Source organism: Nocardiopsis alborubida, from assembly GCF_012396365.1.
Taxonomy (GTDB): domain Bacteria; phylum Actinomycetota; class Actinomycetes; order Streptosporangiales; family Streptosporangiaceae; genus Nocardiopsis; species Nocardiopsis alborubida.
Genome location: NZ_JAAXPG010000003.1, coordinates 114,548 through 172,218, shown reverse-complemented (window position 1 = coordinate 172,218; position 57,671 = coordinate 114,548). Strand labels below are relative to the sequence as shown.

At 72.9% G+C, this 57,671-nt stretch carries 48 protein-coding genes and 1 pseudogene (1 of these 49 cut by a window edge); 26 read left to right on the top strand and 23 right to left on the bottom strand.

The features are described 5' to 3' along the window. Positions 1–1,067, bottom strand: the 5' portion of a protein-coding gene (locus HGB44_RS04510; RefSeq protein ID WP_061079846.1) for a lycopene cyclase family protein. The gene continues 157 nt to the left of window position 1, outside the view; only the first 1,067 of its 1,224 coding nucleotides appear in the window; the start codon lies at positions 1,065–1,067; its stop codon lies beyond the left edge, outside the window. Between the two features lie 19 nt (positions 1,068–1,086). On the opposite strand from HGB44_RS04510, the gene HGB44_RS04505 reads away from it, so the two are divergent. Together HGB44_RS04505 and HGB44_RS04500 are read left to right on the top strand one after the other, a co-directional pair. After that, on the top strand, positions 1,087–1,923 hold the full coding sequence (locus tag HGB44_RS04505; RefSeq protein ID WP_233458574.1) for a class I SAM-dependent methyltransferase: 837 nt from the start codon (positions 1,087–1,089) through the stop codon (positions 1,921–1,923). Next, positions 1,920–3,590, top strand: a complete 1,671-nt coding sequence (locus HGB44_RS04500; RefSeq protein ID WP_061079847.1) for an FAD-dependent oxidoreductase — start codon at positions 1,920–1,922, stop codon at positions 3,588–3,590. Before HGB44_RS04505 ends, HGB44_RS04500 begins: the two co-directional genes overlap by 4 nt. Before the next feature lie 127 nt (positions 3,591–3,717). On the opposite strand, the gene HGB44_RS04495 is transcribed toward HGB44_RS04500, so the two are convergent. From HGB44_RS04495 to HGB44_RS04480, 4 genes are all read right to left on the bottom strand, one after another. Continuing rightward, positions 3,718–4,728 (bottom strand): DUF5914 domain-containing protein, encoded by a 1,011-nt coding sequence (locus HGB44_RS04495; protein WP_061079848.1) that lies wholly within the window; start codon positions 4,726–4,728, stop codon positions 3,718–3,720. 50 nt (positions 4,729–4,778) lie between these two features. Then, positions 4,779–5,756, bottom strand: coding sequence for a phytoene/squalene synthase family protein (locus HGB44_RS04490; protein ID WP_061079849.1), 978 nt, complete (start codon positions 5,754–5,756; stop codon positions 4,779–4,781). Beyond that, positions 5,753–7,213: a phytoene desaturase family protein gene (gene crtI, locus HGB44_RS04485; RefSeq protein WP_061079903.1), complete on the bottom strand. Its 1,461-nt coding sequence runs from the start codon at positions 7,211–7,213 to the stop codon at positions 5,753–5,755. The genes HGB44_RS04490 and crtI overlap by 4 nt, the downstream gene beginning before the upstream one ends. A 116-nt stretch (positions 7,214–7,329) precedes the next feature. Next, entirely contained in the window at positions 7,330–8,472 is a 1,143-nt protein-coding gene (locus tag HGB44_RS04480) for a polyprenyl synthetase family protein (RefSeq protein WP_061079850.1), read from the bottom strand. A 180-nt stretch (positions 8,473–8,652) separates the two neighbouring features. On the opposite strand from HGB44_RS04480, the gene HGB44_RS04475 reads away from it, so the two are divergent. The 7 genes from HGB44_RS04475 to HGB44_RS04445 all read left to right on the top strand — a co-directional run bounded on the left by HGB44_RS04475 (position 8,653) and on the right by HGB44_RS04445 (position 15,451). Continuing rightward, on the top strand, positions 8,653–9,174 hold the full coding sequence (locus HGB44_RS04475; protein ID WP_061079851.1) for a MarR family winged helix-turn-helix transcriptional regulator: 522 nt from the start codon (positions 8,653–8,655) through the stop codon (positions 9,172–9,174). 220 nt (positions 9,175–9,394) lie between these two features. Continuing rightward, positions 9,395–11,098 (top strand): BCCT family transporter, encoded by a 1,704-nt coding sequence (locus HGB44_RS04470; RefSeq protein WP_210751149.1) that lies wholly within the window; start codon positions 9,395–9,397, stop codon positions 11,096–11,098. A 30-nt stretch (positions 11,099–11,128) separates the two neighbouring features. After that, positions 11,129–11,602, top strand: coding sequence for an Hsp20/alpha crystallin family protein (locus HGB44_RS04465; RefSeq protein WP_061079853.1), 474 nt, complete (start codon positions 11,129–11,131; stop codon positions 11,600–11,602). Positions 11,603–11,766: 164 nt separating this feature from the next. Beyond that, positions 11,767–12,384: a copper chaperone PCu(A)C gene (locus tag HGB44_RS04460; RefSeq protein ID WP_061079854.1), complete on the top strand. Its 618-nt coding sequence runs from the start codon at positions 11,767–11,769 to the stop codon at positions 12,382–12,384. Next, a complete protein-coding gene (locus tag HGB44_RS04455) occupies positions 12,384–13,586 on the top strand; it encodes a Dyp-type peroxidase (RefSeq protein WP_061079855.1) in 1,203 nt (400 codons plus the stop codon). The genes HGB44_RS04460 and HGB44_RS04455 overlap by 1 nt, the downstream gene beginning before the upstream one ends. A gap of 133 nt (positions 13,587–13,719) precedes the next feature. Continuing rightward, positions 13,720–14,349, top strand: coding sequence for a hypothetical protein (locus HGB44_RS04450; protein ID WP_231972373.1), 630 nt, complete (start codon positions 13,720–13,722; stop codon positions 14,347–14,349). 346 nt (positions 14,350–14,695) lie between these two features. Further along, a complete protein-coding gene (locus HGB44_RS04445; RefSeq protein ID WP_061079856.1) occupies positions 14,696–15,451 on the top strand; it encodes a sigma-70 family RNA polymerase sigma factor in 756 nt (251 codons plus the stop codon). Positions 15,452–15,686: 235 nt separating this feature from the next. Here the strand turns inward: HGB44_RS04445 and HGB44_RS04440 are convergent, their stop codons facing one another. From HGB44_RS04440 to HGB44_RS04425, 4 genes are all read right to left on the bottom strand, one after another. Then, the gene (locus HGB44_RS04440) at positions 15,687–17,021 is read right to left on the bottom strand and encodes a M16 family metallopeptidase (protein ID WP_061079857.1); all 1,335 of its coding nucleotides are present in this window, start codon (positions 17,019–17,021) and stop codon (positions 15,687–15,689) included. 113 nt (positions 17,022–17,134) lie between these two features. Beyond that, the gene (locus tag HGB44_RS04435) at positions 17,135–19,447 is read right to left on the bottom strand and encodes a polyribonucleotide nucleotidyltransferase (RefSeq protein WP_061079858.1); all 2,313 of its coding nucleotides are present in this window, start codon (positions 19,445–19,447) and stop codon (positions 17,135–17,137) included. 431 nt (positions 19,448–19,878) lie between these two features. Further along, positions 19,879–20,148, bottom strand: a complete 270-nt coding sequence (gene rpsO / locus HGB44_RS04430; protein WP_013154592.1) for a 30S ribosomal protein S15 — start codon at positions 20,146–20,148, stop codon at positions 19,879–19,881. Positions 20,149–20,404: 256 nt separating this feature from the next. Beyond that, positions 20,405–21,352 carry a bifunctional riboflavin kinase/FAD synthetase gene (locus HGB44_RS04425; protein WP_061079859.1) on the bottom strand — a complete coding sequence of 316 codons (948 nt, stop codon included), beginning with the start codon at positions 21,350–21,352 and terminating at the stop codon, positions 20,405–20,407. A gap of 221 nt (positions 21,353–21,573) precedes the next feature. Between HGB44_RS04425 and HGB44_RS04420 the strand changes: the two genes are divergently transcribed. Continuing rightward, on the top strand, positions 21,574–21,843 hold the full coding sequence (locus HGB44_RS04420; protein ID WP_168443946.1) for a BrnT family toxin: 270 nt from the start codon (positions 21,574–21,576) through the stop codon (positions 21,841–21,843). A 5-nt stretch (positions 21,844–21,848) separates the two neighbouring features. Next, entirely contained in the window at positions 21,849–22,193 is a 345-nt protein-coding gene (locus HGB44_RS31765; RefSeq protein ID WP_231972375.1) for a BrnA antitoxin family protein, read from the top strand. 37 nt (positions 22,194–22,230) lie between these two features. Here HGB44_RS31765 and HGB44_RS31760 read toward each other — a convergent pair. Then, positions 22,231–22,374, bottom strand: a pseudogene (locus tag HGB44_RS31760) (type II toxin-antitoxin system Phd/YefM family antitoxin); the annotation flags it as partial. 158 nt (positions 22,375–22,532) lie between these two features. On the opposite strand from HGB44_RS31760, the gene HGB44_RS04410 reads away from it, so the two are divergent. Next, positions 22,533–23,381, top strand: a complete 849-nt coding sequence (locus tag HGB44_RS04410) for an alpha/beta fold hydrolase (protein WP_061079862.1) — start codon at positions 22,533–22,535, stop codon at positions 23,379–23,381. A 20-nt stretch (positions 23,382–23,401) separates the two neighbouring features. Here HGB44_RS04410 and truB read toward each other — a convergent pair whose 3' ends face one another. The 7 genes from truB to rimP form a co-directional block, all read right to left on the bottom strand. Then, positions 23,402–24,289: a tRNA pseudouridine(55) synthase TruB gene (gene truB / locus HGB44_RS04405; RefSeq protein WP_061079863.1), complete on the bottom strand. Its 888-nt coding sequence runs from the start codon at positions 24,287–24,289 to the stop codon at positions 23,402–23,404. A 55-nt stretch (positions 24,290–24,344) separates the two neighbouring features. Further along, positions 24,345–24,788 (bottom strand): 30S ribosome-binding factor RbfA, encoded by a 444-nt coding sequence (rbfA, locus tag HGB44_RS04400; protein ID WP_061079864.1) that lies wholly within the window; start codon positions 24,786–24,788, stop codon positions 24,345–24,347. A gap of 2 nt (positions 24,789–24,790) precedes the next feature. Next, complete coding sequence (locus HGB44_RS04395) at positions 24,791–25,087, bottom strand: DUF503 domain-containing protein (protein ID WP_061079865.1); 297 nt, start codon at positions 25,085–25,087, stop codon at positions 24,791–24,793. A 103-nt stretch (positions 25,088–25,190) separates the two neighbouring features. Further along, a complete protein-coding gene (gene infB, locus HGB44_RS04390; protein WP_061079866.1) occupies positions 25,191–28,220 on the bottom strand; it encodes a translation initiation factor IF-2 in 3,030 nt (1,009 codons plus the stop codon). 212 nt (positions 28,221–28,432) lie between these two features. Next, a complete protein-coding gene (locus HGB44_RS04385; RefSeq protein ID WP_082768287.1) occupies positions 28,433–28,756 on the bottom strand; it encodes a YlxR family protein in 324 nt (107 codons plus the stop codon). Positions 28,757–28,769: 13 nt separating this feature from the next. Further along, a complete protein-coding gene (gene nusA, locus HGB44_RS04380; RefSeq protein ID WP_061079868.1) occupies positions 28,770–29,783 on the bottom strand; it encodes a transcription termination factor NusA in 1,014 nt (337 codons plus the stop codon). A gap of 24 nt (positions 29,784–29,807) precedes the next feature. Next, positions 29,808–30,290 carry a ribosome maturation factor RimP gene (gene rimP / locus HGB44_RS04375; RefSeq protein WP_061079869.1) on the bottom strand — a complete coding sequence of 161 codons (483 nt, stop codon included), beginning with the start codon at positions 30,288–30,290 and terminating at the stop codon, positions 29,808–29,810. Positions 30,291–30,624: 334 nt separating this feature from the next. On the opposite strand from rimP, the gene HGB44_RS04370 reads away from it, so the two are divergent. Together HGB44_RS04370 and HGB44_RS04365 are read left to right on the top strand one after the other, a co-directional pair. After that, the gene (locus tag HGB44_RS04370) at positions 30,625–31,128 is read left to right on the top strand and encodes a hypothetical protein (protein WP_061079870.1); all 504 of its coding nucleotides are present in this window, start codon (positions 30,625–30,627) and stop codon (positions 31,126–31,128) included. 36 nt (positions 31,129–31,164) lie between these two features. Further along, positions 31,165–31,617 (top strand): ferritin-like domain-containing protein, encoded by a 453-nt coding sequence (locus tag HGB44_RS04365; RefSeq protein ID WP_061079871.1) that lies wholly within the window; start codon positions 31,165–31,167, stop codon positions 31,615–31,617. A 119-nt stretch (positions 31,618–31,736) separates the two neighbouring features. Here the strand turns inward: HGB44_RS04365 and HGB44_RS04360 are convergent, their stop codons facing one another. Beyond that, complete coding sequence (locus HGB44_RS04360) at positions 31,737–33,473, bottom strand: proline--tRNA ligase (RefSeq protein WP_061079872.1); 1,737 nt, start codon at positions 33,471–33,473, stop codon at positions 31,737–31,739. 170 nt (positions 33,474–33,643) lie between these two features. Between HGB44_RS04360 and HGB44_RS04355 the strand changes: the two genes are divergently transcribed. From HGB44_RS04355 to HGB44_RS04325, 7 genes are all read left to right on the top strand, one after another. Continuing rightward, complete coding sequence (locus HGB44_RS04355; protein WP_061079873.1) at positions 33,644–34,504, top strand: spermidine synthase; 861 nt, start codon at positions 33,644–33,646, stop codon at positions 34,502–34,504. A 74-nt stretch (positions 34,505–34,578) separates the two neighbouring features. Beyond that, positions 34,579–35,799 (top strand): pentapeptide repeat-containing protein, encoded by a 1,221-nt coding sequence (locus HGB44_RS04350; protein WP_061079874.1) that lies wholly within the window; start codon positions 34,579–34,581, stop codon positions 35,797–35,799. 36 nt (positions 35,800–35,835) lie between these two features. Beyond that, positions 35,836–37,056 (top strand): sensor histidine kinase, encoded by a 1,221-nt coding sequence (locus HGB44_RS04345; RefSeq protein ID WP_061079875.1) that lies wholly within the window; start codon positions 35,836–35,838, stop codon positions 37,054–37,056. After that, the gene (locus HGB44_RS04340; protein WP_061079876.1) at positions 37,053–37,721 is read left to right on the top strand and encodes a response regulator; all 669 of its coding nucleotides are present in this window, start codon (positions 37,053–37,055) and stop codon (positions 37,719–37,721) included. The genes HGB44_RS04345 and HGB44_RS04340 overlap by 4 nt, the downstream gene beginning before the upstream one ends. Positions 37,722–37,911: 190 nt before the next feature. Continuing rightward, positions 37,912–39,180 (top strand): cytochrome ubiquinol oxidase subunit I, encoded by a 1,269-nt coding sequence (locus tag HGB44_RS04335; protein ID WP_061079877.1) that lies wholly within the window; start codon positions 37,912–37,914, stop codon positions 39,178–39,180. Positions 39,181–39,198: 18 nt separating this feature from the next. Further along, complete coding sequence (locus HGB44_RS04330) at positions 39,199–40,128, top strand: cytochrome d ubiquinol oxidase subunit II (protein ID WP_061079878.1); 930 nt, start codon at positions 39,199–39,201, stop codon at positions 40,126–40,128. A gap of 518 nt (positions 40,129–40,646) precedes the next feature. Next, complete coding sequence (locus HGB44_RS04325) at positions 40,647–40,988, top strand: hypothetical protein (protein ID WP_061079879.1); 342 nt, start codon at positions 40,647–40,649, stop codon at positions 40,986–40,988. Between the two features lie 952 nt (positions 40,989–41,940). Here HGB44_RS04325 and HGB44_RS04320 read toward each other — a convergent pair. The 3 genes from HGB44_RS04320 to HGB44_RS04310 form a co-directional block, all read right to left on the bottom strand. Continuing rightward, entirely contained in the window at positions 41,941–42,210 is a 270-nt protein-coding gene (locus HGB44_RS04320; RefSeq protein WP_061079880.1) for a DUF6406 domain-containing protein, read from the bottom strand. A gap of 179 nt (positions 42,211–42,389) precedes the next feature. Next, positions 42,390–44,792 carry an accessory Sec system translocase SecA2 gene (secA2, locus tag HGB44_RS04315; RefSeq protein WP_061079881.1) on the bottom strand — a complete coding sequence of 801 codons (2,403 nt, stop codon included), beginning with the start codon at positions 44,790–44,792 and terminating at the stop codon, positions 42,390–42,392. A gap of 118 nt (positions 44,793–44,910) precedes the next feature. Then, positions 44,911–45,525, bottom strand: coding sequence for a GTP-binding protein (locus HGB44_RS04310; protein ID WP_061079882.1), 615 nt, complete (start codon positions 45,523–45,525; stop codon positions 44,911–44,913). 776 nt (positions 45,526–46,301) lie between these two features. Here HGB44_RS04310 and hisS point away from each other — a divergent pair. The 4 genes from hisS to HGB44_RS04290 all read left to right on the top strand — a co-directional run bounded on the left by hisS (position 46,302) and on the right by HGB44_RS04290 (position 54,402). Next, positions 46,302–47,636: a histidine--tRNA ligase gene (gene hisS / locus HGB44_RS04305; RefSeq protein ID WP_061079883.1), complete on the top strand. Its 1,335-nt coding sequence runs from the start codon at positions 46,302–46,304 to the stop codon at positions 47,634–47,636. A gap of 383 nt (positions 47,637–48,019) precedes the next feature. Next, positions 48,020–50,476 (top strand): ATP-binding protein, encoded by a 2,457-nt coding sequence (locus tag HGB44_RS04300; protein ID WP_061079904.1) that lies wholly within the window; start codon positions 48,020–48,022, stop codon positions 50,474–50,476. A 167-nt stretch (positions 50,477–50,643) separates the two neighbouring features. After that, complete coding sequence (locus HGB44_RS04295; protein ID WP_061079884.1) at positions 50,644–53,157, top strand: LuxR C-terminal-related transcriptional regulator; 2,514 nt, start codon at positions 50,644–50,646, stop codon at positions 53,155–53,157. 396 nt (positions 53,158–53,553) lie between these two features. After that, positions 53,554–54,402, top strand: a complete 849-nt coding sequence (locus tag HGB44_RS04290) for an AMP-binding protein (protein WP_061079905.1) — start codon at positions 53,554–53,556, stop codon at positions 54,400–54,402. A gap of 145 nt (positions 54,403–54,547) precedes the next feature. On the opposite strand, the gene HGB44_RS04285 is transcribed toward HGB44_RS04290, so the two are convergent. Further along, positions 54,548–55,105: an ATP-binding protein gene (locus HGB44_RS04285; RefSeq protein WP_061079885.1), complete on the bottom strand. Its 558-nt coding sequence runs from the start codon at positions 55,103–55,105 to the stop codon at positions 54,548–54,550. A gap of 353 nt (positions 55,106–55,458) precedes the next feature. On the opposite strand from HGB44_RS04285, the gene HGB44_RS04280 reads away from it, so the two are divergent. Continuing rightward, entirely contained in the window at positions 55,459–56,418 is a 960-nt protein-coding gene (locus tag HGB44_RS04280) for an ATP-binding protein (RefSeq protein WP_061079886.1), read from the top strand. 18 nt (positions 56,419–56,436) lie between these two features. On the opposite strand, the gene HGB44_RS04275 is transcribed toward HGB44_RS04280, so the two are convergent. Then, a complete protein-coding gene (locus tag HGB44_RS04275) occupies positions 56,437–57,660 on the bottom strand; it encodes a multidrug effflux MFS transporter (RefSeq protein WP_061079887.1) in 1,224 nt (407 codons plus the stop codon). Positions 57,661–57,671: the final 11 nt, after the last annotated feature.

Sequence of the window (57,671 nt, the reverse complement as noted above, 5' to 3'; positions counted from 1 at the left end):
AGGAAGGCCAGCACGTCCCCGAGGCGGTTGGCCGCGAACAGCCCGGCGAAGAACTCCGCCCCCCGCACCCGCCCCGTGTCCAGGGCCCGCAGCATGACCGCGTCCATCGCCAGGTGGCGGCGCCGGTGGGGCACCGGCGGCACCGGGACCCGCCCCCGGGCCAGCGCCCGCGCCACGGCGGCCGTCTGGCGACGCACACCGCTGAACGTGTACCCGGTCGAGGGCCGGGTGGCGCCGCCAGCCGTCCCCACCCGGAACACGCGCCGTCCCGCGCGGGGTCGGAACCGCGCGTCGGTCATCGGGATGACGCCCTGCTCGGCCGCGGTCACCTCCACGTCCCCCAGCCCCAGCAGGCCGCAGTAGTCCTTGAGCGCGCGCTCGTACTCGGGAGTCGTGAGCGCCTCGCGGCCGAACTCGGTGTACTCCACCAGCGCCTCGCGCGGCGACAGCGGCAGCACGTAGCCGAAGGCCACGCCGTTGGCGGGCTGGGGAGGGCGCAGGTCCATGAGCACGGCCGAGGAAGGGTCGAAGACATCGACGGGCGTGCGCACGAACCAGCCGCGGAAGTGCTGGAGCAGGTGCGTGCGCCCGCGCGGGGCGGGCCGGGGCGGACGCGAGTCGAACACCCACGAGGCGGTCAGCTCCCGGTCCGCTCCGCCCTGCCCGGTGCCCCGCACCACCGCGTGCCCGGCGCCGTCGACGATCTCGCTGACCAGCAGCGGGAGCTGGTCCACGTGTTCACCGGCCGAGGCGCGCACGTGCGCGTCCACGTCGGCCGAACGCAGCATCTTGTACACGTAGGGCGCCGCAGAGGAGGCGTGGACGGTTCCGTCAGGCCCCACCACGGACAGGTCCGACCAGCGGGCGGCCAGCAGGTGGTCCCACGGCCCGCCGTCGGGCTCCCAGAAGCACCAGGTGCGCGGTGGAGGGGTGTGCGGCCCCGGGGGCGGTTCCACGAGGGCGACCCGCACCGGTCGGCCACGTCGGTCATTGACCGCGCGGAGATGGTGGGTCAGGGTGAGCCCAGCGGCTCCCCCGCCGATGATCGCCACGTCGTAGTCGGCCATGCCCCCAGCATGCACGGGGATGGCCGCGCCCGCACGCGAACACCCCCGGGAGGAGAACGTGGACACCACGACGCACGCCATGAAGGACGGCGCGGTCACCGACGAGTTCGACCACGCCGCCGGAGCCTACGACCGGCTCGTGGCCGCCAACCCCGGCTACCACGCGCACCTGCGGGTCTCCGCCAGGCGGCTGGGCCTGCCCTGGGACGGCACGGGGCTGCGCCTGCTCGACCTCGGGTGCGGCACGGGCGCCTCCACCGCCGCCCTGCTGCGCGCCCTGCCACGGGCCCGGATCGCGGGCGTGGACGCCTCGCCCGGGATGCTGGAGGCGGCCCGCGCCAAACGGTGGCCGGGCTCGGTCTCCTTCCACCAGGCCAGGGCTGAGGACCTGACCACCGAGTGGGCCCAGAGGCACCTGGGAGGGCCGGTGGACGCGGTGTTCGGCGCCTACCTCATCCGCAACTGTCCCGACCCCGACGCCCTGCTCGCGTCCGTGCGCGCGCTGTTGAGGCCCGGCGGCAGGATCGTCCTGCACGAGTACTCCGTGGCCGACTCGGTGTCGGCCCGGGCGGTGTGGTCGGCGGTGTGCTGGGGGGTGGTGATCCCGGCGGGCAAGGCGCTGACCGGCCGCGCGGACCTGTTCCGCTACCTGTGGCGCAGCGTTCTGGAGTTCGACGGCCGCACCGCGCTGCTGGACCGGATGCGCCGCGCGGGCCTGGAGTCGGTGGCCAGCGCGCCGCTGCCGGGCTGGCAGTACGGGGTCACGCACACCTTCGTGGGGCGGCGCCCGAACGGCGCTTCGGGCGGTGCTCCGGACAGCGCTCCGAACGGCTCCCCGGAAGGACCGCGCCGATGATCCCCCACGGCGACGGACGCCCCGGAGCACGCGTCCCCTCCAACGGGTCCGGCCGTCCCCCCGATGCCCGCGACCCCCTGGCCGAGGCGGTCCCGCCCGCGCCGCCGACCGGTCCCGCGACCGGCGGGAGGCCCCGCGCCGTCGTGGTCGGCGGCGGCATCGCCGGACTCGCGGCGGCCTGCGCACTGGCCGAGCGGGACGTGGACGTGACGGTGTTGGAGCGCGAGCCCTCGCTCGGGGGGCGGCTGCGCGGCTGGGCCACGACGCTCTCCGACGGCTCGCCCGCGACCATGACCCGCGGGTTCCACGCGTTCTTCCGGCAGTACTACAACCTGCGCGCCCTGCTGCGCCGCGGCGACCCCGGACTCGGCGCGCTGGTCCCGCTCACCGACTACCCGCTGGTGCACAGGGACGGGCCGCGCGACCGCTTCTCGGGGCTGCCCGCGACCCCGCCGTGGAACGCGGCCGTCCTGGCGGCGACCAGCCCGAGCTTCCCCCCGCGCGACCTGGCGCGGGTCAACGTGCCCGCGGCCCTGCAACTGCTCGACGTGGACGTGCCCGGCGTGTACGAGCGGCTCGACCACCTCAGCGCCCGCGACCTGCTGGACGCGGTGCGCTTCCCGCCCACGGCGCGGCACCTGGCCTTCGAGGTGTTCACCCGCAGCTTCTTCGCCGACCCCGGTGTGCTGTCGGCCGCCGAACTCGCGCTGATGTTCCACGTGTACTTCCTCGGTTCGTCCGAGGGCCTGGTGTTCGACGTGCCGGGATCGCCGTTCCCGCAGGCCCTGTGGGATCCCCTGGAGCGCTACCTGGCCAAGCGCGGGGTCCGTCTGCGGACCGGCGTGCGGGTCGAGGACGTGCGCCGGGGACCGGAGCACGGGGAAGGGGATGCCCGGGGAGGGGAGCGCCGGTTCACGCTGCGCGGGCGCACACACGAGGGCGAGGTCTTCGAGGAGGGCGCGGACGCCGTGGTGCTCGCCGCCGACCCCGCCGGAACCCGCGACCTGGTGGCGGCCTCGCCGGGACTGGGCGCGCTGGAGGCGGGCGCGCCGGAGCTGGGCGGGGCCTCCTGGCGCGACCGGATGGCCCGGGTGCGTACGGCTCCCCCGTTCCTGGTGTCGCGCTACTGGCTGGACCGACCCGTGCGCCCGCACCGCCCCGCCTTCCTGGGCACGGCGGGCTACCCCACCCTGGACAACATCAGCGTGCTGGAGCGCTACGAGGACGAGGCCCGCGAGTGGGCCCGGCGCACCGGCGGGTCGGTGGTGGAGCTGCACGCCTACGCGCTGGAGGAGGGGTGCCGCCCCGAGTACGAGCGGCAGCGGCTCCGGGAACAGGCCGAGTCCGTCTACCCGGAGCTGCGCCGGGCCCGCGCGGTGGACGCCCGGCACGAACTGCGCGCGGACTGTCCGCTGTTCGCCCCGGGCAGCCACAGGGACCGGTGCGGGGTGACCACGCCCGACCCGTTCGTGACGGTCGCGGGCGACCACGTGCGCACCGACCTGCCCGTGGCCCTCATGGAACGCGCCGCCACCAGCGGCCTGCTCGCGGCCAACGCCCTGCTGTCGCGGTGGGGGCGGCCGGGGCACACGGTGTGGACCGTGCCCCGGCAGGGGCGGTCGGCGCCGCTGCGGGCGCTCGCCCGGTGGTCCCGGCGGTCCCGGTAGCGGGCCGAGGTGTTGCCGATGTGGCCTGCGGACCCCTGACCTTCGTCTTAGCCGATATCGGCGCTCGAACCTCGCTATGAGTACAAGACCGCGCCGGATGTGGCGGGCGGCCGACACCGGCCGGGGCTCAGCCGGGCCAGCGGCCGGTGCTCCTGAGCAGGTACCGGCGCTCCGCGTAGTCCAGGTCGTCCTTCCACAGGCGCCGGGCGGCCATCCGCATCACGGGACGCACGACCGGCCCCGCCAGTCTGCGGGCCAGCAGGAAGCCGATCCGCTCGGAACTGGCCACGGTCGCCTCGATGACCGCCGTGCGGGGCACGCCCCTGTCGTCCACGCCCAGCGGGGTGGCGTGCGTCTCCACCACGCTGCCCAGGCCCTCGCCCTCGATGATGCGCATGACCACCGTGCGCGGGTCCGGACAGCGGAACTCCGCGCGCACCGGCACGCCCCACCGGCCCGCCACCCGGAAACCCACGTCCACGACCATGCGGTCCGGGTCGGGATCGGCTCCCTGGGGCACCTCGGTCACCTTCAGTCCCACGAACGAGTAGGGGTGGAACCACGAGCCGTGCCAGGGGTCGAGCCGGTTGGCCACCACGTCCTCGGGTTCGCACCGGCCCGCCAGGCTCTCCACCGCCACCAGGCTCCCGGGCAGCGCGGGGCGCTCGGGGACCACCGGCTCGTCCAGGGGCTCCTCCCCGCCCTCCCGGTCCAGGCGCACCCACACCAGGACGCCGTCGTCGTGCACCGGATAGGGGTCCCACCCGGGGAAGCCGCCGCCGCCCAGCGACAGCCCGTGCCACCGGCACACCAGGCGCCCGGAGTCCACCGCGCCCCGGCACAGCGGCGCGCCCAGGTGCGGGCAGGCGCCCGGTCCCGCGTGCGCGGTCCCGTCCGGGGTGCGCCAGGCCACCAGCTCGGTTCCGGCCACGACGCGCCCGAACGGCCGGTCCGCGCGGACCTCGGTGCTCGCGGCCAGCACGAACCAGTTCCCCGAGGGCCGGGCGAGCGCGCGTTTGAGCGCGGACCCGATGACGGAGGGCGAGCCCTCCCGCCAGGTCGGCTCCTGGGTGTTCCACGTGGTGGCGGGCATGCGGCGCAGGGGAAGCCGCCGCGGTCGCGGGTCGGGCAGTGTCACGGGGTCCTCCAGGTACGTCGGTCGAGGGGTCGGGGACGGACCGCGTGTCCTCAGCCGGTCCGCGGGCGCGGTACCCGGCCGCGCAGGGAGCGAGCGATCAGCGACCGCGCGAGGGCGGGTACGGCGGCGGCCGCCTTGCGGGTGTCCGAGACGCGGTGCCGGACGCTCCACACGTCGTAGTCGGCCGCACGCACCTCGTCCAGGATCGCGCGGTAGAGCCGGAAGGCTGTGGCGACACACGGGCGCGCCACGGGGGAGAGCATCGCGATGCCCGGTTCGGCCCGCCGGTAGAAGCCCTGGTTGACCTCCACCAGGTCGGCGAGGGCCTCCCGCACACGCGGGTGCGGCTCCCTGACCCGCGCACACTGCTCCAGCAGCTCGCGGTCCACGCCGTGCGCGGCCAGGGCCTCCTCCGGCAGGTAGACGCGGCCGCGCCGCAGGTCCTCGGACACGTCCCGCAGGAAGTTGGTCAGCTGGAAGGCCTCGCCCAGCGCGGCGGCGTGCGGGGCCGCCTCCTCGCGCGGGGCCACCGTCCCCAGGACCGGCAGCACCTGGAGGCCGATCACCGCGGCCGAGCCGTACATGTACTCGCGCAGGTGCTCCAGGTCGCGGTAGCCGGTCACGGTCAGGTCCATGCGCATGGAGGCCATGAACGCGGTGAAGTAGGCGTGCGGCAGCGCGTACCGGTGGACCGTGTGCGCCAGGGCGGACAGCACGGGCGCCGCCTCGGGGTCCCGCGCGGGTTCCCCGCCCAGGACCCGGGCCAGGTCGGCGTCGATGACGTCCAGACGGGCGCTCTGGTCCGCCACCGTGGCGCCCGGCGGCGGCTCGTCGACGATGTCGTCCACCCACCGCGCGAAGCCGTACAGGGCGTGCACCCCGGGCCTGTGCTCGGGCGGCAGCACCCGCGTGGCCGTGTAGTAGGTGCGCCCGTGGAGGGCGTGCAGGGCCCGGCACCTGAGGTAGGCCTCCCGCAGCGGCTCGCCGGTGATCCCGGCGGCGTCGAGTTCCGCGGCTCCCGAGTTCATCGGCCTCCTCCGGTTCTGCGGACCACCTCTGCCGCGGCGAGCTTTCCCGAGATCAGCACGGTCGGCAGGCCGACCCCCGGCGTGGTCCCGCAGCCGGCCAGGACGGCGTTGGAGGTGCCGGGGACGGTGTTGCGCGGACGGAACGGCCCCGTCTGGGCGAAGGTGTGCGACAGCGAGAACGGTGTGCCGTGCGCGAGCCCCTGCCGCGCCCAGTCCGCCGGGGTGACCAGGTGCTCGGCCCGCACGGAGGCGTCCAGCCCGTCCAGTCCGCGCTCCTCCAGGACTCCGACCAGGCGGTCCCGGTAGCGCGGCCCCTCGCGGTCCCAGTCGATGCGGCCCGCGGCCAGGTTGGGCGCCGGGGCGAGCACGTACAGCAGGTGGCGCCCCTCCGGGGCCAGCGACGGGTCGGTGAGGGTGGGCTGGGTGACCAGCAGGGAGGGGTCGCTCATGGTGCGGCCCTCGCGGATGATCTCGGTGAAGGTGCGCTTCCACGCGGCGCCGAAGGAGATGGTGTGGTGTCCCAGCCGTTCCCAGGTGCGGTCGGTGCCCAGGTGCAGCACGACCGCCGAGGGCGAGTAGCGCGTGGCCACGGGGCGCCGGGGCGTGTGGCCGAGCAGCCGGTGGGCGGCGGGCAGGTCCGCGGTGATCACCACCTGGTCGCAGGCCAGGCGCTCCCCGTCCCCGGTGACGACGGCGCTGACGCGGTCGCCCGCACGTTCCAGGCGCACGACCTCCTGCCCGTAGCGGACGGTCCCCCCGGCCTTGGCGACCGCTCCCGCGAGGGCGTCGCCCAGGGCGCGCATCCCTCCTCTGGGGAAGTACACCCCGGCGACGGTGTCCATGTAGGCGATGACGGCGTAGGCGGCCAGGGCGCTCTCCGGCGCCACCCCGGCGTACAGCGACTGGAAGGAGAAGATCCGGCGCAGCCGCTCGTCGCGCACGTGGCGGCCCACGGCCGGGGCCAGCCTGCCGAAGCCGCCCATCGCGGCGAGCCGGAACAGGTCGGGGCGGACCAGGTCCAGCGGGGAGCGGAGCCGGGCGTCGATGAACGAGCGCATCTCCACCCGGTACAGCCGGGTGAGCCAGTCGCGCAGCCGCAGGTAGCCCTCGGCCTCGCGCTGCCCGGCCACCCTGGCGACCTCGGCGGCCATCGCCTCGCGCTCGGTGTGCACGTCGACCACCGAGCCGTCGGCGAAGGAGGCGCGGTAGGCGGGGCTGAGCGGCACCAGGTCCAGCCGGTCGGCCACGGTCTCACCGACCGCGCCCAGGGCCTCGTCCAGGAGCTCGGGCATGGTGAGCACGGTGGGACCGGTGTCGATCTGGAAGCCGTCCAGGTCGAGCCGCCCCGCGCGCCCGCCCGGGTGCTCCTCGCGCTCGACCACGGTGACCTCGCGCCCCGCGCCCAGCAGGTGCAGGGCGCAGGCCAGACCGGACAGTCCTGCGCCCACGACGACCACGGGTCCGCGCCCCCGCGGCCCGGGTCCGGCCCGGGGCGGAGCCGGCGGCTCGGGGTTGTCCTCAGGCACGGTGGTGCTCCTCTCCGGTGTTGCGGATACCTTCCCCGCCCGACGGGTCACACACGGTCACGCGCGATCCGGGAGGCCAGGCCGCCCAGTCCCTCCAGCACGTGCGCTGGCGCGTCGAGCCCCTCCAGGCGCGCCCGTCCCTGTTCGGCGAGTTCACGGCACCTGGCGCCGACCAGGTCGCGTGCGCCGAGGCGGTCCAGCACGTCGGCCGCCTCCGCGGGGTCCACCTCCTCACCGGGGAGGCCGATGCGGTCGAGCAGCCGCAGCGCGGCGTCGTCCCCGCGCTCGCGCGCCAGGCGGGTGCCGGTCACCAGCAGCAGCGTGCACTTGCCCTCGCGGATGTCCTCGCCCACGGGTTTGCCGGTCCGGGAGCTGTCCCCGTAGACGCCGAGCAGGTCGTCCCTGAGCTGGAAGGCGATGCCCACGTCCCTGCCGTAGCCGCGCAGGGCCCGCACCGCCGCCGGGTCGGCCCCGGCCATCGCCGCGCCCAGGTGCAGGGGGCGTTCGACGCTGTAGGAGGCGGTCTTGAGCATGTCCACGCGCAGGGCGGCCTCCTCCGAGCGCTCCCGGCGCGCCTGGGCTCGCAGGTCGAGGAACTGCCCGGCCATGATCTCGGTGCGCAGGTCCCGCCACACGGTCCGGGCCCGGGCGGGTTCGGGCACGCCCGGCAGGGCCTCGTTGAACATGTCGTCGGCCCAGACCAGGGCGAGGTCGCCCACGAGGACGGCCAGCGCCTCCCCGTATCTGCGGGGATCTCCGACGTGGCCGTCCCGTTCGTGTTCGAGGGCGTGCGCGGCGTGCACCGAGGGGCGGCCCCGGCGGGTCGGCGAGCCGTCCATGACGTCGTCGTGGACGAGCGCGCAGGTCTGGACGAGTTCGACCGCGGCGCAGGCCTGGCGGGCGGTGCGGGCCGTCTCGCCCGAGGGGGCGCCTCCGCCCGCGATCCACCCCCACCAGGCGAGCAGGGGCCGCATCCGCTTGCCGCCGTCCAGGGTGAAGCGGACGGTCGTCCCGGCCAGGTCCCGGCCGAACTCTCCGTCGAGGTCCTCCGAGTCGCGGAGCCTGCGCTCCAGGTAGTCCTTGAGCGACTCCTCCAGGGCCGCGCGCTCGTCGGCGACTCCGGCGTCCGGCGGGTGCGGGTGCCTGTGGGTGTTCAGGATGGGATTGACGGTGTCCTCCCCGGGTAGCATCCGGACAATGCGACTCGGTTTCCATGAATCTTGGCAACCGAACTACTTCCCCCTCTGCGAGGGTCGAACCCTTCTCTGGTGGAGGGGTGTACGCCTCCCGGAGAGGGTCTGCGCGTCCCGGTGGCGCTTAGACTTCCAGGAACGGCCGGAGCCACCGGCCACGAACGCGAGAGAGGAACCATGGACACCGCGTCGGCCGCATCCTCTCCCCCCGACTTCGGAGGGTCCGGGACCGCGGATTCCGAGGCCAGGTCGCGGGCCGAACTCTACGACGCGTTGCAGACCGACGGACAGCGACTCGCCGTACGGCTGATCCGCCTGTTGCACCGGATGGCGGAGCGCTCGGGGATGAACCCGACCGACTTCCAGTGCTACACGCTGCTGCGCGTGGGCGGTTCCATGACACCGGGCGAGATCGCCGACAGCCTGTGCCTGTCCACCGGTTCGGTGACCGGGGTGATCGACCGGCTGGAGGCGCACGGCCTGGCCGAGCGCACCCGCCACCCCGAGGACCGGCGCAAGGTCGCCGTCCAGCTGACCGGCGACGCCGCGCGCCCGGGGCCCTCCGCCGCGCCCGGGATGCGCGAGGCGATGACGGCCGCGCACGCCGACTACTCGCTGGAGGAGCTGGCCACGATCACGGACTGGCTGGACCGGATCGGCGCGACCCTGGACCGGCTGTCCGCGAAGACGGAGCCGTGAGGCCGGAGGGGCGACGGTCGGAGCCGTGAGCATGGAACCCGCAGAGGTCGAGCGGAGCGAGGGTGACCATCCCTACCCCGTTACGCGCGGACATATGCCACCATGTGTCCGGACAGGGCCTATAGCACTGCAAAGGATATTTCGCCGCTCGTAGGCCAACACTCCACAGTTGGGTGGTTGCTTCACGAAACGGCTTCTGGCACCTACCATCCCACGGGACATGTCCGTGGGCCGGTGCCCGCACCGGCCCCTCATCCCCCGACCAGGGAAAGCGACCCTCCGGGGCTGGGAAGGAGCCAGCATCTCATCCCTACGCGAGTACATCCGAGAACACACCAACCCCACGGTCTTCGGGGTTTCCGGGGTCGTGATCCTCGCCTTCGTCATCGCCGGCATCGTCGCCACCGAGCCGATGCTCGACGCGGCCACCGCCACGCGCGACTGGATCGGGGAGAAGCTGGGCTGGGTCTACGTCCTGTCCACCACCTTCTTCCTGGTGATGGCGGTCTTCCTCATGCTGAGCCGGTTCGGGAGGATCCGCCTGGGCCCGGCCGACTCCCGGCCCGAGTTCGGGACGCTGGCCTGGTTCGCCATGCTGTTCACCACCGGCATGGGTATCGGCCTGGTGTTCTGGGGGGTGTCGGAGCCCATCCACCACCTGACCTCGCCGCGCTCGGCCGAGTTCGTCACCCCCGAGGGTGAGCCGCCCCCGCCCGAGGCCGCGAGCGAGGCCCTGGCCCTGAGCTACTTCCACTGGACCTTCCACCCCTGGGCCATCTACATCGCGCTCGGCCTGTCACTGGGCTACTTCGCCTTCCGCAAGGGCCTCCCCCTGCGCCCCGCCTCGGCGCTCTACCCCCTCCTGGGCGACCGGGCCTTCGGCTGGCCGGGCAACGTGGTGGACATCCTCGCCATCTTCGGCACGATCTTCGGCCTGGCCACCTCGCTGGGCCTGGGCACCCTCCAGATCAACGGCGGGCTCAACCACGTCTTCGGCATCCCCTCGAACGCCACCGTGCAGTCGGTCATCATCATCCTGATCACCGCGGTCGCCCTCTTCAGCGTGCTCTCGGGCATCGACAAGGGCATCCGCCGCCTGTCGATGATCAACCTGTGGCTGGCCTTCCTGCTGCTGGTGGTCGTCTTCGCGCTGGGGCCCAAACTGTGGATCGCCAGCATCATGACCACGGGCGCGGGCGAGTACCTGAGCAACATCGTCGAGTGGAGCCTGGCCTTCCCGAGCCCGCTCATCGACGAGACGGCGGCGGCCTGGACCACCGCGTGGCCCATCTTCTACTGGGGCTGGTGGATCTCCTGGGCGCCGTTCGTGGGCATCTTCCTGGCCCGGATCTCCTACGGCCGCACCATCCGCGAGTTCGTCATCGGAGCGCTGTTCGCCCCCGTCGCCGTGTCCATCCTGTGGTTCGGGGTCTTCGGCGGCTCCGGCCTGTACTACGAGCTGTTCGGGAACGCCGGCCTGAGCGCGCTGAGCGAGGAGGACCGGTCCTTCCGCCTGCTGGAGCTGCTGCCCGGGGGGCCGATCATCGGCGGCGTCATCTCCGTCCTGCTGATCATCGTGGTGGCGGTCTTCTTCGTCACCTCCTCCGACTCCGGCTCCCTGGTCGTGGACACGCTCGCCAGCGGCGGGAGCCTCAAGCCGGTCAAGGCCCAGCGCGCCTTCTGGGCGATCAGCGAGGGCGCGGTCACCCTGATCCTGCTGGTGCTGGGCGGGGAGAACGCGCTGTCGGCGCTCCAGGCCGCGTCGGTGGTCACCGGACTGCCCTTCGCGATCATCCTGATCCTCATGGTGTGGGGCCTGATGAAGGCCCTGGCGGAGGAACCCAAACCCGGAAGCCCGAGGGAGCAGCGCGCCGAGGACCGCCCCAGGTCCGACCGCTCCCCGGAGAAGCAGGCGCGCGACTAGTTCCCGTCAACACGAGGAAAGGAGGCGGCCGTGGCGCCGAAGAAGTTCCACAACCCCTTCCACGGTGTGGTGGACATGATCACCGAGATGAACCGCATCTCCGACAGCATGTCCTCGATGGAGACCGGCAACGCCGGTGAGCGCGAGCGCGGGCACGCCGACGCGTGGAGCCCGCCCACCGACATCCTCGCCCGGGGCAACGACCTGGTCGTCCGCTGCGAGGTCCCGGGGGTCCAGGAGCAGGACGTGTCCGTGAGCCTCAACAACGGGATCCTCACCATCAGCGGCGAGCGCCGCCGGGACGGGGACGACGTCGTCTACTACTCCTCCGAGCGGTTCATGGGCACGTTCCGCAGGGAGATCAGCCTCCCGGAGGCGGTGGACGAGGAGGACATCGAGGCCAGCTACGGCGAGGGGCTGCTGGAGGTGGTGGTGCACGGCGCCGCGAACGCCCGCGGGCCCCGGCGCATCACCATCCGCAAGCGGACGCCCAAGAGGTCCTAGGTACCGCCGACGGGGCGGGTCCGGCGCGGCCGGGCCCGCCCCGTCGGCGTCCGCGGCCCGGATGTGGCACGGGGCACCCACAGGTGCCGGGAACCGGGCGGCCCCGGGATCCGACCCGTAGGGGGAACGGCCGCGAGAACGCGGCTCGTACCCCCGGAGGGAACATGGACCGCATCCGCACCAGCCGTACCGCATGGGCCGCCTCACTTCTCTGCCTCGGCCTCACCCTCACCGCCTGCGGCGGGGCCGCGGAGGACGGCGCCGCCCCGGCGGAGGAGGCCGCCGACAGCGCGGCGACCGCCGCCGACGCCTTCTCCGTGACCGACCCGTGGATCAAGGCCGTCACCGCCGAGGAGGGGATGACCGGGGTCTTCGGTGTGCTGGCCAACGGCTCCGACGAGGAGATCACCGTCGTCTCGGCCAGCCACGACGCGGCCGGGATGGTCGAGCTGCACGAGGTCGTCTCCGAGGGGACCGACGGCACCATGCGCGAGAAGGAGGGCGGGTTCCCCATCCCCGCGCGGGGCAGCGCCACCCTGGAGCCCGGCGGCGACCACATCATGCTCATGGAACTGGCCGAGGACCTCCAACCGGGAGCCGAGGCGACCGTCACCGTGGAGTTCTCCGACGGCTCCACCACCGAGTTCACCGCCGCGGTCAAGGACTACGCCGGGGCCAACGAGGAGTACGGGGGCGACGCGGAGGGCGGCCACGGCGGGGAGCACGGCACCGAGGGCGAGGGCGACCAGGCGCACGGGGACGAAGGGCACGGGGACCACTGATGGGCGGCGAGGCCCGGTTCAGCCGCAGAGGACTGCTCCTGGGCGGTGCGGCCGCCGGTGTCGGCGCGGCCGGGGGCGCGCTCGCCCACCGGTGGGCCGCGGAACCGGCGGCGCCCCAGGCGCCCCCGCTCAACGGCACGCTGACCGTGCCGTTCCACGGCGTGCGGCAGGCGGGCGTGGAGACCCCGCCGCAGACGCACGGCACCTTCGTCGCTCTGGACCTGGAACCGGCGGCCGACGCGGACGCGGTCGGTCGGCTCCTGCGGCTGCTCAGCGACGACGCGGCCCGCCTGTCCCGGGGCGAACCCGCCCTGGCCGACACCGAGCCCGAGCTCGCCCGGGTTCCGGCCCGGCTCACCACCACGTTCGGGTTCGGGCGGGGGCTGGTGGAACGGGTGGACCCCGACGCGGTGCCGGACTGGCTGGGGCCCCTGCCCGAGTTCGGGCACGACCGGCTCGACCCGGCCTGGGGCGAGGCGGACCTGCTGCTCCAGGTGTGCGCGGACGACCCCGTGACCGTCTCCCACGCGGTGCGGATGCTGCTCAAGGACGCACGGGCCTTCGCGCAGGTGCGGTGGACGCAGAGCGGGTTCCGCCGGGCCCACGGCTCCCAGCCCGAGGGCACCAGCATGCGCAACCTGATGGGACAGGTGGACGGGACCGTCAACCCCGTGCCGGGAACCGGGGACTTCGACCGTCTGGTGTGGGGCGGGGACCCACCGCGGTGGCTCAGGGGAGGCACGGGCCTGGTGCTGCGCCGCATCGCCACCCACCTGGACACCTGGGACGAACTGGACCGGCCCGCCCGGGAGGCGGTCATCGGCCGCCGCCTGGACAACGGCGCGCCGCTGACCGGCTCCGAGGAGCACGACGAGGCGGACCTGGAGGCCACGGACGGCTCCGGGCTGACCGTCATCGCGGACTTCGCCCACATCCGGCGGGCCCGCACCGACGACCCGGACCAGCGGATCTTCCGGCGCGCCTACAACTACGACGAGCGCGGATCCGGCGGTGAGGAGGCGGGGCTGCTGTTCGCCTCCTTCCAGGCCGACCCGCTGCGCCAGTTCGTGCCCATCCAGCGGCGCCTGGACGAGTTGGACCTGCTCAACGAGTGGGTGACCGCCGTGGGCTCGGCGGTGTTCGCCGTCCCGCCGGGCTGCCCGGAGGGAGGGTACGTGGGGCAGGCCCTGCTGGAGGGATGAGGCTTCGGCCCCGGCGGCCGGATCCGACCGCCGGGCCGCATGAGGCGGAGGGAGCGCCTCCTCCCGCGAACACGGTCCGCGGGTCGGCCCACCCCCCTGGGCGGGGACCCGGAACGGGTGCGACGATGAACCCATGACGGAGCGGCCACCCCTGCGCGCGGCCCGCGCCGGGGTGTTCGCCTCGGTGTGCTCCGCCGTGTCCGTGGGCGGCCACGCGCTGTCCTCCGAGCACGCCGTCCCGCTGGGCGGGCTGCTCGTCGGCGCCGCCCTGGTCTACGCCTCCGCCTGGGCCGCGACCGGCCGCGAACGCGGACTCGGCGCGATCGCCGGATGGATGGCGTGGGGCCAGCTGGCCCTGCACCTGGTGTTCTCCACGGCCCAGGCGGCGGGCGCCCACGGCGCCCACGCGGCCGACCCCGCCTCCGTGGAGGCCGCCTCGGGCGGCGCCGAGATGCTCCTCGCCCACCTCGTGGCGGGCGCCGTGTGCGCCTGGTGGCTGCGCCAGGGCGAGGCGGCGCTCTTCGCCTACCTGCGCCTGGCCGCCGCCGCGCTGCTGCCCGTCCTGGTGCTCGTGGTCCCGAGACCGGTGCCCGAGCGGGTGCCCCCGGCCCCGCTCCCCGAGCGCGAGACACCCGCCCCGGCCGCGCCCTACCTTCGGCACAGCCTGGTCCTGAGGGGACCGCCCGCGGCACAGGCCGTGTTCGACCGGCACCCGCACCGCCGCGCGGCGGTCGGCGTCCACGAACACGCCCCGGGTCGCTGACCCGAGCCCTACCCGCGCCCGCGCTCCCGAGCCGCCTCCCACCGCGACGGTGACGTCCGCGAGGACCAGCCCTGGGCTGCCCCGCGCCGCGCCGCGCCCACGGGCGAACCGGCCGCGCGGCCTCGGCTCCGCCCGAGCGGACACGGGTGTCCGGGTCAGCGCCTCCCCGCCGCGACCTCCGCACCGCCGCGCCCCGCGCGGGCGTCCGGAGGCGCGCCCGGTCCCCGCGTGCCCGGATCCGGTCCCCCGCAGGGGACCGGCCGCGCACGCTCCCGTCACCGCGTGCACCACCGCCCGAGGCCGCCGGCCGCCGGGCCGCTGGTGCACGCCGGAACCCGGAGCACCGATGCCCACCGACACCGTCTTCCAGGAGCAGCGCCCGGCACGGGCGCGCCGTTCCCACCCCGACCGCCCTGCGCGCCGCTCGTGGCGCGACCACCGCACCGACCCGCAACGGTCCCCCGCACCGGGCGCGGAGGAGGAGCCCGCACACCGGGAGAGACCCACCCGCTCGGAGGAGTCCGCTCACCCGGAGGAGACGACCCGTTCGGAGGAGTCCCCGCACGCGGACGGGCGCCGCCGTGAGCGGGACGGCGAACTCGACCGGCTGGCGCTCGCCGCACGCGAGGGCTCGGCCGCCGCGCTCGACGCGTTCGTCCGGCGCACCCGCCCCGACGTCGCCCGCTACATCGCCCGCAGGGTCCACCCCGACCGCGTCGAGGAGCTCAGCCAGGAGACCTACCTGCGGGCCCTGCGCGGCCTGCCGCGGTTCGCCGGACGCGCCCCGGCACGGACCTGGCTGCTGGCCATCGCCCGCAACACCGTCGCCGACCGCTACCGCCGCGACGCGGCCCGCCCCGACTGCGTGCACCCCGCCGACTGGGACCTGCTGCCCGCCCGGACCGTCCGGTTCGACGAGCACGTGGCCCTGCTCTGCCTGCTGGACGGCCTCGCGGCCGAACGGCGGCAGGCGTTCGTCCTCACCCAGGTGGAGGGCCTGTCCTACGCCGAGGCCGCCCGGCTGATGGACGTGCCCGTGGGCACGATCCGCTCGCGGGTCGCCCGGGCCCGCGGCGACCTGGTGCGCGGGCTCACCGCCTGAGGACGGGACGCGCCGAGGCCCCGGGCCGCTCCGCGTGCGCGGGCGGCCCGGGGCCTCGGACGAGAGAACTTCCGGAACGCTGTGGCCGGAGAGGACCCGCGGGCCCGCCCCACACACCGTGATCTTGTACTCATAGCGAGTATCGAGCGCCCAACCTCGCTATAGGTACAAGATCAGCGCAGGTCAGAGCATCATGCGTCACACCGGCGACACTTCCGGTCAGCCGGTCAGCCGGTCAGAAGACCCTGTCGGCCGCGTAGGGGCCGATCACGGCCAGCGCGCGCGGCCGCGACAGCAGGTCGGCGGCCACCTCGGCCACCTCAGCGCCGGTCACCGCGTCGAACAGCGCCAGGCTCTCGTCGATCGAGTAGTGCCCGGGCCGGTTCAGCTCGTGCGAGAGCAGCCGCCCCATCCGCGCGTTGGTGCCCTCGCTGCCCAGTACCAGCGATCCCTGGATCTGGCCCTTGGCGCGGGTCAGCTCCTCCTCGGTGATGCCCGAGGCGGCCACCTTCGCCAGCTCCTCGCGGCACACCCCGATGACCTCGTCGGCCTTCTCCGGCAGGCAGCCAGCGTAGATCTGGAAGCTGCCGGTGTCGGCGTAGTCGGCGTTGTAGGCGTGCACCGCGTAGGCCAGGCCGCGCTTCTCACGCACCTCCTGGAACAGGCGGGAGGACATCCCACCGCCCAGGGCGGCGCTGAGCAGCCGCAGCGCGTACCACCGCGGGTCGGTGCGCCGCAGCCCCTCCGACCCCAGGATGATGTGCGCCTGCTCGGTCTCGCGCGGCTGCACGACCGTGCCGCCGTAGGTGGTGACCGGGGAGCCGCCGATGCGGGGACGCGCGGGGCGGGCGTCCCCCGCGGCGGCCGAGTGCTCGGCGAACAGCCTGCGGACCTGCTCCACCACCCGGTCGTGGTCCAGGCTGCCCGCGGCGGTCACGATCAGCTCACCGGGCACGTAGGCGTCGCGGTACTGCTCGGCGATGCGGTCCCGGGAGAGCGCCTCGATGCTGTCGGTGGTGCCCAGGATCGGTCGTCCCAGCGGCGTGTCGCCGAAGAAGTGCGCCGCGAAGACGTCGTCCACCAGGTCGGCGGGCTCGTCCTCGTACATGGCGATCTCCTCCAGGATCACGCCCCGCTCGGTCTCCACCTCGCCCTCGTCGAGCACCGAGTTGGCCACCATGTCACCGACGACGTCGACGGCCAGCGGCAGGTCGCGGTCGAGCACCTTCGCGTAGTAGCAGGTGTGCTCCTTGGTGGTGTAGGCGTTGTGGTCGGCGCCCACACCGTCCAGCAGCGCGGAGATCTCCAGCGCCGAGCGCTCCTTGGTCCCCTTGAACAGCAGGTGCTCCAGGAAGTGCGCCGAACCCGCGTGCGCGGAGTCCTCGTCACGGGAACCCGTGGTCGCCGAGATCCCGAACGCGGCGGAGCGCACGCCCGGCACGGTCTCGGTGACCACGCGCAGGCCGCCGGGCAGCACCGTGCGGCGCACCAGTCCGGTACCGCCGTCCGGCTCCAGCAGCGTCACGGTCGTGCCCGGGTCCTGCTCGGCGGCGATGGGGACAGAGCTCATGGATCCTTCTTCTTCGTCGGGACGTCGGCGGCCGGTCCACCCGGCGGTTCCGGCCGAGGATACGCGCCGGGGCGGCCGCACCCAAGGTGCGGCCGCCCCGGCGTCGGTCAGGATCAGGTGTTCTCCGAGCGCCCGCCCGAGCTGCGGCGGCGGCGACGGCGCGGGGCGTCCCCGCCGTTCTTGTCGCCGCCCTCGTCCTCGGCCGAGGAGTCCTCGTCCTCGGCTGCGGGAGCCGCCGGGGCGGCCTGGGCCGCCTCGGCCTCCACGACCTCGACCGGGGCCAGCGACAACTTGCCGCGGTCGTCGATCTCGCGGATCTCGACCTGGATCTTCTCGCCGATGCTGATCACGTCGTCGAGGTTCTCGATCCGCTTGCCGCCGTGCAGCTTGCGGATCTGCGAGATGTGCAGCAGGCCGTCCTTGCCGGGCAGCAGCGACACGAACGCGCCGAACGTGGTCGTCTTGACGACGGTGCCCAGGTAGCGGTCGCCGACCTCGGGCATCGTCGGGTTGGCGATCTGGTTGATCGTGTCCCGCGCGGCCTCGGCGGAGGGGCCGTCGGTGGCGCCGATGTAGATCGTGCCGTCGTCCTCGATGGTGATCTCGGCGCCGGTGTCGTCCTGGATCGAGTTGATCATCTTGCCCTTGGGGCCGATGACCTCGCCGATCTTCTCCACCGGGACCTTGACGGTGAGGATGCGCGGAGCGTTCGGGCTCATCTCGGCCGGACGCTCGATGGCCTCCTGCATGACGTCGAGGATGGCCAGGCGGGCACCGCGGGCCTGCTGGAGCGCGAGCGCCAGCTGCTCGGCGGGGATGCCGTCGAGCTTGGTGTCCAGCTGGAGGGCCGTGATGAGCTCACGGGTACCGGCGACCTTGAAGTCCATGTCGCCGAACGCGTCCTCGGCGCCCAGGATGTCGGTGAGGGTGACGAACTCGTCGCCCTCGCTGATCAGGCCCATGGCGATGCCCGACACCATCTCCTTGAGGGGCACGCCGGCCGCCATCAGGGACATGGTGGAGGCGCAGACCGAGCCCATCGAGGTGGAGCCGTTGGAGCCCAGGGCCTCCGACACCTGCCGGATGGCGTAGGGGAACTCCTCGCGGGCGGGCAGGACCGGGAGCAGGGCGCGCTCGGCGAGGGCGCCGTGCCCGATCTCGCGCCGCTTGGGCGAGCCCACCCGACCGGTCTCACCGGTGGAGTAGGGCGGGAAGTTGTAGTTGTGCATGTAGCGCTTGGTCTTGTCCGGGTTGAGCGTGTCAACCGTCTGCTCCATGCGCAGCATGTTGAGCGTGGTGACACCCATGATCTGGGTCTCGCCGCGCTCGAAGAGGGCCGAGCCGTGCACCCGCGGCAGGATGCCGACCTCGGCGCTCAGCTGGCGGATGTCCTTGGGCCCGCGGCCGTCGATGCGGATCCCGTCGCGCAGCACGCGCTCGCGCATGAGCTGCTTGCTCAGCGAGCGGAAGGCGGCGCCGATCTCCTTCTCGCGGCCCTCGAAGTCCTCGGCGAGCTTCTCGGCGGCCGAGGCCTTGACGCGGTCCAGCTCGGTCTCGCGGTCCTGCTTGTCCGCGATGGTGAGCGCCTTGGACAGCTCCTCGCGGACGGCGCCCTCGACGGCGGCGTACGCGTCGTCCTCGTAGTCGAGGAAGATCGGGAACTCGCCCTGCTCGCGGCTGGCCTGGTCGGCGACGGCCTGCTGGGCCTTGCACAGGACCTTGATGAAGGGCTTGGCGGCCTCCAGGCCCTCGGCGACGGTCTGCTCGTTGGGGCCGACGGCCCCCTCGGCGACCAGCTTGAGGGTGCGGACCGTGGACTCGGCCTCCACCATCATGATGGCGACGTCGCCGTCCTCCAGGACGCGACCGGCGACCACCATGTCGAAGGTGGCGTTCTCCAGCTCGGCGTGGGTCGGGAAGCCCACCCACTGGCCGTCGATGAGGGCGACGCGCACGCCGCCGATCGGGCCGGAGAAGGGCAGCCCGGCGATCTGGGTGGACATCGAGGCCGCGTTGATGGCGACGACGTCGTACAGGTGCTCGGGGTGCAGGGCCAGGATCGTCTCGACGATCTGGATCTCGTTGCGCAGGCCCTTGCGGAACGACGGGCGCAGCGGCCGGTCGATCAGGCGGCAGGTGAGGATGGCGTCCTCGGAGGGACGCCCCTCACGCCGGAAGAAGGAGCCGGGGATGCGGCCCGCGGCGTACATGCGCTCCTCGACGTCCACCGTCAGGGGGAAGAAGTCGAGGTTGTCCTTGGGACGCTTCGAGGCGGTGGTGGCGGACAGGACGACGGTCTCGTCGTCCAGGTACACCGTGGCCGATCCGGCGGCCTGGCGGGCCAGGCGACCGGTCTCGAAGCGGATGGTGCGGGTGCCGAAGGAGCCGTTGTCGATGACGGCTTCGGCCGAGTACACGCCCTCCATGGGCGACCTCCTACTACACGTGTTCGCGTTCGCGGCGCCGGGCACGGAAGGTGTGCCGACGCTCGTTGTTCTTTTCCCGCGTCCGTGCCCCGGAGTTGATGACGGCCGGTCATCGATCGAAGCCCACGGCATGCCCTCGCGGGAATGTCCGGGGACCACTACCGAGGACCGGCCCCGGCTCTGCGCCGGGGTGGGAGCGGGTGGTTCTCACTGTGGAATTAGGGTGGACGGCGGTGTGTGACCACCGTCGCGTCACACCTTACTAACAAAGCGGGAGCCGCCGAAGCCACTCCCGCCGGTTCGGGGCGCACCGGATCGCCCGGACCGGGCCGTCAGTGAGGGACGGGCCGGGCGTGGGCGGGAACCCGGTACTGCGGCGCCCCGAACGGGGCGGAGCGAGGCGAGCGCCGAGGGCGCCGCCGAAGACTCTGCTAGCGGCGCAGGCCCAGGCGCTCGATGAGCGAGCGGTAACGGGTGATGTCCTGCTTGGCGATGTACTTGAGCAGACGGCGGCGGCGACCGACCATCAGCAGCAGACCGCGGCGGCTGTGGTGGTCGTGCTTGTGGCCCTTGAGGTGCTCGGTCAGCTCGGTGATGCGGTGCGTGAGCAGCGCGACCTGGACCTCGGGGGAACCGGTGTCACCCTCGCCGGTGGCGTACTCGGCGATGATCTTCTCTTTGGTGGCGGTGTCGATCGACACGACGCTCCTTCGCTAGAAAGTCGGTACGCGGTGTGGAGCCCGGCGCGTGACCGGGATCAGACGCGGTGACCGCGCGTACGAACAGTCACCGTCGCGTGTGGTGCGCGGCCCGCCGCCGACGGCGTGGGTGCGCCGCGCTCCCCCGGCGGCGGTAGCGCGGAGGCGACCGGCCGTGGGCACACGTGGACAACGATCAGCCTACCGCAGACCGCGAGGTGGCGGGCCGTGGCCGGGCGTGGGCGGGGTCTCCCCGCCCCTACCCGGCGCGCAGGACCTCGCGGCAGCGGTCGACGTCGCGGCGCATGGCGACGATCAGCTCGTCGATGCTGTCGAAGCGCTCCTGACCGCGGATGTGCACCGTGAAGTCCACCGTCATGCGCAGTCCGTACAGGTCCAGGTCGTCGCGGTCCAGGGCGTAGGCCTCCACCGTGCGCTCGGCGCCGTCGAACGTGGGGTTGCTGCCCACGGAGATGGCGGCGGGCCAGCGCGACTCCTGCCCGGCGACGGGCTCGGAGCGGTGGAGCCAGCCCGCGTAGACGCCGTCGCCGGGGACGGCGGTGTCGGGGAGCAGGTCCATGTTGGCGGTGGGGAAGCCCAGCAGTTCGCGGCCGCGCGCGGCGCCGTGCACGACCTCGCCCCCGACCCGGTGCGGGCGGCCCAGCAGCTCGGCGGCCCCGGCCACGTCGCCCTCGGCGAGCAGCCCGCGCACGCGCGTGGAGGTGATGGTGTCGCCGTCCGCGACCAGCGCGACCCCGTCGGCGGTGAAGCCGTACTCGGCGCCCAGCGCGGCCAGCGCGGCGACGTCGCCCGCGGCGCGGTGGCCGAAGCGGAAGTCCTCGCCCACGACCACGGCCGCGGCGTGCAGGCGGTCGACCAGGACGCGCTGGACGAACTCCTCCGGGGTCAGGGAGGACAGGTCCTTGGTGAAGGGCAGGACGCACACGGCGTCGGCGCCGTACCCGGCCAGCAGCTCCACCCGCCGTTCCAGGGGGGTGAGCACCGGCGGCGTGGTACCGCGCAGCACCGTCTGGGGGTGGGGGTCGAAGGTCACCACGGCCACCGGGAGGCCGAGCTCGCGCCCGTGTCCGACCGCGGTCTCCAGGATGGCCTGGTGGCCACGGTGCACCCCGTCGAACACGCCGACCGCCACCACGGAGCGCCCCCACCCGGAGGGAACGCCCTCCAGCCCGTCCCATCGCCGCACGTCCGGCTCCCCTGCTCGTCGCTCCTCGTGGTCCGCGCGGGCCCCGCCACGCCCAGCGTGTCCGGGTTCCGCACGAACCAAGGGTGCCACGTCCGCGGGTCCCCCACTGACACAAGGGGTGTGTGGCCCAGCACACGCCGGGCCGCGCCTCCCTCCGCGGGCTTGCGAACAGACCTCGACAACGCCCACTCGGCGTATTACGAGGTACTACGTTACCCATCGTGAACATGGGAATTCACTGGACGGACGCCAACGAAGCGCACATCGCCCGCCGTGGAGTCTCTCCGCAGGAGGTCGAGGAAGCGGTCGGATTCCCCCACTGGACGTTCGCCGGGCGCGAGGGAACCACCATCCTGCTCGGACGGACCCACGGTGGAAGTTGTCTGACGGTCGTCCTTGCGGAGTCGATCGGACACCACCGTTCCTGGTACGTGGTAACCGCCCGGGATATGACCTCCGAGGAGCGGAGGACGTTTCAACGGAAGGTGTGACGATCATGGATAACAGGCAACTCGACGAACTAGCCGAGTACTACGGTGAACACGACATCAGCGAGGACATCGAGGCGGCCGAACTGGAACGGCACGATCCGGAGCCCGGGGACCGGGTCATGGTCGTGTCCCCGATCCGTCTGCCCAAGCACACGATGAACCGGGTCCGCGAGGTCGCCGCGGCCCGGGACGTGAAGCCGACCGCGCTCATGCGCCGTTGGATCGAGGAGCACTTGGAGCTGGAGGGGCGGACCGCACAGCCCGATCCCGGACACCTCGATCTGCTGTCCCAGGTGATGCGCCGTGTCGTCCGGGAGGAACCGGAGGACGCCGGACTCCGTGGGAACTGAGCCGTTCCCGTTCCTGCCGCCCGCTCAGGAGAGCGAGGGTTCCCGTCACCGTCCTGTAGTCGTCCACGCAGACCACCACGACGCTGGGCCTGCCGTCGCGGGTGGTGGTGACCGCCTCGTGTGTCCCCTCCACCTCGTCGACGATCTGTGACAGGTTGTGCCTGGCCTCCGCCAGCGACATCGTTCTCATGACGACGATTCCCACCGAGCGGTCTGCCCTGTGCCCCGGATCTCCCCGAAATCCCACGCGTTCCGCGAGGGGGCCAGAGTCGTTCCCGGCCGCTCCGCCCGCGGCGGAGCCGGGTTGGCACACGTCCGCGGGGCGGTTACCGTGCACCGATGGCGATGATCGACACGGGTACGGCCCGACTGGCGTACGACGAGGCCGGTTCCGGTCCCGCGATCGTTTTCGTGCACGCCGGTGTGGCCGACCGGCGCATGTGGGACCACCAGTTCACCGAGTTCGCGAAGACCCACCGGGTGGTCCGCTACGACTGGCGCGGCCACGGCGGCTCTGCCGAGCACGAGGGCCCCGCCGACCACCACGAGGATCTGCTGGCCCTCATGGACGCCCTGGGGATCGACCGGGCGACCCTGGTCGGCGCCTCCTTCGGCGGCGCCCACTGCGTGGACGCGGCGCTGGCAGCCCCGGAGCGGGTGGAGGCCCTGGCCCTGGTGTGCCCGGGGATGTCGGGACACGAGTGGCCGGAGGTCTTCGTACGCGAGGCGCGCAAGATGGTGCTGGGCGCCGTCCCCCACGAGCGCCTGGAGGTGTACCGGGCGGGACGCGCCGATCCCGACCCCGGGGACGTCGCGGCGATGGCCGAGGCCCAGGCCCGGTTCATGGTGCTGGGCCCCGGGCGGGTGCCCGAGGACGTCTCGCCGGAGGCCTGGGACCTGGTGCTGCTCATGCTGCGCGAGCTGTTCGCCCGCGGGTGGTCCGGGCCGGTCCGCACCACCCGCTGGCCGGAGCGGCCCGCCAACGACCGCCTGGGTGAGATCGCCGTGCCGACGCTGGTGGTGAAGGGGCTGTCGGAGATCGCGCAGGTGCGGGAGGTCGCGGACCTTTACGCCGAGGGCGTGCCGGGGGCTCGGCTGCTGGAGATGCCCGACACCGGCCACCTGCCGTCCGTGGAGCGCCCCGGAGAGCTGACCGCGGCCCTCGCCCGGTTCCTCGGGGCCGCCTGACCGGGCGGATCCGCGCGGGGTCAGGCGGGTTCGAAGACCACCACGGGCTTCATGTGGTCCCGGCGGTTCTCCCCCAGGGCGATCACACGACCGTCCGGGGCGAAGAGGCCGACCGGGCCGTTCCCGGACCCGTCCGGGTCGATCCGGTTGCCGTGCCGGATCCGCTGCTCCTCGTCCTCGCTCAGGGCACGCGCCGGGAAGGCCGCGGCGACGGCCTCGGCGAGCGGGACCTGCGTGAACTCCTCGGCCAGCTCGTCCAGCGTGCGCGCCCGGGACAGGTCGTAGGGGCCCACCCTGGTGCGCCGCAGCGCCGTCAGGTGCCCGCCCACGCCCAGGTCCGCGCCCATGTCGCGGGCCAGCGAACGGATGTAGGTGCCGCTGGAGCAGGTGACGGCGGCGTCCACGTCCACGAACCCCCCGTCGGCGTCGGAGACCCGGCGCACGTCGGTGACCGTGAACTCCGCGACGGTGACCGTGCGGGCCTTGAGGGCCACCTCCTTGCCCTCACGCGCCGACTTGTAGGCGCGCTTGCCGTCCACCTTGATCGCGCTGACCTGGGGCGGAACCTGCTGGATCTGCCCCGTGAGTTTGTCCACGGCGGCGCGCACGGCCTCCTCGCGGACCCCGGAGGCGTCCGTGCGGACGAGGGGCTCGCCCTCCGCGTCGTCGGTGTTGGTCGTCAGGCCGAGGCGGATCGTGGCCTCGTAGACCTTCTCGGTCAGGGTCAGGTGGCCCAGGAGCTTGGTGCCCTTCTCGATGCCCAGCACCAGGACACCGGTGGCCATCGGGTCCAGGGTGCCCGCGTGGCCGACCCTGCGGGTGCGCGCGAGACCGCGCGTCCTGGCGACCACGTCGTGTGAGGTCCAGTCGGCGGGCTTGTCGACGACCACGACGCCGCTCTCGGCCATGGTGCTCCTCGGGGTGAAGGGCGGCGGCGCGGGGTCCGCGCCGCCGCCGGGGGTGTTACTCGTCCTCGTCGCGCTCGTCCTCGCGGGGCGCCCGGTAGGGGTCGGCCTCGCCCGCGGGCTGGGCGCCGCTGGCCCTCTCGGCCAGCTCCGCGTCCGACTGGCGCGCCTTGAGCAGCAGTTCCTCGATGTGCTGGGCGTTCTCCTGCACCTCGTCGACGACGAAGGTCAGGCTCGGCGTGTGCCGGATGCCGGTCTGGCGTCCCACCTCGCTGCGGATCACGCCCTTGGCGCTCTCCAGAGCGGCGGCGGAGGCGGCCTTCTCGTCCGGGGTGCCGAACACCGTGTAGTACACCGTGGCGTCCCGCAGGTCGGCGGTGATGCGCGCGTCGGTCACGGTGACGAATCCCAGGCGCGGGTCCTTGATGCGCCGGTCCAGCATCTCGGCGACGATGCGCTGGATGCGGTCGGCGATCTTGCGCGCGCGTGCGGCGTCAACCATCGTCAGTCTTCCTCTTCGTTGAAGAGCCGCTGCCTGGCGGAGAGCAGCTCCAGTTCGGGACGGCCCGCCACGAAGCTCTCGCAGGAGTCCATCAGGTCCCGGGCGTGCGCCGCCGTCGGCGCGACCACCGCGACACCGATCTTGGCGCGGCGGTACAGGTCCTGATCGCCCGCCTCGGAGACCGAGACCGAGAACTTGCGGCGCAGTTCGGCGATGACGGGTCGGACCAGCGAACGCTTCTGTTTGAGCGAGTGGACGTCACCGAGAAGGACGTCCAGGGTCAGCGCCCCAACGTACAAGTGATCACCTGTGGTGTGTGGAGTCGTGTGCCGCTGGCTGCGGCGCGAGACACGGGGCCCCGGCCGCACGGCCGGGGCCCCGTCTGGTCATGCTCCGCGAGGATCAGTCGCGGGGCTTCTCCTGCATCTCGTACGTCTCGATGACGTCCCCGACACGCAGGTCGTTGTAGCCGACGCCGATACCGCACTCGAAGCCCTCGCGGACCTCGGTCGCGTCGTCCTTGAACCTGCGCAGGGAGTCCACGTTGAGGTTCTCGGAGATGACGACCCCGTCGCGGATGAGCCGCGCCTTGGAGTTGCGGCGGATCAGGCCGCTGCGGACGATCGAACCGGCGATGTTGCCGATCCTGGGCACCTTGAAGACCTCGCGGATCTCCGCGCTGCCGAGCTGGACCTCTTCGTAGATCGGCTTGAGCAGACCCTTGACCGCGGCCTCGACCTCGTCGATGGCCTGGTAGATCACCGAGTAGTACCGGATGTCCACGCCCATGCGGTCGGCCAGCTCGCTGTTCTTGCCCTCGGGCCGAACGTTGAAGCCGACGATGATCGCCTCGGCGGAGGCCGCCAGGTTGATGTCGTTCTGCGTGATCGCACCGACACCGCGCCCGATGACCCGGATGCTCACCTCGTCGCCACCGGCGTCGATCTTGAGCAGGGACTCCTCCAGCGCCTCGACGGAACCGGACATGTCACCCTTGATGAGGAGGAGCAGCTCGGAGCGCTCGCCCTCCTTCAGGGCGTTCTGCCAGTTGTCGAGGGTGACCCGGCGGGCCGAACGCGCCTGCTGGGCGAAGCGCTCGCGCGCCTCACGCTGCTGGGCGATCTGCCGCGCCACCCGGTCGTCCTTGACGACCAGGAAGCTGTCACCGGCGCTGGGAACGTTGGTCAGACCCAGCACCTGCACCGGACGGGACGGCTCGGCGCTCTGCACGTTCTGGCCGTGCTCGTCGAGCATGGCGCGGACGCGGCCGAAGGCGTCACCACAGACGATCGAGTCACCGACGTTGAGCGTGCCGCGCTGGACCAGCACCGTGGCCATGGAACCGCGACCGCGGTCCAGGTAGGCCTCGATGGCCAGGCCCTGCGCGTCCATCTCCGGGTTGGCCTGGAGATCGAGCGCGGCGTCGGAGGTCAGCACGATCGACTCGAGCAGGGTCTCGATGTTGTCGCCCTTGAGCGCGGAGATGTCCACGAACTGGACGTCGCCGCCGTACTCCTCGGCCACCAGGCCGTACTCGGTGAGCTGCGCGCGGACCCGCTGCGGGTCGGCGCCCTCGACGTCGATCTTGTTGACCGCGACCACGATCGGCACCTCGGCCGCCTTGGCGTGGTCGATGGCCTCGGCCGTCTGCGGCTTGACGCCGTCGTCGGCCGCCACGACCAGCACCGCGATGTCGGTGACCTTCGCACCGCGGGCACGCATGGCGGTGAACGCCTCGTGGCCCGGGGTGTCGATGAAGGTGATCTTGCGCTCTTCGCCGTCCACCTCGGTGGCGACCTGGTAGGCACCGATGTGCTGGGTGATACCGCCGGCCTCGCCGCTGACGACGTTGGTCTTGCGGATGGTGTCCAGCAGTCGGGTCTTACCGTGGTCGACGTGACCCATGACGGTGACCACCGGCGGACGCGGACGCAGGTCCTCCGCGGTGCCCTCGTCCTCGCCGAACTCGATGGAGAAGGACTCCAGCAGCTCGCGGTCCTCGTCCTCCGGGCTGACGACCTCGATCCTGTACTTGAGCTCCTCGCCCAGCAGCATCAGGGTCTCGTCCGGAAGGGACTGGGTCGCGGTGACCATCTCACCCAGGTGCATCATCACCTGGACGAGCGACGCCGGGTTGACGTCGATCTTGTCGCCGAAGTCCGACAGCGAGGCGCCGCGGGACAGGCGGATGGTCTGGTCGTTGCCGCTCGGGATCTTGACGCCGCCGAACGACGGGGCCTGGAAGTCGTGGAACTCCTGGCGCCGCTGCTTCTTGGACTTGCGGGCACGTCCGGGACGGCCGCCGGGGCGTCCGAACGCACCGGCCGTACCGCCGCCGCGACCGCGGCCACCGCCGCCGGGACGGCCACCGAAGCCACCCGGACGACCGCCGCCGCCGACACCGGGACGCGGACCGGCACCCGCGGGGGCTCCCCCGCGACCGCGGCCGCCGCCGCCACCGGGACGGCCGCCGCCACCGCCGCGACCGCCGCCCGCGGGCGCGGCCGGACGGGACGAGGGCATGTTCATCGGGCTGGGGCGCGGACCGCCGGGCCGGGGACCGGGACGCGGGGGACCCGCGGCACCGCCCGGACGCGGAGCGCCCGCGGCGCCGCCGGGACGCGGGGCGCGCTGGTCGCCGCCGCCCTGCGGGCCGGGACGCGGACCCGGACGCGGAGCGCCGCCGCCGGGACGCGGGGCGCCGCCACCCGGACGGGGAGCGCGCTGGTCGCCGCCGCCCTGCGGGCCGGGACGCGGACCCGGACGCGGGGCTCCGCCGCCGGGCCGCGGCGCGGCCGGCTTGGAGCCCATGCCGGAGGCGTTGGACGCGAACGGGTTGTTGCCCGGACGGGGACCGGACGGGCGCGGACCGGGACGGGGCCCGCCGCGCTCGGGACGGTCGCCGCCGCGCTGCGGACGGTCGCCGCGCTCGGGGCGGTCACCGCCGCGCTGAGGGCGCTCGGAACGACCACCCTCGGCACGACCGCCTTCGGGTCGGCCGCCTTCGGGACGGCCGGCCTGGGCACCGGGCTTGGGGGCGCCGCCGGGGCGGGCGCCGGCCTCGCCACGGGGAGCCTTGGGGCCGGGCTTGGGCGCGTTCGCACGCGGAGCGGGCTCGCTCTGCGGGGCGGCCTCGCCCTGCGGTGCGGGCTTGGACGCGGGAGCCGGCCGGGGGCCGGGCTTGGGCGCCGGACCCGGCTTCGGGGCGGCGCTGTTCTCCGCGGCGGGACGCGGGCCGGGCTTGGGAGCCGAACCCTTGCGACCGCCGTCGGAACCGTTGTTGAAGGCTTCCTGGAGGCGACGTACGACGGGGGCCTCTATGGTCGAGGACGCCGAACGGACGAATTCGCCCATCTCGTTGAGCTTGGCCAGAACGGCCTTGCTCTCTACACCGAACTCCTTGGCGAGTTCATATACCCGGACCTTCGCCACTACTCTCCTTCAGCTTCGGTCCGGGACATGGGCTTGTGCCGGACCGTCGTTAGCTCGAGTTACTCATCGCTGCGTACTCATCAGGCGCTCATCGCAATCTCGACCTGCTTCCTCATCGCTACACAACAATGGGCCGGCTTCTCCGTGCCGACACAGCACTGGACGCCGACCTCGGTCTGTACAACCCACAAGTCGGCCCAGACATTCCAACCCTATCGGGAACGCTGACCCGATCCGCCACGCGGGGCGGCGTCGATCAGGGCCGCCACGGGTGAGACGTCCCACCCGTTGGCGCCCGCTCCCCTCCGGTAGGCGCGTGACCAGGCCCTGCGGCGTTCGGCGAGCTCGAAGCACCGCCGATCGTGGTGCAGGTAGGCGCCGCGCCCCGGAAGACGACCCCGGGTGTCGGGCGTGATGACCGTGCCCTCGGCCACCAGCCGCACGAGGTCGGACTGGACTGCCCGCGACCGACACCCCACGCACGTACGCACGGGGCGGTCGGGACCGCCATGGGCCACCCTATCGCGTCGAGGCATGCGCGCGACCCGATCAGCCCGTCGCGGCGGTGTCGTCGCCCTCGACCGCGTCCTCCCGGTCCGGTTCCCCCGCGGGCTCGGCGTCGGAGCGGATGTCGATGCGCCAGCCGGTCAGACGCGCGGCCAGACGGGCGTTCTGGCCCTCCTTGCCGATCGCGAGGGACTGCTGGTAGTCGGGCACGACCACGCGGGCGACACGGGAGGCCATGTCGAGGATCTCCACGGAGTTGACCCTCGCCGGGGACAGGGCGTTGGCGACGAACACGGCCGGGTCCTCGGAGTAGTCGACGATGTCGATCTTCTCCCCGTGGAGTTCGGCCATGACGTTGCGGACGCGGCTGCCGAGCGGGCCGATGCAGGCGCCCTTGGCGTTGACCCCGCCGCGGTTGGAGTGGACGGCCATCTTGGTGCGGTGGCCCGCCTCGCGGGCGATCGCCGCGATCTCGACGGTACCGTCGGCGATCTCGGGGACCTCCAGCTCGAAGAGCTTGCGCACCAGGTTGGGGTGCGTGCGCGAGAGGGTGACCGAGGGGCCGCGGTGGCCCTTGCGGACCTGCACGACGTAGGCCCGCAGGCGCTCGCCGTGGGTGTAGGTCTCGGTGGGCACCTGCTCCTGCGGGGGCAGGACCGCCTCGATCCTGCCGAGGTCCACCAGCACGTTGCGGGGGTCCTTGCCCTGCTGGATGATGCCGGAGACGATGTCGTGCTCGCGTCCGGCGAACTCCCCCAGGGTCAGCTCGTCCTCGGCGTCGCGCAGACGCTGGAGGATGACCTGCTTGGCGGTGGAGGTCGCGATGCGGCCGAACCCGGTGGGGGTGCCGTCGAACTCGCCGACGGACTCGCCGTCCTCGTCGGTCTCGGCCACCCACACGGTCACGTGGCCGGTGGAGCGGTTGAGCTCGACGCGGGCCCGCTTCTCGGGGCCCTCCTCGCGGTGGTAGGCGATCAGTAGCGCGTCCTCGATGGCCTTGGCCACGAGTTCGACGGAGATGTCCTTCTCGCGTTCCAGGCTGCGCAGAACGCTCATGTCAATATCCACGGGGCTCCCCCTCTAGTCCGCCGCGTCGGTGTCGGCATCGTGGCGGAATTCCACCTGGACCCTGCCCTTGCCGAGTTCGGCGTGGGTGAAGGTGCGGGGCTGACCCTCGACGTCCAGGGTGACCCCGTCGTCGTCGGCGCCGGTGACGCGCCCGGTGACCTTGCCGCCCTCGGCGAGGGATGCGGTCACCAGACGGCCGCGGGAGCGGCGCCAGTGCCTCGGCTGGGTCAGCGGACGGTCCACCCCCGGCGAGGTGACCTCCAGGACGTAGGGCTGCGCGCCCATGACGTCGGAGGAGTCCAGCAGGGTGTTCACCTCCTGGCTGACCTCGCCGACCGTGTCCAGGTCGACCCCGTTGTCGGAGTCCACGACCACGCGCAGCACCCGTCGCTTGCCAGCCGGTGTGAGTTCGACGGCTTCCAGGTCCAGTCCGGCCTCGGCCAGTACCGGCTCCAGCAGCTCGGCGATGCGCTCCTCGCGCGCCTGCGCTCCCATGTGGTCCTGCTCCTCCAACGGCGAAGATCCCGCCCGCGCGGCCGTCGGGCCGGTGTACGGGGCGGTCCAGCTCTGTACGTAGTCTTCGACTTCAGCGGCCCGCCCCCTGGTGCGGGGACGCGGGCCGACCGCGCGTCGCGTGCGACGGCGGTTGTGCTGCAAGGGTATCCACACCCGGAACCCCTCCAGGTCGCCGTCGGTGGCCGGGGCGCGTCGGCGAGTGCTCTCCGGGACGCGCCCACGCGGCGGCGTCCCCCGCCCGGTAGGGGACGTGGAAGGATGGGGGCCGGGGGGCCGCCGCGGAGCGGCCCGCACCGCACGGGAGGGAGAGCGCGTGGGGATCGGCTGTGTCAGCCGTCGCACGGTGCTGGGCGCGACGGCCGCTGTGGGAGCCGTGGGCCTGGCCGGGTGTGGCGGTGTTGAGTGGTACCCCTCCGACGTGACCCCGGACGTGTACGTGCTGCGCGCGGTGGTCCGGGAGAAGGAGCGGATGATCGCGCGCTACGAGGCCGCCGTCGCCGAGGGGACGGGTCCGGTGGAGCTGCTGGAGCGGTTCCTGGAACACCACCTGTCCCACCTGGACGCGCTGCTGGAGTCCCTCCCCGAGGACGCCCCGTCCCCCTCCTCCGAGCCGTCGGGTGCCCCCTCCTCCCCCGAGGAGGCCCCCGTTCCGGAGGCCGCGCCGGGGACCGCGGCGCTGCGCGTGCTGGAGGCCGCGGCGACCGGCGCCCGGCTGGACCAGGCGGGCGCCGTCACCGACTCCGCGCTGGCGCAGCTGATCAGCGCGATCGGCGCGTGCGAGGCGGGACACGCCCACCTGCTGGCCCAGGAGCAGTAGCGGCCGCACACCCCCAGACGGAAGGCAGGTAGCAAGGTGAGCGAGAGCCCCACGTCCACCGCTGAGGAGCCGGACCCCGGCCCCCAGGCGCTGGCCGAGGCGCTGCGCGCCGAACACGCGGCCGTGTACGGGTACGAGTTCATCGGCGGGGCCGCCGAGGACGAGGGCCGCCGCGACCACGCGGGAAGCACCGCCCACGAGCACAAGGCGCTGCGCGACGCGCTGCACGCCGCGGCGGTGGAGCGGGGCGTGGACCCGCCGCCCGCGCTGGCCTCCTACCCGGTCGCCGAGGAGTACGGCGACGAGGCCGTCGACGCCTACGCCGCCGGGCTGGAACAGGCGGCCGCGCGGGCCCACCTGTGGCTGACCGCCTCGCGGGACACCGACCTGCGGGTGACGGGCGCCCGGGCACTGCAGGAGACGACCGTGCGCCTGCTGGAGTGGGGCGGGGCGCTGGACGCCCTGCCCGGCTTCGACGAGGCCGGATAGCCGCTGACGGAGCCCTCGGCCCCGGCGACCGTCGCGGGCGGCCACCGGTCCGCGGAGGGCTCCGGCGCGCGGCCGGGGAGGGCCCGGCGTCCTCCCGGTCCCTCCCCGGCCGTCACCCGCTACGCGCGGCAGGCGGCGACGGTACGGTCCACGATCTCGGTCAGGGCGACCTCCTCGCGGTCGCCGGTGGCGCGGTCGCGCAGTTCCACCAGGCCGTCCTTGAGGCCGCGGCCGACGATGACGCCGGTCGGGACGCCCAGGAGTTCGGCGTCGGTGAACTTGACGCCGGGCGAGACCCCCTTGCGGTCGTCCACGAGGACGCGCAGGCCCCTGGCCTCCAGCTCCCGGGCGATCCGCAGCGCCTCCTCGATCTGCTCGCCCTTGCCGGTGCCGACCACGTGCACGTCCGCGGGCGCCACCTCGCGCGGCCAGACGACGCCCTTGTCGTCGTGGGACTGCTCGACGACCGCGGCGACGGCGCGCGAGACGCCGATGCCGTAGGAGCCCATGGTGACCCGGCGGGGCTTGCCGTCGGGGCCCAGTGCGTCCACCTGGAAGGCGTCGGTGTACTTGCGGCCCAGCTGGAAGATGTGGCCGATCTCGATGCCGCGCGCGGTGTACAGGGTGCCCCTGCCGTCGGGCGAGGGGTCGCCGTCGCGCACCTCGGCGACGTCGATGGTGCCGTCGGGGACGAAGTCGCGGCCCGCGACCAGGTCGACGACGTGGTGGTCGGCCTCGTCCGCGCCGGTCACCCAGGCGGTACCGGTGACCACCCGGGGGTCGACCAGGTAGCGGACCTTGTTGTCCAGCAGCGCGCGGGGGCCGATGTAGCCCTTGACCAGGAAGGGGTTGGCCGCGAAGTCGGCCTCCTCCAGGAGGGCGACCTCGGCGGGCTCCAGCGCCGCCTCCAGGCGCTTGAAGTCCACCTCGCGGTCGCCGGGCAGGCCGACGGCCAGCAGCTCCCACTCCTTGGCGCCGGGCGTGCGGGTCTTGACCAGGACGTTCTTGAGGGTGTCGGCCTCGCTGAAGTCGCGGCCCAGCCCGGCGCCGTTGAGGAAGTCCACCAGGGTCTGGATCGTGGCGGTGTCCGGGGTGTGGTGGACCGCGGCCTCGGGCAGCCCCTCGACCGACAGCGCCTCGGGGGCCGGGACGGCCACGGCCTCGACGTTGGCGGCGTAGTCGGACTCCGTGCTGCGCACGAAGGTGTCCTCGCCGGTCGGGGCGACGGCCAGGAACTCCTCGGAGGCCGATCCGCCCATGGCGCCCGAGGTGGCCGACACGATCACGTACTCCAGGCCCAGCCGGTCGAAGACGCGGATGTAGGCGGCGCGGTGGTCGGCGTAGGACGCGCGCAGGCCCTCGTCGTCGATGTCGAAGGAGTAGGAGTCCTTCATGTGGAACTCGCGGCCGCGCAGCACGCCCGCGCGGGGACGCGCCTCGTCGCGGAACTTCTCCTGGATCTGGTACAGGGTGACCGGGAAGTCCTTGTAGGAGGAGTACTCGCCCTTGACCAGGAGCGTGAACAGCTCCTCGTGGGTGGGGCCGAGCAGGTAGTCGGCTCCCTTGCGGTCCTTGAGGCGGAACAGGGTGTCGCCGTACTCCTCCCAGCGCCCGGTGGCCTCGTAGTACTCGCGGGGCAGCAGCGCGGGCAGGAGCACCTCCTGGGCGCCGATGGCGTCCATCTCCTCGCGCACGATCCGGGAGACGTTCTCCAGGACGATCCTGCCCAGGGGCAGCCAGGTGTAGACGCCGGGGGCGGCCCGGCGCACGAACCCGCCGCGCACGAGCAGCTTGTGGCTCGGCACCTCGGCGTCCGCCGGGTCCTCACGCAGGGTGCGCAGGAACAGGGTCGACATCCGCAGTAGCACGGCCACTCCTCGTGGGACTTGTGAAATATGCAAGGGAACTCGCAAGGCCTGAAAAGACCTGCATGATTCAGAAAACCTGGGTTCCCCAGGCTAGCGCGACCACGGACACGCTCGCTCGGGCCTGTGCGTAGTCTTGGGGCCGACGAACGGAGGCGGACGTGGGCAGACGCGGCGCGCGGGAGGAAGCGGCGCACGGCGGGGACGGCGTGGACGGCGGGGACTCGGGCACGGAACTGCTCGCCGACGCCGACCGGTCCGACTCGTGGTTCCTGGTCGTGGACGGTACGCCCCAGTCCCACGTGGACCTGGCCGACCCCTCGTACCTGGACTTCTCCTACATGCGCCGCATCGCGCACGCGGCCGACCTCGTGGCGCCGCCGGGGGAGGCCGTGGACGCCCTGCACCTGGGCGCGGGCGCGCTGACGCTGGCCCGCTACGTGGCCCACACCCGTCCCGGTTCCCGCCAGCGCGCGGTGGACGTGGACGCGCCCCTGGTCGAGATGGTGCGCAGGCGACTGCCCTGGGACCGCAGGGCGCAGCTGCGCGTGGGCATCGGCGACGCCCGGGAGTGGATCACCGCCCGGCACACCGACAGCGCGGACCTGGTGGTCAGCGACGTGTTCGCGGGCGCGCGCACCCCGGCCCGGCTGACGTCGGCGGAGTTCTACGCCGAGCTGGCGCGCGTTCTGCGACCGGCCGGGATGCTGGTGGTCAACATCGGCGACGGGGGGAGCCTGGCCCACGCCCGGAGCCAGGTGGCGACCGCGCGGACGGCGCTGCCGCACACGGCGCTGTCGGCCGAGCCGGGCGTGCTGCGCGGACGGCGGTTCGGCAACCTGGTCCTGACCGCCTCGCACAGCCCCCTGCCCGTGGAGGAACTGGGCCGCCGCGCGCACCGGGACCCGGAGATGGCCCGCCTGCTGGAGGGCGAGGAGCTGGACCGCTTCGTCTCGGGCCGGCCCCCCGTGCGCGACGCCGATGCCGTCGACTCCCCGGCCCCGCCGGACGGCGTCTTCTAGCCGGAGCGAAGCCGGGAGACCCCGACCGTGCACCCGTAGTCGGAGAAGTCCCACCAAAGCCCTATTTTGGTTCCATGCGCGTCTCCCCCAGGACCTCCACATCCGGTACACGCACGAAGCCCCGCCGCTCCGCTCCTCCCCGGTTGTGGCCGCACATCCTGGGCGCGTGGGCCGCCACGATCGCCGGGGTGTCGCTGGTGGGCGTCGGCGTCCTGTGGTTCCTGGGCTTCCCGACGATCGACCGTCCCGAGCGCATCGCGGTGTCCGCGTTGGACGCCATCGCCACCCGCGCGTTCGCCGTCGTGGCGGGGCTGAGCGGTATCGCCCTGCTGGTGATCGCCTACCACCGCCAGCGCAACAACGACCTGGAGAACCTGCGCGCGCAGAAGGCTGCCGAACGCGAGGACATCAAGCTCTTCAACGACCGCTTCACCGCGGCCTACACCGAACTCGGCGGCGAGCACGCCGCGGTCCGGTTGGGCGCCGTCCACGCACTGGCGCACCTGGCCGACGACGCGCCGAACCGGGCGCTCCGCCAGACCTGCGTCGACGTCCTGTGCGCCTACGTCCGCATGCCCTACGCCCCCGAACCGGCACACTCCGAGGAGACCGGTCCGCAGACGGAGGAGCACCGTGCGCGGTCGTTGGAGCACGCCTCCCTCCGAGAGGTGCGGCACAGCATCCTGCGCGTGGTCAGCAACCGCTTGAGCGATCCCGACAGCCCGTGGCAGGGCCACAGTTTCGACTTCACCGGCGCCGTCTTCGACGGCGGGCACTTCCGCAGGATGGACTTCACCTCGGGACACCTGAACTTCAACGAGGCGCGCTTCGAGAGCGGGGAGGTGGACTTCCGGTACTCGCGCCTGGGCCGCGCCACCGTCTCCTTCCGCCGCGCCCGTTTCAACGGCGGAACCGTCAACTTCCGGCACGTGGAGTTCGCCGGGGAACGCAACCCGGAGTCCGAGGAGTGGACGGAGGACCCGGACGCCGTACGTCTTCGGGGCACGCACGCGGACTTCGCCAGGGCGCGGTTCGACGGGGCCGAGGTGCTGTTCCACGACGCCCGCTTCGCGGAGACCGGTGCGAGCTTCTACCGGGCGGTGTTCGCCTCAGGGCGGGTGGAATTCTCCGGGCGCGGCGACGAGGAGGCGTCCGGGACTCCCCCGTTCGGGCTCCTGGAGGCCGTGGCCGGGGGCGCCTCCGCAACGGTGACCCTGCCGCGCGCGTGGACTCCTCCAAAGGCGGGCTACTCCCCGGGGAGTAGCCCGCCTTTGGAAAACCCTCCCCCGGGGTGACGGCCTCCCCGAGGGGAGCGCCGTACTGTCGGGGTTGTGGCAGCACTACTCCTCCGCCCCGCGCGTCCTGCGCGCACCGACACGTGGATCACCCTGGCCCTGCTCCTCCTGTCCCTGGGCAGCGTCCTGGTCATCGAACTGGTCGACCCGGTCCCCGACGACCGCGACCCGTGGCCGTGGGGGTACGCGCTCATCCTCGCCGCGTGCCTGCCGGTCCTGTGGCGGACCTCCCTGCCCCGCCTCACCGCACTCGTCTCGGTCGTCACGGCGACCAGCTACTACCCCCTGGGCTTTCCCGACGGCATGGTCATGCTGTGCACCGCCGTCATGCTCTACACGCTGGTGCGCTGGGGGTACCGCGCGTTCGGCTGGACGCTGGGCGTCGGCCAGTTCGCGGCCGTCAACGGCTACGAGGTCCTCGTGACCGGGTCCTTCCGTCCCGAGGCGGTCGGCATCATCGGCTGGGTGCTCGTCCTGCTGTGCGCGGGCGAGGTCGTGCGCTGGCGGCAGGAGTACCTGCGCGCCGACCGCGAGCGCGAGGCCGAGTCCCTGCGCACCCGGGAGGAGGAGCTGCTGCGCCGGGCCTCCGAGGAGCGCGTCCGGCTGGCCCGGGACGTGCACGACACGGTGGCGCACAACATCTCCCTGATCAACGTGCAGGCGGGCACCGCTCTGTACCTGATGGAGACCGAGCCGCAGCGGGCCGCGGAGGCGCTGGCCACCATCAAGCGGACCAGCAAGGACACGCTGACCGAGCTGCGCGGCATGCTCGGCGTGCTGCGCGCCGTGGACGAGGCCGCGCCCAGGTCGCCGGTCCCCGGGCTGGACCGCGTGGAGGAGCTGGCCGAGGGCACCCGCCGTGCGGGGATCGACGTGGCCGTGGAGGTCAGCGGTGTGCCCGGGCAACTGCCCGTGAGCACCGAGTCCGCCGCCTACCGCACGGTCCAGGAGGCGCTGACGAACGTGGTCCGCCACTCGGGGGCCTCCTCCGCGCGGGTGGGCATCGAGCACCGCGCGTCCTCGCTGGTCGTGGAGGTGACCGACGACGGCGCAGGGACCGTCGGGCCGCCGGTGCCGGGCAACGGCATCACCGGGATGCGCGAACGCGCCTCCCTGGTGGGGGGCACGGTGGACGCTGGCCCCCTCCGGGGTGGAGGATTCCGGGTGCGCGCCCGGCTCCCGCTCGACGGCGCCGGTTCGGACCGCCGGGCACCGGCCGCTCCCTCCCCCGACACCGAGGAAACGAGGCCCCGTTGATCCGGGTACTGCTCGCGGACGACCAGGCACTGGTGCGCGCGGGGTTCCGCGCGCTGCTGGACAGCGCTCCCGACATCGAGGTGGTCGCCGAGGCCGCCGACGGCGGGGAGGCCGTCCGCCTGACCCGCGCCGAACACCCGGACGTGGTCCTCATGGACATCCGCATGCCCGGTGTGGACGGCCTGGCCGCCGCCGGGCACATCCTGGCCGATCCCGCCCTGGAGGCGACGCGGGTCGTCATCCTCACCACGTTCGACCTGGACGAGTACATCTTCGAGGCGCTGCGCGCCGGGGCCAGCGGGTTCCTGGTCAAGGACACCGAGCCCGGGGACCTGCTGCGGGCGGTGCGGGTGGTGCACGGCGGCGAGGCGCTGCTGTCCCCGGGGATCACCCGGCGGCTGATCGCCGACTACGCGCGCCGCCCGCCGAGCGCGCCCGACCCGTCGGTCCGGCTGAACGGGCTCACCGAGCGCGAACGCGAGGTGGTCGCCCTGGTCGGCGGCGGCCTGTCCAACGAGGAGATCGCCGCCCACCTGGTGCTCAGCCCGGCCACCGCCAAGACCCACGTCAGCCGGGCCATGGTCAAGCTGGGGGTGCGCGACCGAGCCCAGCTGGTCGTCATCGCCTACGAGACCGCCCTGGTCACCCCGAAGTGGAGCCGGTGAGTCCGGGACGCGAGCCGCCCGGACCGTCTCGGGGCCGCCTCGGGGACGTCCCGTACGCCCACCGGAGTACCCCCTCCGCCGCCCCTACCCTCGGGGAGGGCGGCGAGGAGACCCCGCCGGGACGATGTGCCCGCCCCTTCCACCGTCGGATGCTTGACGGCGTTCCCACCGCCGAACGCGAGGCCCGACGATGTTCGAAGACCCCCTCCTGCTGGCGCGGCTCCAGTTCGCGCTGACCGCCGCCACCCACTACATGTTCGTGGCCCTGACCCTCGGGCTGGCTCCCTACGTCCTCACCACCCAGCTGGTCGCCACCCTGCGCGGCGACCGCTCCCGGATGGCCGGCGTGCGGTTCTGGGGCGGCCTGTACCTGGTCAACTACGGGATGGGCATCCTGTCCGGACTGGTGATGGAGTTCCAGCTCGCGCTGAACTGGAGCGGTCTGCACTCGGTGTTCGGCTACACCTTCGCCGCTCCCCTGGCGCTGGAGACGATGACCGCGTTCTTCGTCGAGTCCACGTTCCTGGGGCTGTGGATCTTCGGGTGGGACCGCATGGGCCGGTGGGCGCACCTGGCCTGCTTCGCCGTGGTCACCGCGACGGCCTACGCCTCCGCGTGGTGGGTGCTGGTCTCCAACGGCTTCCTGCGCAACCCCGTGGGCTTCGAGATGGTCGACGGGGTGGCGCATCTGACCGACCCCGTCGCGCTGATGACCAACCCGGCGGCCGTGCTGGCCTTCGGGCACATCGTCACCGGCTCCCTGCTGGTCGGCGCCCTGGTCGTCGCCGCGACCAGCGCATACCACCTCGTCCGGCGCGACGACGCGCACGGCGTCTTCCGACGCGGCGTCCGCTACGCGACGCTGGTCCTGTGCCTCGCGCCGGTACCCGTGGCGGCCTTCGGCGGAGTGCAGTTCGAGCTGTTCGGCCAGGACCCGCCCACGAGCGGGCTGACCTACACCGCCGAGGAGATCGCGGCGATCGAGGCGGCGAACCCGGGCGGTCCCCTCCTGGCCGCGGCCAACACGACCGGTGACCTGGTGATGATGACGTCGTGGACGCTGATGTTCCTCCTGGGCCCCCTCATGCTGCTGGCCTGGCCCCTCGGCGGGCTCGACCGCTGGAGGTGGTTCCTCGCCCCGCTCGTGGTGACGCCGTTCCTGCCCTACCTTGCCAGCGTCGGCGGCTGGGTGTTCCGGGAGACCAACCGCCAGCCCTGGACGGTCGTGCACCACCTGACCACGGCTGACGCGGTGACCCCCCTGTCCCCGGCCGCGGCCGTGCTCTCCTTCGGCTTCTTCACCGCGGCCTTCGCTGCCCTGACCGCCGTCACCTACTGGCTCCTGGTGCGCTACGCGCGGCGCGGCCCCGGGGGCGGTCCTCTGGCCGAGCCGCGCACACGGCCGCCCGAGGACCCCGAGGGTCCCCGTGATCCCGCCGTCCCCGTCCACACGTACTGAGCCCGGAAGGCCGCAGCCATGGACCTCCTCTCCTCCGCACTCCTCGCCCTGCTCGTCGTGGGCTACCTCGTCCTGGCGGGCTCCGACATCGGCCTGGGCATGCTGATGCCGCGCCTGGCGCGCGGCCCCGAGCAGCGCCGCCGCGTGGTCACCGCCGTCGCCCCCTACTTCCTGGCCTCGGAGGTGTGGCTGGTCGCCGCTGTCGGGGTCCTGGCGGGCCTGTTCCCCGCCCTGGAGCACCACGTGGTCGCCGAACTGGGGCCCGTGCTCGCCGTCCTGTCGGCCGGGTGGCTGGTCCGGGACGCGGGGCTGTGGCTGCGCGCCCGCGTGGACGGCGACCGCTGGCAGACGGCCTGCGACTGCGCGCTCGTGGCGGGCAGCTGGGTCCTGGCCGCCTCGTGGGGCCTGCTGGTGGCGGGCCTGCTCGCGGGCGGTCTCACCGCGAGCGCGTTCACGCCGCTCTGCGCGGTCGCCGTCACGGCGCTGTTCGCGCTGCGCGGCGCGGCCTTCGGGGCCGAGCGGCTGGTCGGTCCGTCCGACTCCGAGAGCGCGGACGTGGCCGCCCGGGACACGCGCCCGCTCGCGCGCCTCGCCCTGGGGGCGGCGGCGCTGGCGGCGCTGGCGGCGGCGCTGCCCGGCGGTCCGGTCCTGTCCCCCGGGCCGGCGGTCGCACTGGCCGCGGTTCTGCTGGCAGCGGTTCTGCTGGCGGCCCTGGCGGCGACGAGCGGCCTGGTGGGTCCGATGCTGTCGCGGCACACCTCGGCGGTGGCGATCGCCGTCCCCGGTCTGCTGGCGGCGCTGGGGCTGCCCTCGGCGCCGATACCCTCCACGACCGCGGTGTTCGTGTGGGCGTCCCTCGGTCCCGTAATTCCGGTCATGTTCGTCGGCCAGGTTTGGCTCTACCGAATGACACGCCGTCCGGCGGTCGCGCCGACCTTCTTCGCCTGAACCCGCCCGGGACCCCCGCGCAGGTCAGTGCGGTCCCCACGCCCCGCGACGGACGAGGAGGGCCCACGGGCCCGGCTGCGCCGGCGCCCGCCCCGGTTGGGGGCGGGGACGAACGGGCACGGTCTCCTGCGGGAAACGCGCCCGTGACGCCCCCTCCCACCGGGGAGGCTCCGGCGTGATCGCGCACGGGTGCTGTCGAGCCCCTTGGAGGGACTGTGACTCACCAGATGACCACAACCCCCGACCTGCGTGGATGCAGCTGCGGTTCGGGCTGCAGCTGCGGCTGTCAGAGCGGCGGTTCCTGCAACTGCGGCGGAGGCTGCGGCTAGCGGGTCCCCGCGTCCAGAAGAATCCTCCCTCCCCCTCCTTTCGGCGGGCCGCCCCTCCCCGGGCGGCCCGCTCCCCTCTCTCCCCTTCTCTCCCCGCCCCGCCTCCGCGTGTCGCGACAAGGAGCGATGCTGGGTATACGCTGTGTTACCACGTGAGGCTGCGTATCCACGTGGTGGGGGAGATCAGCGATGTCGCCGTTCACCAGACCAGCGTCGGGGAGGGGTCACCTCTCCGAGCACGCGAGACTGCTCCAGTGCGTTCTGGGAATCCGGGAGCGCTCGGCGCGTGCGGTCCCCTGGGAGCCGGACACGGTCGGCATCCCGGCCACGGGCCCGTCCAACGCCCTGGCCCGGATCAACGACGTCGCCTTCTACGCGAACGCGCGCGACGAGGTGTCCGCCCTGGCCGGTGTCTGCGTGGACCTGCTGCACCTGCACGCCCCCGGCGACGAGGACGGGGACCCCTGTCAGGGGTGCCGCCTGGCCTGGCCGTGTCCCACCTTCACCGAACTGTGCCGCCTGCTCGCCTAGGACCTGCTCTTCGGGCGGGCTCGGCCTATGGGTGTTGGCTCGGGCGCCCACGGGGCACTGGAGGCGGCGGAGGCGGGTTTTTCGTGGGGGAACCGCGCCGTAGGCGTCGGTTGAGGGTGGTGGGCGAACGGACGCCGTCCGCCGGAGTCGGGGCGCGATCCGACTTCGACGGACGACCGTCCTCACCTGCCGTCCGCTGACACCCCACGGTCGAGCCGTCGGGCGCCCTCACCGGTCCAGGCACCTCCAGAGACTAATACTGAAACGCGTTCTACCGCAAGACCCGGATCCCCGAACTCCATCCCGGGAACCGGGGTGGACAGGGAACACCGGCCAGTGGAACAGGATCTACTCGGTTCCGGACCGAGAGGCCCTGGAGGCGTCGGGGCACCACGCGGCGGGCACCCGGCAGGAAACGCGTACGCGCACCGGAACGAGAGGAACCGCCCCGCGCGGCGTCGCGCGGGGCGCGAGGGCCGGGGAAGGGCCGCCCCGCCTACGCGGGGCGGCCAGGCCCAGGGGCGGGGGACAGCCCCTGGGACCGGCCTCGGGGCGGCAGGGCGCAGCGGCCCGTGGACTCTCCGGGAGTGGGGGGATCCTCCCTTTGGCCGCTGCCGGGGCGCGCCTTGCCCCACAGACGTTAACGAGGAACCGGTAACACGAACACCCTCCATCAGATAACCGGAACGTCTCGATTCGCGCTGGTGAGCGCACCACCCTCATCCGTGACCTGCGCCGATGCGCGTTCCTGCCCGGCGCCTCGCCTCTGGGACCCCAGGGTTAACACAAGCCACATAAGCACCAAAAACCTCGCCGGGCGGCGCCCGGAATGAGGACCCGCGACAAAACCGATGGCTGGCAATCCCCACCGGTAAAAGGTTGCAGGGGGTTGCGCTCCCCGACCGGAACAAGGAAAACGAAGGCCCCGGGCGCTCGCCCGGGGCCCCGTGTCTCAACTTATTCGCGTGGCCAGCAGATATGCGGAGGGAGTATCCGCGTCGACAATGTCGGTCACCCTCCACGCCTGTCCGCCGACACTGAACACGTCACCCACCCGGACATCGATCATGGGCGTGGGCCGCCACTCCTTCGGTCCACCGATCTTGGCGACCGGCTGACCGTCGTCACCCACCCAGAAACTTCCCCCGCCCACCGGACCGCCCGCGAATCGGTCGTTCCGTCCATAACTGATCTTCTCCTGCGCACCGACCTCGTGGATCACGGTGAATTTCGTCCCAACCGTCTCGGGTTTCGTTGAAAACGCAGCCATGTTAACCCGGACGGGGCAATTGGTGATGCCGTTTTCGGGCTTGTGGGGCGTTTCGAGCAGAGTAGCTGACAAAAGTAATGCGCGGGCCGGGACTTTGGTCCCGACCCGCGCATCCGTCCGTGGGAGAACGGTCAGCTCCCGCTCCCCCGGCCACCCTTGAGCCTGCCCACCAGTGTCTCGAACGCGGAGCTGAACGGGTGGTCGTGCACCATGTACGTCCACGTCATCGACGGGCGCTTGACCCCCACCGAGCTCACGTCCAGCTCGCCGTCCACGACCTCCAGCTCCTCGAAGCTCTCGGCGGCCCGGGCGCGCGCGTCGTCCAGGAAGCCCTTGAAGACCGGCACCGCGTCGCGGTTGAACTCGTCCAGCGGGTCGCGGCGGCCCAGGAAGCGCAGGTGGATGCCCTCCCGCAGCTCCGACAGGAAGGCGTTGTGGTCGGTCCAGCCCCGGTCCAGGTGGTAGAGGGTGATGAGGCGGGCCGCCCGGGCGACCTTCTCCTCGTTCCCCTCCGCCTCCTCGGCCTCCTGCCCGCGCCCGGCGGTCTCAGCGCCCTCGGCGGCTTCCTCGGCTGCGGTACCCTCCTCGCCCTCCGCACCCTTCCCGGCCAGCTCCTCCAGCAGCTCCTCGTGCCGCTTCCCGCGGTCGGCCCTGATCTGCCGGTCGCCCTGGTCCCCGGTCAGGACCATCTCCCGGTGCTCCAGCACCACGTCGCGCTGCACGTCGATCAGCTGGTTGTAACGCCAGGTGTTGCGGTGCACCTCCAGCAGCTGCCCCTCGGCGACCCGCTGCGCGTGGTCGACCATGGCCAGCCAGCCCTGGTCGGTGATCTCCCCCTCCGAGGTGGTCTGGTAGCCCGTGGTCTCGGGGGCGTGGTTGACCACCAGGTCGTCGTCCATGCTGACGAAGAAGATGGAGTCGCCCGGGTCGCCCTGGCGCCCCGCGCGGCCGCGCAGCTGCCCGTCCAGGCGGCTGCTGGGGTAGCGGCCGAAGCCCATCACGTACAGGCCGCCGGTCTCCACCACCCGCTCGCGGTCGGCCATGTCGCTGCCGCCCAGGCGGATGTCGGTGCCGCGCCCGGCCATCTGGGTGGAGACGGTGACGGCACCGTGGGTGCCCGCCTCGGCGATGATGGAGGCCTCGTCGGCGTCGTTCTTGGCGTTGAGGACCACGCACTCCAGCCCGGCCTCGCGCAGGCGCCCGGCCAACAGCTCGGACTCGGCCACGTCCTGGGTGCCGATGAGGATCGGCCTCCCGGACTTGTGGACCTCCTCCACCTTGGCGACGAGGGCGTCCTCCTTCTCCTCGCGCGTGGCGTACAGGCGCGTGCCGTGGTCCTCCCGGACGTTGGGCTTGTTGGAGGGGATGACCGCGACCTCCAGCTCGTAGAACTCGCGGAGCTGTTCGGCGACGGCCATCGCGGTACCGGTCATACCGGCGCGCGTGGGGTAGCGCAGGACGAGCGACTGCACGGTGATGGAGTCCAGCACCTCGCCGGTCTCGCTGAGCGCCACCTTCTCCTTGGCCTCGACCGCGGCCTGGAGGCCGTCCGGCCAGCGCTGGAGCAGGGCGATGCGTCCGCGCGACTCGTTGATGAGACGGACCTCGCCGTCGCGCACCACGTAGTGGACGTCGCGCTGGAGCAGCACGTGCGCGTGCAGGGCCAGGTTGACCTGCGGCAGGACGGAGGTGTCGTCCTCGGAGTACAGGTCGACCCCGTCCAGGGCCTTCTCCACCGCGTCGATCCCGGCGTCGGTGAGCTGGACGTTGCGCCCCTCGCCGTCGACCTCGTAGTGCAGGCGCGGCTTGAGCCCGCGCACGACGTCGGCCATCTCCACGTCGGCGTCCACGCTCTCCGCGGCGCCGGCCAGGACCAGCGGGACCCGGGCCTCGTCGACGAGCACCGAGTCGGCCTCGTCGATGATCGCCACGTGCGGCGGCGGCACGACCCGGTCGGCGATGTCGGTGACCATGCGGTCGCGCAGGACGTCGAAGCCCAGCTCGCTGACGGCCGCGTAGGTCACCTCGCAGGAGTAGGCGGCGCGGCGCTCCTGCGGGGTGGAGTCCTCGGTGATCCAGCCCACGGTGACGCCGAGCATGTCGTAGAGGGGGCGCATCCACTCGGCGTCGCGCCTGGCCAGGTAGTCGTTGACGCTGAGCAGGTGCACGCGCCGGCCGCGCAGGGCGAACCCCGCGGCGGCGAGGGCGCCCGCCAGCGTCTTGCCCTCGCCCGTGGCCATCTCGGCGACGTGGCCGTCGAGCAGGGCCATGACACCGAGGAGCTGCACGTCGAAGGGTCGCTCGTCGAGTGAGCGCCGGGCGGCCTCGCGGCCGACCGCGCACAGCGACACGAGGTCGTCGCGCTCGTAGGGGAGTTCGGCGTTGCCGAGTTCGATGGCCTTCTCCGTCAGCTCGGTGTCACTGAGCTCACGCAGACCATCCTCCTCGGCCTCGATCGCCGACAGGAGCTTGGTATAGGGCCGCAGATCCACCGCACCGGGCTTACCCAGGAAGCGGCGAACGCCTTCCGCCATTCGTCCGAACACCACCACAGGGTAACGCCGGACACAACCGTTGAGAGAACCCCGGGCGCCCACATGTGCGGACGGTTCCGTCGAAACCGCCCCGGTCTGCCACGGGGCGCCCGGCCCCTCAGGCGAACTGGCGCTGGTGGCGCTGGCGGGCCTCCACCGCCATGGCGTGCTTGACCAGGGTCACCAGGACCCGGACGACGGAGTTGCGGTCGCGGGCGTCGCAGTGCACGACGGGCACGTCCGGGGTCAGGTCCAGGGCGTCGCGCAGCTCCTCGGGGCTGTGGAGGTTCTCGGGGTCGAACTCGTTGACCGCGACGACGAAGGGCAGCCGGTACTGGCGCTCGAAGTAGTCCAGGGCCTGGAAGGTGTCCTCCAGGCGGCGGGTGTCGGCCAGGATCACGGCGCCCAGCGCACCCCGGACCAGGTCGTCCCACATGAACCAGAAGCGCTGCTGTCCCGGGGTCCCGAACAGGAAGAGGGTCAGGTCGGTGTCCAGCGAGATGCGGCCGAAGTCCATCGCGACCGTGGTGCTCGTCTTGTCCGGGGTGTGGGAGAGGTCGTCCACCCCAGCGCTGGCGGCGGTGACCGCGGCCTCGGTGCGCACGGGCGGGATCTCCGAGACGGTGCCGACGAACGTGGTCTTCCCGACCCCGAACCCCCCGGCGACGATGATCTTGGTGGACAACTCGGTGGAGGCGTGGACGTTGTTCGTGCTGTTGACTGGATCGATCACAGTTAGTCCTAGCGGGAGTGCCGGGCCAGCGGGGCGGACGGCGCGCACGGTCCGTTCCTCGGGGTACGCGACCCGCCGGGGTCGGTACCGACGCGAGAGGCACCGTTCCTGGAACCTAACACCGGATGGCCGGTGGGGAAGGCGTTTTGGCTCAGTGGTGCGACATGCCACACGGCCGGCTCGTGGGGTTCGCGACCCCCGGGCAGGGGGAGGAGCCGCGGGATTCGGGTGGCCGTCCCGTGGCGGTGCGTTCCCCGCCCGAAACCGACCGTGAACAGATAAGCACACACCCGTACCCCGGAAGGTCGACTTTACGACATTGTGAGCGGTCATTTTCGGCCGCTTTCGGCCGCACTGATCCCTGTCCGACGGGGTCCGCGGAGTCTACGGTGGAGGTAGGGCCCCCGCACCGGCAAGTGCGGTCGCGGAGAAGACTCCTGGCACGAGGACGCGACCATCCGCGGGAGCCCCGGCGGCGCCCCCGGACACAGGGCCACCCACCGACGTCTCGCTCTTCGGCGTCGGCCCGGTCGACACTCCGGTCCGGCGCGCCAGCGCCCCACCGGCCCACAACCGTCCACGTGGGCCGGTGGTGGCCGGACCGCGGGGAGCGGGCCGCGGCGGCCTCCCGTCCGTCGCGCCGCCCTCCCGCCCGGGTTCCCCGTAGACTGGACCGGCCCTCCCCCGCCCGACGAGCGAACCCGCGCGTGCGCACGCGCACCGCGGCGCGGACGGGGCCAGCAAGCCGAGACGAAACTGTGAGCCGAGAACCCCACATGTCCGATCAGCGCGTCGTCCGACCCACTCCCATCAGCGGTTTCCCCGAGTGGTCCCCCCAGGTCCGGGCCGTGGAGCAGCGCTGGCTGGACCATATCCGCGCCGGGTTCGAGTCCTTCGGCTTCGCGTCGGTGGAGACGCCGTCCGTGGAGAACCTCGACGTGCTGATGGCCAAGGGCGAGACCTCCCAGGAGGTCTACACCCTGCACCGCCTCCAGGCCGACGCCAAGGACGACTCCGACGCCAGGCTCGGACTGCACTTCGACCTGACCGTGCCCTTCGCCCGGTACGTCGCCCAGCACTTCAACGAGCTGGCCTTCCCCTTCAAGCGCTACCAGATGCAGCGCGTGTGGCGGGGTGAGCGCCCCCAGGAGGGGCGCTTCCGCGAGTTCACCCAGTGCGACATCGACGTCATCAACGTCGACTCCGTCCCGCTGCACTTCGACGCCGAGCTGCCGCGCATCGTGCACCGGGTGCTCAGCGGGCTGGACCTGCCCGCCTGGACGCTCAACGTCAACAACCGCAAGGTCCTCCAGGGCTTCTACGAGGGCCTGGGCATCAAGGACCCGATCGCGGTCATCCGCGCCGTGGACAAGCTGCACAAGATCGGCGACGACGGCGTGCGCCGGATCCTGCTGGCCGACGGCCTGACCGGGGAGCAGGCCGACGCCTGCCTCGCGCTGGCCCGCGTCCGGGGCACCGGCTCCGGCGTCGCCGAGCGGGTCCGCGGGCTCGGGGTCTCCTCCGAGCTGCTCGACGAGGGGTTGGAGGAGCTCTCCTTCGTCCTGGAGGACCTGGCCGATCTGCCCGAGGGCAGCGTCGTGGCCGACCTGTCCATCGCCCGCGGCCTGGACTACTACACGGGCACGGTCTACGAGGCCTCCTTCGACGACGACCCCGGCTACGGGAGCATCTGCGCGGGCGGGCGCTACGACGACCTGGCCGGCCAGTTCATCCGCAGGCGGCTGCCGGGCGTGGGCATCTCCATCGGCCTCACCCGCATCTTCGCCAAGCTCGTCGCCGAGGGCCGGATCGAGGAGGGGCGCGCCTGCCCCACCGACGTGATGGTCGTGGTGCCCGGCGCCGAGCGCCGCAGGGAGGCCCTGCGCACCGGGGAGCTGCTGCGCGGACGCGGGTTCAACACCGAGGTGTTCCACTCCACCGCCAAGGTCGGCAAGCAGATCCAGTACGCCGCCAAGAAGGGCATCCCCTTCGTGTGGTTCCCGCCCTTCGGTGAGGACGGCGGCCACGAGGTCAAGGACATGGGGTCGGGAGAGCAGGGTCCGGCCGACCCCGCCACCTGGACCCCCGTGAGCCCGGAAAGCACGGAGTAACCGCTCCATAGCACCTTCCCGACCGGCGTGGGCGGTTTCTGTCCGCTCATGCCGGAACCGGCCATTCGGAGGACAACCGGGGGCCGCGGGTGCGACACTGGGAACGGCGTTCCCCACGCCGGCAGGGTTCTGGAGTCGCCGGAGGCGAGACTGCGAGTGAGTCTGCGCCTCGGGTGTCCGTTGGGAGTGGTGGCGGGCGGCGGTACGGGTACGAGCCGTCTCACCGGAGGTGCCGCTGTGCCTGCTTCGACCCCGTTCCTGCCTTCGGGACGCCTGAACACAAGAAGGCTGCGGCCGCGGGCCGTCCGTTGAGGGTGGTGGAGGGTGACGGGCGTGAGAAGCGGAGCGGAGCCCCAAAGAAGCACTGCCCAGTGATCGAGGCCATGTCTCCTCCCCGCCACAACCTGCCCCTGTCCGCCGGCGAGTTCATCAGCTTCGTCGGACGCGAGCGCGACATCGTCGACCTGGGCCGTCTCCTGGGCACCGCCCGGATGGTCACGCTGACCGGTACCGGCGGCATCGGCAAGACGCGCCTGGCCCTGCACCTGGCCGAGCGCGTCATGCGCCGGTTCCCCGACGGCGTGCGCTTCGTCGACCTGAGCGAGGCCTCCACCCACGACCAGGCGCTGCGCGCGGTCGCGGGCAGCCTCCAGGCGGTGCAGGACGACTCACCCACGATGACCGACGCCGTCATCACCTCGCTGCGCACCCGCAACCTGCTGCTGCTCCTGGACACCTGCGAGCACGCCGTGGGGCCGATGGCGCAGCTGTGCCAGGCCGTGCTGCGCGACTGCCCCCGGGTGCGCATCCTGGTGACCAGCCGCCAGCCCCTGCACGTGCCCGAGGAGAACATCTGGCGGGTGCCTCCGCTGTCCCTGCCCGCGCGCCCCACCCCCACCGACCCCTACGCCGCCGACCCGGCGCCCATCCCCCGGCGCGACACCCAGCGCTACGAGTCGGTGCGCCTGTTCGTCACCCGCGCGCACGCCGCGCGCGCCGGGTTCGAGATGACCAGGGAGAACTCCGGTTACATCGCGGAGATCTGCCGGATGCTGGACGGCATGCCGCTGGCGATCGAGCTGGCCGCCGCCCGGGTGCGGGTGCTGTCCGTACAGCAGATCCTGCGCCGTCTGGACGACCGCTTCCAGCTGCTGACCAGTGACGGCTCGGAGGACCTGCCGCCGCGCCAGCGGACGCTGCGCGCGGTCCTGGAGTGGAGCCACGACCTGCTCACCGAGCCGGAGCGGCTCCTGCTGCACCGGTTGTCGGTGTTCTCCACCTGGTACCTGGAGGCCGCGGAGGACGTCTGCTCGGGTGAGGGGGTCGACCCCGCCGACATCCTGCCGCTGCACTTCTCCCTGCTGGACAAGTCGCTGGTGGTGATGGACGCCGAGGTCGACGGCACCACCCACTACCGGCTGACCGAGACGGTGCGCGCCTACGCCGCCGAGCACCTGGCCGACAGCGGCGGCGAGGACGACCGGTGGGAACGCTACCTGCGCTTCTGCGTCGCCCGGCTGGAGGAGTGGGCCAAGAGCTGCTGCGCGCCGCTGCCGTGGGGCGAGCGCCTGGGACACCTGCGGCTGCTCGACCACCACCGGGAGAACCACGCCCGCGTGGTGGACTGGGCGCTGTCGCGGGGGCGTGTGGACGAGGCCCTGCGGGTGTGCGTGGCACTGCGCTCCTACTGGATCGTGCGCGACCTGGCCGCCGAGGGCAGCCGCCTCCTGGAGCGGGCGCTGTCCACCGACTCCGACGCGCAGTCCCCGCACCTGCGGGCGCGCGCCCTGGCCCTGCACGCCGAGCTGCGGCTGGACCTGGACACGGTGCCGCGTGTGTCCACCCTGGCCCTGTGCGCCCTGGAGGCGGCACGGGCCTGCCGCGAGGCGGGGGCCGCCGCCTCCGCCCTGGCCACCCTGGCGGCGCTGTCCCTGCGCACCGGAACCCTGGACGAGGGGCAGCAGCACGCCGACCGGGCCGGGGAGTGGGCCTCCCAGGTCAGCGACCCCATCACCGAGGCGGCCACGCTGGACGTGCTGGCCCAGCTGGCCCGCCGCCGCGGTGAGACCGAACGGGCCACGGCCCTCCTCGAGCACAGCGTCACGGTGGCCGACAACCTGGGCGACCGGTGGAGCGCGGCGCGCGCCCTGCACGGGCTGGGTTCGATCGCCGCCGAACGCGGCGACTTCGCTCGGGCGCGGGAGCTGTTCTCCGACGCCCTGTCCGTCTTCGGCGAGTTGGAGGCCGCCCCCGCCACCGCGCACTGCGCCCGGGAACTGGGCCGCCTGTACCTGGCCGAGGGCGAGTCCCTGCTCGCCCGGGAGCCCCTGGCGACGTGTCTGCGGGTGAGCTTCACCTCCGGGCGCAGGCTCGCGGTGGCCCGGGCCCTGGAGGCGCTGGGGGAGCTGGCCCTGGCCGAGGAGGAGGCCGAACGGGCCGCCGCCCTGGTGGGGGTGGCCGCCGACCTGAGGGCGGCGCTGGACCGCCCCTCGGCCGAGACGCTGCGGCTGCGGTCGGCGGCGGAGCGGCGCGTGGGCGCGACGCGCATCGCCGAGGCCTGGAACGCGTGGCGCCCCCTGCCCCTGGAGCAGGTGCTCGACCGCGCGCTGGCCTTCCCCCGGCCGCAGTCCTCGGGACCCTCGGGTCCGGATTCGCTGACCCCCAGGGAGAGGGAGGTGGCCGAGCTGGCCGAACAGGGTCTGTCCAACCGCGAGATCGCCGAACGGCTGACGATCAGCCACGCGACGGCGGCCCGCCACATCGCGAACATCTTCAGAAAACTCTCGATTTCCTCAAGGACGCAGTTGACCGGCTGGGCCGTCTCGGGTGACGGTGGCTGACACGGTCCCGGTCGACGGGGCGCACTTGCACAGTGCGCGTGCACCCGCTAAGACAGGAACTCCGGGTACCAGAGCCCACACCGACGACGTCCGCCCCTGCCGACCTTCCCCCCATCCCTGGTGAGAACCTCCCCCGACAGCCCCTACATGTGAAGGCCATGGCACCTTTGACCGCGCCCGCGCGGCACAACCTCCCCCGTCCGGGCACCGGATTCGTGGGCCGTGAGCGGGACCTGAGCGACCTGCTCCGTCTGCTCGGCTCCAGCCGCTCCGTCACGCTGTGCGGAACCGACGGCCTGGGAAAGACGCGTCTGGCGATACGCGTGGCCGAGCAGTCCACCGCGTGGTTCCCCGACGGCGTGTGGATGGTCGGCATGGCGGACGCGCGCACGACCCTGGAGGTGTACGCGCGGGTGGCCACCGCCGTGGGCGTGGTGGAGGAGCCGGGGCAGCCGCTGTCGGTCACGGTGACCGAGGCGCTGTGCGAACGCCACCTACTGCTGGTGCTGGACGCGTGCGAACACGTCGCCGAGCAGGTGGCGGAGGTCGGTGAGGCCCTGCTGGCCTCCTGTCCCTCCGTGTCGATCCTGCTCACCAGCGAGGACCCGGTCCGCCTGTCGGGCGGCACCGTGTGGCGGGTCACTCCGATGGCGCTGCCGCTGCCCGCGCGCAAGGGGCCCCAGCCCGACCCCGCCGGGGCGGAGGCGGTGCGGCTGTTCATGGACCGCGCCCGCGCCCGCGACCCGCGCTTCTCGCTCTCGCGCGAGGAGATGGAGACCGTGACGGAGCTGTGCGACCTGGCGGGCGGCATCCCGCTGGGGATCGAGGCGCTGGGCGCGAGCGCGCCCGGGGTGGGGCCCGCCGTGCTGGCCGAGGGGCTGCGCGCGCACCTGTCCTCCCCCGAGGTCCAGCCGGGTCCGGGGCAGGCGGTCCCGCGCAGCGAGATGCTGCCCGTGGTGCTGGACTTCGTGTACGCCGGACTGCCCGAGGCCGAGCAGGCGCTGCTGCGCCGCCTGTCGGTATTCCGTGGCTGGAACCTGGAGCTGGCCGAGCAGGTGTGCGCCGACGAGGCGCTGCCCGAACCGGCCATCCTCGACCTCATGACGTCCCTGCTGAACCGTTCCCTGATCACGGTGACCGGCGAGTTCGAGGGCCGGGTGCGCTACCGGCTGCCGGAGGCCGTACAGCGGTTCGCGCACTCCCGGCTGGTCGGGGCGGGTGAGGCGGAGCTGTTCCAGGAGAGGCTCCTGGACCGGATGCTGCGCCTGGCCGAGGACCTGGGCCAGAAGCTGGAGTCGAGCCGGGTCATGCCCTGGAGCGAGCGCGACTCGGGGCGCCAGCGCGTCATCGCCGAGTACGACACGCTGCGCTCCCTGCTGCGCTGGGCGCTGGAGCACGGCGCCGCCGAGCCGGGCCTGCGGCTGTGCGTCAGCCTGACCGCGCACTGGGTGAGCCACCAGAGCTACTCCGAGGGGGCGCACTGGATGGACCGCCTGCTGGAGCTGGAGGACGCGGCGAAGGCGCCCTCGCGCGCGCGGGCGCTGGTGGGCCGGGCCCAGCTGGCGCGGGTGCGGCGCGACCACGGGTTGGCGGTCTCCCTGGGCGAGGGGGGCCTGCGGCTGTGCCGCGAGGCCGGGGACGACGTGTTCGTCCGCGTCGCGCTCAACCTGCTCGCCCTGGTCGAGGTGCGCGAGCGCGTGTCGGACCAGGCCGCGGTGCGGGTGGAGGAGGCGCTGCGGCTGTGCCGCGAGTCGGGCGACCTGTGGGGCGAGGCGATCGCCCTGGGCACCCGGGCGGCCCTGGTCGCCCAGCAGGGCGACCACCCCACGGCCGACCACCACTACAACGCGGCCCTGACACTGCTGCGCGGGATCGACCACCGGTGGGGCGTGGGCGTCACCCTCATGGGCCAGGCGCGCGCGGCGGAGGCCAGCGGCGACCTGATGACGGCGGACCGCTGCTACCGGGAGGCGCTGGACACCCAGCGTCTGATCGGGGCGGCGGCCGAGGAGGCGCGCTGCCTGGCCGGGATCGGCCGGGTGGCGCACGCGCAGGGGTCCACGGGCCAGGCCTACGACTACCTGAGCGAGGGGCTGTTGCTGAGCCACTCGACGGGCCAGCGCGCGGACGCGGCGCGCGCCCTGACCGCGATCGCCCGGGTGGCGTTCGGGGCGGGGCCGCGCGAGCCCGCCTGCCGTCTGGCGGGCGCGGCGATGAGCGTGCGCGAGCGGCTGGGACTGTCCACGCACGAGGCGCCGTGGCCGTTCACCGACGTGGAGAAGGTCCGTCGGCGCCGCCGCCAGCTGGTGGGCTGGTGGGAGCAGGGCCGGACCCTGGCGCTGGCGAGCGCGGTCCGTGAGGGCGAGCAGCTGGCGGAGGAGGCGCGGCGCCCGCCGCCGCGCCGCGCCGCGCCGCGCAGCCGTCCCGCGCACGGGCGCCGGGAGCGGGGAGGGCCCGTCCCCGCCCCGGAGTCGGTGACCCCCGAGGAGCGGCTGACCCGGCGCGAGCTGGAGGTGGCCCTCCTGGTGAGCCGGGGCAGGAGCAATCCGGAGATCGCCCGGGAACTGTTCATCACCCCGTCGACGGCGGCGCGGCACGTGGCCAACATCAACCGCAAGATGGGCTTCCACTCGCGTACGCAGATCACGTCCTGGGTACGCCATCACCGGACCTCGGACTAACCTGCCCGATCTGCCCTGTTACGCCCGGCTCGCCACCGGGAGAACCCGCTTCCGCGCCGAATCTACATATGCAGGTGCATAGCAATATGCATGTGCATCTGGCTGTGAACGCGCTAGGCTTCAAGCCATGGGACACCATGCGCGTGGCACTGCGGTGACACGGTCGCGGAGGTCCCGGAAACGACCGCCGAACACCGGTGTGACACCGGTTTCCGGCGGGCGTCAGCCCCGGGGAGGTCTCCGGGGCCGGTGGGAGGCCGCGTCGGCACGGGGTGCGTCCTGGGGAGGGACACCGCATCCGCCGACCGGTGCGTCGCCGCCGGGTTCGCCACGTGGAGGGGGCGTGACGAGCCCGGACGGCGGTACCACCGCCGGATGGGCGAACTGGGGGTACGTATGGGGGTAGGACTGTCTTCAGGAACCGGACGACCGGGGCGCCACCTGCCGCGCCGGGACGACCCGATCGGATCACTGACCGGGGGCCTGTGCGAGCGGCTACGGCTGCGCCCCGCGCGGGGCGGGTCGATCCGCGGGGTCGGGCACCGCGTGGACGCCCTGTCGTTCGCCGCCACGGTGGAGCAGGCCGCGGCGGGGCTCAGCCGCCGGGGCATGTGCTTCGGTGACGTGGTGGGGGTGCTCGCGCCGGTCTCACCGGACCGGTTCCTGGCCACCTACACGGTGATGGCCGTGGGCGGGCGCGCGCTGCCCCTGTCGACCGCGTCCGACCTGGACACCCAGTGCGCCGTGCTCACCGAGACCGACACCCGCCTGCTGCTGGTCAGCGCGGACATGGCACAGACGGCGCTGGAGCTGGCGGAGCACTCGCGGGTGCGGCAGGTGATCGCTTTCGGGCAGGCGCTGGGGACCACGCCCTTCGAGGAGCTGTTGCAGCCCAGCCCCGACGGCAACGGGTACAGCCCGGCGCGCGGCCTGTTCGACAACGGCATCCTGGGCTACGAGGACACCAGCGGAGGGCTCCTGACCACGCTGCACCCGCACAACGACCTCATGGGGCGCTTCTCGGAGCTGCGGGACCTGCTGGAGCTGACCGCCGACGACGTGGTGGCGGTGGACGAGCGCGGCGACGAGGCCACACGGGTGACCCTGGTGGCGCTGGCGCTGTGGATCGGGGCCTGCGTACTGACGGGGGCGGACTGCCCGCCGCCGGAGGGGCGTCAGGTGACGGTGCGCTGCGCGCCCGAGCCGGAGCGGATCGCCTACCCGCCGGTCGGCGGGACGTACTGACCCGAGGCCGTGTGCGGGAGACGCGGGCTCGTTAGGGTTCTGACCTGCGATGATCTTGAACTTATAGCCAACTTCGGTGCCCGAGACTCGCTGTAAGCACAAGATCACGGCGCGGGTGGCGGGCCGTGGACCTCCGGTCACCGCCTCAGTCGTCGACCGCCAGCTCCGCCTCCGGCCGCTCCCCCTCGCCCCCGGCGGCCTCCCCCGCCTGGTCGTCGATCTCGAACCAGGCCACGTGCGTGGCGTCGCTCCAGTACTCGCCGCTGCGGGTGGCGCAGCTGTCCACGATGAGCTTGCCGCGGCCGAAGTCGTCGCCGTCCTCCCGCGTGTGCTCGCTCTCGCCGTCGCGCGCCCCCTGGTCGGCGATCGCCACGCGCAGGCGCCCCTCGTCGGAGCGGATGAACAGCGTCATGACGCCGCCGCTCTGCCCGGAGCGCGAGTGGAGCAGGGCGTTGGTGGCCAGCTCGCTGACGGCCAGCTCGGCGTCGTCCAGGGAGCCCTCGGAATGGTCCATGCGGGCGAGGAACTCGCGCACGCGCGAGCGGATGGACCGCACCGCGGTCAGGTTCCCGGCACAGCTCCACACCGTGTGGTCGGTGACCCCTCCGGTGAGCTCCCCCGTCTCGATGGTCGGTGCGGTCGGAGCCGGGCCCTCCGACACCTCCGCGGGCACGTATTCCCGGAGTTGCCTCGCCTCAGCCATCCGGTCACTCCAATCACCCGCGACGGACGCGCGGGTTGCGCCGCCTGCACTCACCTTAGACAAGGGTGTGCTGGCTCCAGAACAGCACACCCGCGTTCTCCCTGTCGGGGATTGGCCACAAAACCCTGTCACGTGTCATCCCCGATATGGACAAAGGAAACAGTCCGGACTCCAGCGACACCCATGTGAGGTGTAACACGTTGGCAATACGCGGCGTGACGGGGCCGTTCGGCTGACAGCACGAATTCCAGGAACGATAATCGTTACCACACCTGGGCCCCGGTCGGCCCGCCCACCGCGGGCGGGCCGCCGCCGCGTGCCCGGCACACACACTCCCGTTCCGAAGGGCTCACATGAAGATCGCGTTCGCGGGCAAGGGCGGCAGCGGCAAGACCACCCTCTCCGCGCTGTTCACCCGCTACCTGGCCGCCCAGCACGTGCCCGTGGTGGCGATCGACGCCGACATCAACCAGAACCTGGGTGCCGCCCTGGGAGCGGCCGAGGAGGACCTGGCCGCCCTTCCCGCGCTGGGCGCGCACCTGGACGAGATCAAGGAGCTGCTGCGCGGGGACAACCCGCGTATCTCCTCGGCGCAGGCGATGATCAAGACCACGCCGCCGGGCCGGGGGTCGCGCCTGCTGACGGTGACCGGGGACAACCCGCTGCACGCCCGCTTCGGCGCGTCCGTCCGGGGCGCCACACTCATGGTCACCGGCCCGTTCGCCGAGTCGGACCTGGGCGTGTCCTGCTACCACTCCAAGGTGGGCGCGGCCGAGATGTACCTCAACCACCTGGTGGACGGGCCCGGGGAGTACGTGGTCGTGGACATGACCGCGGGCGCCGACTCCTTCGCCTCGGGGATGTTCACCCGCTTCGACATGACCTTCCTGGTCGCCGAGCCCACCGTGCGCGGCGTGGGCGTGTACCGGCAGTACGCCGAGTACGCCCGCGACCACGAGGTCGCCATCCGGGTGATCGGCAACAAGGTGCAGGACGAGGCGGACGTGGAGTTCCTGCGCGAGCACGTGGGCGACGCGCTGGCGGGGTGGATGACGCACTCGGGGTTCGTGCGCTCGATGGAGAAGGGCCGCCACCCGGAGCTGGCGGACCTGGAGGAGGACAACGTCAAGACCCTGGCCCTGATGCGGGACATGGCGGACGCCGCGCCCAAGGACTGGGAGCGCTTCACCCGGCAGTCGGCCGAGTTCCACCTGCGCAACGTGCGGGCCTGGGGCAACGAGGCCAAGGGCGCGGACCTGGCCGCCCAGCTGGACCCCGGCTTCCTCATGGGCCCGGCGGCGCTCACCGGCTGAGCGCCGGGGCGCAGCGGGTCACGGGGCCGGGTCGGCCACGCGCCCGCGCACCCGCGGCGAGGTCAGGGTCAGCAGCACGCCCAGGCCCAGGAGGGAGGTGGTGAACAGGACGGCGCCCATCGGCACGGCGGTGCTCTCGTCCAGCCCCACCAGCGGCGCCACCGCCGCGCCGAGCAGAGGGGGCAGCGCGCCCAGCACGGCGCTGGCGCTGCCCGCCCGCCGCTCCTGGCCGCGCATGGCCAGGGCGAAGGAGCTGGTGAGGATCATCCCCATGCACGTCATGCAGACGAAGATCGGCGCCACGAGGGCCACCAGCGGACCGTCCCACAGCGTCGCCGCGAGCAGCACCCCGGTCGCCGCCACCGCGGCGGAGACCGCGCACACCAGGAGGGCGCGCTCGCCGAACCGGACGCTGAACCGGCCCACCGCCCAGCTCCCGGCGATGATGGCCGCGCCGTTGATCCCGAACAGCACGCCGAAGACCTGCGGCGACACCCCGTACAGGTCCTGGTAGACGAACGGCGTCCCGGCGACGTAGGCGAAGCTGCCGCCGTGCACGAGGCCGACCACCAGGGCGTAGCCGAGGAAGGCGCGGTCCCGCAGCAGTGCCCCCACCGTCCGCAGGGTGCCGCCCACCGTGCCGGGGATGCGCCGCTCCACCGGCAGGGTCTCCTCCAGCCGCAGCGCCACGACCACGACGATCACCGCGCCCAGCAGCGCCAGGGCCAGGAAGACGGCCTCCCAGCCCGCGAAGGACGGCCACAGGATGGCGCCGCCCGCGATCGGCGCCATCAGGGGCGCGACCGCGTTGATCACCATCAGCAGGGCGAAGAACCTGGTCAGCTCGGCGCCGTCGAACACGTCGCGCACGACCGCGCGCGAGAGCACGACCCCGGCCGAGGCGGTGAACCCCTGGAGGAAGCGCGCCAGCACGAGCACGGCGATGTTCGGGGCCAGCGCGCACAGCAGCGACGCCAGGACGAACAGGACCAGGGAGGTGACGAGCGGGCCCCGGCGCCCCCGGGCGTCGCTGATCGGACCGACCACCACCTGGCCCACGGCGAGGCCGACCAGGCAGGTGGTCAGGCTGAGCTGTACGTGGGAGGCGCTGGCCCCCAGGTCCGCGGCGATGTCGGGGAAGGCCGGCAGGTACATGTCGATGTTGAGCGGGCCCAGGACGGCGAGCAGGCCGAGGAGGAGGGCCAGGCCCAGGCGTGCCCGGCCGGTGGGGTTGTGCTGCATGGCGCTCTCTC

What these genes read in the sequence shown, in the direction of transcription:
- HGB44_RS04505 (WP_233458574.1), top strand. Translation starts at nt 1,087, where the DNA reads ATGGCCGCGCCCGCACGCGAACACCCCCGGGAGGAGAACGTGGACACC.
- HGB44_RS04500 (WP_061079847.1), top strand. Translation starts at nt 1,920, where the DNA reads ATGATCCCCCACGGCGACGGACGCCCCGGAGCACGCGTCCCCTCCAAC.
- HGB44_RS04490 (WP_061079849.1), bottom strand. Translation starts at nt 5,756, where the DNA reads ATGAACTCGGGAGCCGCGGAACTCGACGCCGCCGGGATCACCGGCGAG.
- HGB44_RS04480 (WP_061079850.1), bottom strand. Translation starts at nt 8,472, where the DNA reads ATGCTACCCGGGGAGGACACCGTCAATCCCATCCTGAACACCCACAGG.
- HGB44_RS04475 (WP_061079851.1), top strand. Translation starts at nt 8,653, where the DNA reads ATGGACACCGCGTCGGCCGCATCCTCTCCCCCCGACTTCGGAGGGTCC.
- HGB44_RS04470 (WP_210751149.1), top strand. Translation starts at nt 9,395, where the DNA reads ATGTCCGTGGGCCGGTGCCCGCACCGGCCCCTCATCCCCCGACCAGGG.
- HGB44_RS04460 (WP_061079854.1), top strand. Translation starts at nt 11,767, where the DNA reads ATGGACCGCATCCGCACCAGCCGTACCGCATGGGCCGCCTCACTTCTC.
- HGB44_RS04455 (WP_061079855.1), top strand. Translation starts at nt 12,384, where the DNA reads ATGGGCGGCGAGGCCCGGTTCAGCCGCAGAGGACTGCTCCTGGGCGGT.
- HGB44_RS04450 (WP_231972373.1), top strand. Translation starts at nt 13,720, where the DNA reads ATGACGGAGCGGCCACCCCTGCGCGCGGCCCGCGCCGGGGTGTTCGCC.
- HGB44_RS04445 (WP_061079856.1), top strand. Translation starts at nt 14,696, where the DNA reads ATGCCCACCGACACCGTCTTCCAGGAGCAGCGCCCGGCACGGGCGCGC.
- HGB44_RS04440 (WP_061079857.1), bottom strand. Translation starts at nt 17,021, where the DNA reads ATGAGCTCTGTCCCCATCGCCGCCGAGCAGGACCCGGGCACGACCGTG.
- HGB44_RS04435 (WP_061079858.1), bottom strand. Translation starts at nt 19,447, where the DNA reads ATGGAGGGCGTGTACTCGGCCGAAGCCGTCATCGACAACGGCTCCTTC.
- HGB44_RS31765 (WP_231972375.1), top strand. Translation starts at nt 21,849, where the DNA reads ATGGATAACAGGCAACTCGACGAACTAGCCGAGTACTACGGTGAACAC.
- HGB44_RS04410 (WP_061079862.1), top strand. Translation starts at nt 22,533, where the DNA reads ATGGCGATGATCGACACGGGTACGGCCCGACTGGCGTACGACGAGGCC.
- truB (WP_061079863.1), bottom strand. Translation starts at nt 24,289, where the DNA reads ATGGCCGAGAGCGGCGTCGTGGTCGTCGACAAGCCCGCCGACTGGACC.
- rbfA (WP_061079864.1), bottom strand. Translation starts at nt 24,788, where the DNA reads ATGGTTGACGCCGCACGCGCGCGCAAGATCGCCGACCGCATCCAGCGC.
- HGB44_RS04385 (WP_082768287.1), bottom strand. Translation starts at nt 28,756, where the DNA reads ATGCCTCGACGCGATAGGGTGGCCCATGGCGGTCCCGACCGCCCCGTG.
- nusA (WP_061079868.1), bottom strand. Translation starts at nt 29,783, where the DNA reads ATGAGCGTTCTGCGCAGCCTGGAACGCGAGAAGGACATCTCCGTCGAA.
- rimP (WP_061079869.1), bottom strand. Translation starts at nt 30,290, where the DNA reads ATGGGAGCGCAGGCGCGCGAGGAGCGCATCGCCGAGCTGCTGGAGCCG.
- HGB44_RS04360 (WP_061079872.1), bottom strand. Translation starts at nt 33,473, where the DNA reads ATGTCGACCCTGTTCCTGCGCACCCTGCGTGAGGACCCGGCGGACGCC.
- HGB44_RS04350 (WP_061079874.1), top strand. Translation starts at nt 34,579, where the DNA reads ATGCGCGTCTCCCCCAGGACCTCCACATCCGGTACACGCACGAAGCCC.
- HGB44_RS04335 (WP_061079877.1), top strand. Translation starts at nt 37,912, where the DNA reads ATGTTCGAAGACCCCCTCCTGCTGGCGCGGCTCCAGTTCGCGCTGACC.
- HGB44_RS04330 (WP_061079878.1), top strand. Translation starts at nt 39,199, where the DNA reads ATGGACCTCCTCTCCTCCGCACTCCTCGCCCTGCTCGTCGTGGGCTAC.
- HGB44_RS04325 (WP_061079879.1), top strand. Translation starts at nt 40,647, where the DNA reads ATGTCGCCGTTCACCAGACCAGCGTCGGGGAGGGGTCACCTCTCCGAG.
- secA2 (WP_061079881.1), bottom strand. Translation starts at nt 44,792, where the DNA reads ATGGCGGAAGGCGTTCGCCGCTTCCTGGGTAAGCCCGGTGCGGTGGAT.
- hisS (WP_061079883.1), top strand. Translation starts at nt 46,302, where the DNA reads ATGTCCGATCAGCGCGTCGTCCGACCCACTCCCATCAGCGGTTTCCCC.
- HGB44_RS04300 (WP_061079904.1), top strand. Translation starts at nt 48,020, where the DNA reads ATGTCTCCTCCCCGCCACAACCTGCCCCTGTCCGCCGGCGAGTTCATC.
- HGB44_RS04290 (WP_061079905.1), top strand. Translation starts at nt 53,554, where the DNA reads ATGGGGGTAGGACTGTCTTCAGGAACCGGACGACCGGGGCGCCACCTG.
- HGB44_RS04285 (WP_061079885.1), bottom strand. Translation starts at nt 55,105, where the DNA reads ATGGCTGAGGCGAGGCAACTCCGGGAATACGTGCCCGCGGAGGTGTCG.
- HGB44_RS04280 (WP_061079886.1), top strand. Translation starts at nt 55,459, where the DNA reads ATGAAGATCGCGTTCGCGGGCAAGGGCGGCAGCGGCAAGACCACCCTC.
- HGB44_RS04275 (WP_061079887.1), bottom strand. Translation starts at nt 57,660, where the DNA reads ATGCAGCACAACCCCACCGGCCGGGCACGCCTGGGCCTGGCCCTCCTC.